At 74.0% G+C, this 57,527-nt stretch carries 54 protein-coding genes and 2 tRNA genes (2 of these 56 cut by a window edge); 21 read left to right on the plus strand and 35 right to left on the minus strand.

Annotated features, from left to right (window positions below; all coding sequences use genetic code 11):
* The 7 genes from BLP29_RS18585 to pknB form a co-directional block, all read left to right on the plus strand.
* A protein-coding gene (locus BLP29_RS18585; RefSeq protein WP_092807307.1) for an FhaA domain-containing protein crosses the window boundary here: on the plus strand, positions 1–236 show its final stretch. The gene continues 613 nt to the left of window position 1, outside the view; only the last 236 of its 849 coding nucleotides appear in the window; its start codon lies off the left edge, out of view; the stop codon is at positions 234–236.
* Positions 233–694 carry an FHA domain-containing protein FhaB/FipA gene (locus tag BLP29_RS18590; protein WP_092807309.1) on the plus strand — a complete coding sequence of 154 codons (462 nt, stop codon included), beginning with the start codon at positions 233–235 and terminating at the stop codon, positions 692–694. Before BLP29_RS18585 ends, BLP29_RS18590 begins: the two co-directional genes overlap by 4 nt.
* A complete protein-coding gene (locus BLP29_RS18595; RefSeq protein ID WP_092807311.1) occupies positions 691–2,067 on the plus strand; it encodes a PP2C family protein-serine/threonine phosphatase in 1,377 nt (458 codons plus the stop codon). Before BLP29_RS18590 ends, BLP29_RS18595 begins: the two co-directional genes overlap by 4 nt.
* Positions 2,067–3,515, plus strand: coding sequence for an FtsW/RodA/SpoVE family cell cycle protein (locus BLP29_RS18600; RefSeq protein WP_092807313.1), 1,449 nt, complete (start codon positions 2,067–2,069; stop codon positions 3,513–3,515). The genes BLP29_RS18595 and BLP29_RS18600 overlap by 1 nt, the downstream gene beginning before the upstream one ends.
* Positions 3,512–4,963 carry a peptidoglycan D,D-transpeptidase FtsI family protein gene (locus BLP29_RS18605; RefSeq protein WP_092807315.1) on the plus strand — a complete coding sequence of 484 codons (1,452 nt, stop codon included), beginning with the start codon at positions 3,512–3,514 and terminating at the stop codon, positions 4,961–4,963. The genes BLP29_RS18600 and BLP29_RS18605 overlap by 4 nt, the downstream gene beginning before the upstream one ends.
* Complete coding sequence (locus BLP29_RS21865; protein ID WP_092807317.1) at positions 4,964–6,421, plus strand: serine/threonine-protein kinase; 1,458 nt, start codon at positions 4,964–4,966, stop codon at positions 6,419–6,421.
* 106 nt (positions 6,422–6,527) lie between these two features.
* Positions 6,528–8,309, plus strand: a complete 1,782-nt coding sequence (pknB, locus tag BLP29_RS18615) for a Stk1 family PASTA domain-containing Ser/Thr kinase (protein ID WP_092807319.1) — start codon at positions 6,528–6,530, stop codon at positions 8,307–8,309.
* Between the two features lie 376 nt (positions 8,310–8,685).
* On the opposite strand, the gene BLP29_RS18620 is transcribed toward pknB, so the two are convergent.
* From BLP29_RS18620 to BLP29_RS18635, 4 genes are read right to left on the minus strand one after another with little or no spacing between them, the layout of a single operon-like run.
* On the minus strand, positions 8,686–9,327 hold the full coding sequence (locus BLP29_RS18620; RefSeq protein WP_092807321.1) for an aminodeoxychorismate/anthranilate synthase component II: 642 nt from the start codon (positions 9,325–9,327) through the stop codon (positions 8,686–8,688).
* On the minus strand, positions 9,324–9,482 hold the full coding sequence (locus BLP29_RS21130) for a hypothetical protein (RefSeq protein WP_092807323.1): 159 nt from the start codon (positions 9,480–9,482) through the stop codon (positions 9,324–9,326). The genes BLP29_RS18620 and BLP29_RS21130 overlap by 4 nt, the downstream gene beginning before the upstream one ends.
* Positions 9,482–10,516, minus strand: coding sequence for a class E sortase (locus BLP29_RS18630; protein WP_092807325.1), 1,035 nt, complete (start codon positions 10,514–10,516; stop codon positions 9,482–9,484). The genes BLP29_RS21130 and BLP29_RS18630 overlap by 1 nt, the downstream gene beginning before the upstream one ends.
* A 25-nt stretch (positions 10,517–10,541) precedes the next feature.
* Positions 10,542–11,279 (minus strand): DUF881 domain-containing protein, encoded by a 738-nt coding sequence (locus BLP29_RS18635; protein ID WP_092807327.1) that lies wholly within the window; start codon positions 11,277–11,279, stop codon positions 10,542–10,544.
* 165 nt (positions 11,280–11,444) lie between these two features.
* Between BLP29_RS18635 and crgA the strand changes: the two genes are divergently transcribed.
* Positions 11,445–11,717, plus strand: a complete 273-nt coding sequence (gene crgA / locus BLP29_RS18640; RefSeq protein WP_092807329.1) for a cell division protein CrgA — start codon at positions 11,445–11,447, stop codon at positions 11,715–11,717.
* A 4-nt stretch (positions 11,718–11,721) separates the two neighbouring features.
* Here the strand turns inward: crgA and BLP29_RS18645 are convergent, their stop codons facing one another.
* Both BLP29_RS18645 and BLP29_RS18650 read right to left on the minus strand, forming a co-directional pair.
* A complete protein-coding gene (locus BLP29_RS18645; protein WP_243470086.1) occupies positions 11,722–12,489 on the minus strand; it encodes a CPBP family intramembrane glutamic endopeptidase in 768 nt (255 codons plus the stop codon).
* Complete coding sequence (locus BLP29_RS18650) at positions 12,486–13,433, minus strand: NAD(P)H-binding protein (RefSeq protein ID WP_092807333.1); 948 nt, start codon at positions 13,431–13,433, stop codon at positions 12,486–12,488. The genes BLP29_RS18645 and BLP29_RS18650 overlap by 4 nt, the downstream gene beginning before the upstream one ends.
* A gap of 444 nt (positions 13,434–13,877) precedes the next feature.
* On the opposite strand from BLP29_RS18650, the gene BLP29_RS18655 reads away from it, so the two are divergent.
* Positions 13,878–14,276, plus strand: coding sequence for a PH domain-containing protein (locus BLP29_RS18655; RefSeq protein ID WP_092807532.1), 399 nt, complete (start codon positions 13,878–13,880; stop codon positions 14,274–14,276).
* Here BLP29_RS18655 and BLP29_RS18660 read toward each other — a convergent pair.
* The 10 genes from BLP29_RS18660 to BLP29_RS20790 form a co-directional block, all read right to left on the minus strand.
* A complete protein-coding gene (locus BLP29_RS18660; protein ID WP_243470087.1) occupies positions 14,273–15,097 on the minus strand; it encodes a rhomboid family intramembrane serine protease in 825 nt (274 codons plus the stop codon). The genes BLP29_RS18655 and BLP29_RS18660 overlap by 4 nt on opposite strands.
* A gap of 47 nt (positions 15,098–15,144) precedes the next feature.
* On the minus strand, positions 15,145–15,678 hold the full coding sequence (locus BLP29_RS18665) for a peptidylprolyl isomerase (protein ID WP_243470088.1): 534 nt from the start codon (positions 15,676–15,678) through the stop codon (positions 15,145–15,147).
* 34 nt (positions 15,679–15,712) lie between these two features.
* Positions 15,713–16,240 carry a DUF2020 domain-containing protein gene (locus BLP29_RS18670; protein ID WP_165839449.1) on the minus strand — a complete coding sequence of 176 codons (528 nt, stop codon included), beginning with the start codon at positions 16,238–16,240 and terminating at the stop codon, positions 15,713–15,715.
* Positions 16,241–16,257: 17 nt separating this feature from the next.
* Positions 16,258–16,330, minus strand: a tRNA-Ala gene (locus BLP29_RS18675).
* Positions 16,331–16,350: 20 nt separating this feature from the next.
* Positions 16,351–16,491: a DLW-39 family protein gene (locus BLP29_RS21135; RefSeq protein WP_165839450.1), complete on the minus strand. Its 141-nt coding sequence runs from the start codon at positions 16,489–16,491 to the stop codon at positions 16,351–16,353.
* Positions 16,492–16,539: 48 nt separating this feature from the next.
* Positions 16,540–16,613: transfer RNA gene (locus BLP29_RS18680), tRNA-Ile, on the minus strand.
* A 60-nt stretch (positions 16,614–16,673) separates the two neighbouring features.
* Positions 16,674–17,570, minus strand: coding sequence for a DUF3566 domain-containing protein (locus tag BLP29_RS18685; RefSeq protein ID WP_092807339.1), 897 nt, complete (start codon positions 17,568–17,570; stop codon positions 16,674–16,676).
* A gap of 226 nt (positions 17,571–17,796) precedes the next feature.
* Entirely contained in the window at positions 17,797–20,283 is a 2,487-nt protein-coding gene (gene gyrA, locus BLP29_RS18690; protein ID WP_092807341.1) for a DNA gyrase subunit A, read from the minus strand.
* A 144-nt stretch (positions 20,284–20,427) separates the two neighbouring features.
* Entirely contained in the window at positions 20,428–22,461 is a 2,034-nt protein-coding gene (gene gyrB / locus BLP29_RS18695; RefSeq protein WP_207798594.1) for a DNA topoisomerase (ATP-hydrolyzing) subunit B, read from the minus strand.
* 218 nt (positions 22,462–22,679) lie between these two features.
* A complete protein-coding gene (locus BLP29_RS20790) occupies positions 22,680–22,928 on the minus strand; it encodes a hypothetical protein (protein WP_133379287.1) in 249 nt (82 codons plus the stop codon).
* Positions 22,929–22,977: 49 nt separating this feature from the next.
* Here BLP29_RS20790 and BLP29_RS18700 point away from each other — a divergent pair, with 49 nt between their 5' ends.
* Positions 22,978–23,871: an NAD(P)H-binding protein gene (locus tag BLP29_RS18700; protein WP_165839451.1), complete on the plus strand. Its 894-nt coding sequence runs from the start codon at positions 22,978–22,980 to the stop codon at positions 23,869–23,871.
* 142 nt (positions 23,872–24,013) lie between these two features.
* Here BLP29_RS18700 and BLP29_RS18705 read toward each other — a convergent pair whose 3' ends face one another.
* From BLP29_RS18705 to dnaA, 7 genes are all read right to left on the minus strand, one after another.
* Positions 24,014–25,687, minus strand: a complete 1,674-nt coding sequence (locus BLP29_RS18705) for an ABC transporter ATP-binding protein (protein WP_279385468.1) — start codon at positions 25,685–25,687, stop codon at positions 24,014–24,016.
* Positions 25,688–25,782: 95 nt separating this feature from the next.
* Complete coding sequence (locus BLP29_RS18710; RefSeq protein WP_092807347.1) at positions 25,783–26,853, minus strand: hypothetical protein; 1,071 nt, start codon at positions 26,851–26,853, stop codon at positions 25,783–25,785.
* Between the two features lie 65 nt (positions 26,854–26,918).
* Positions 26,919–27,428, minus strand: a complete 510-nt coding sequence (locus tag BLP29_RS18715; protein ID WP_092807538.1) for a DciA family protein — start codon at positions 27,426–27,428, stop codon at positions 26,919–26,921.
* Positions 27,421–28,623: a DNA replication/repair protein RecF gene (gene recF, locus BLP29_RS18720; RefSeq protein WP_341537345.1), complete on the minus strand. Its 1,203-nt coding sequence runs from the start codon at positions 28,621–28,623 to the stop codon at positions 27,421–27,423. Before recF ends, BLP29_RS18715 begins: the two co-directional genes overlap by 8 nt.
* A gap of 56 nt (positions 28,624–28,679) precedes the next feature.
* Positions 28,680–29,612: a phosphogluconate dehydrogenase (NAD(+)-dependent, decarboxylating) gene (gene gnd / locus BLP29_RS18725; RefSeq protein ID WP_092807351.1), complete on the minus strand. Its 933-nt coding sequence runs from the start codon at positions 29,610–29,612 to the stop codon at positions 28,680–28,682.
* Between the two features lie 16 nt (positions 29,613–29,628).
* Positions 29,629–30,783, minus strand: a complete 1,155-nt coding sequence (gene dnaN / locus BLP29_RS18730; protein ID WP_243470091.1) for a DNA polymerase III subunit beta — start codon at positions 30,781–30,783, stop codon at positions 29,629–29,631.
* A gap of 605 nt (positions 30,784–31,388) precedes the next feature.
* Positions 31,389–33,107, minus strand: coding sequence for a chromosomal replication initiator protein DnaA (dnaA, locus tag BLP29_RS18735; RefSeq protein ID WP_133379291.1), 1,719 nt, complete (start codon positions 33,105–33,107; stop codon positions 31,389–31,391).
* Between the two features lie 674 nt (positions 33,108–33,781).
* On the opposite strand from dnaA, the gene rpmH reads away from it, so the two are divergent.
* The 8 genes from rpmH (at position 33,782) to BLP29_RS18775 (ending at position 39,265) form a co-directional block, all read left to right on the plus strand.
* Positions 33,782–33,919, plus strand: coding sequence for a 50S ribosomal protein L34 (rpmH, locus tag BLP29_RS18740; RefSeq protein WP_040338882.1), 138 nt, complete (start codon positions 33,782–33,784; stop codon positions 33,917–33,919).
* 1 nt (position 33,920) lies between these two features.
* Entirely contained in the window at positions 33,921–34,292 is a 372-nt protein-coding gene (rnpA, locus tag BLP29_RS18745; RefSeq protein WP_092807354.1) for a ribonuclease P protein component, read from the plus strand.
* Positions 34,289–34,600 carry a membrane protein insertion efficiency factor YidD gene (gene yidD / locus BLP29_RS18750; protein ID WP_092807356.1) on the plus strand — a complete coding sequence of 104 codons (312 nt, stop codon included), beginning with the start codon at positions 34,289–34,291 and terminating at the stop codon, positions 34,598–34,600. The genes rnpA and yidD overlap by 4 nt, the downstream gene beginning before the upstream one ends.
* Positions 34,593–35,708: a membrane protein insertase YidC gene (gene yidC / locus BLP29_RS18755; RefSeq protein ID WP_092807358.1), complete on the plus strand. Its 1,116-nt coding sequence runs from the start codon at positions 34,593–34,595 to the stop codon at positions 35,706–35,708. Before yidD ends, yidC begins: the two co-directional genes overlap by 8 nt.
* An 82-nt stretch (positions 35,709–35,790) precedes the next feature.
* Positions 35,791–36,408 (plus strand): Jag family protein, encoded by a 618-nt coding sequence (locus BLP29_RS18760; RefSeq protein WP_092807360.1) that lies wholly within the window; start codon positions 35,791–35,793, stop codon positions 36,406–36,408.
* Positions 36,405–37,052, plus strand: a complete 648-nt coding sequence (gene rsmG / locus BLP29_RS18765; RefSeq protein ID WP_092807362.1) for a 16S rRNA (guanine(527)-N(7))-methyltransferase RsmG — start codon at positions 36,405–36,407, stop codon at positions 37,050–37,052. Before BLP29_RS18760 ends, rsmG begins: the two co-directional genes overlap by 4 nt.
* A gap of 135 nt (positions 37,053–37,187) precedes the next feature.
* Positions 37,188–38,246: a ParA family protein gene (locus BLP29_RS18770; RefSeq protein ID WP_092807364.1), complete on the plus strand. Its 1,059-nt coding sequence runs from the start codon at positions 37,188–37,190 to the stop codon at positions 38,244–38,246.
* A complete protein-coding gene (locus BLP29_RS18775) occupies positions 38,243–39,265 on the plus strand; it encodes a ParB/RepB/Spo0J family partition protein (protein WP_092807366.1) in 1,023 nt (340 codons plus the stop codon). Before BLP29_RS18770 ends, BLP29_RS18775 begins: the two co-directional genes overlap by 4 nt.
* A gap of 66 nt (positions 39,266–39,331) precedes the next feature.
* Here BLP29_RS18775 and BLP29_RS18780 read toward each other — a convergent pair whose 3' ends face one another.
* From BLP29_RS18780 to BLP29_RS18820, 9 genes are all read right to left on the minus strand, one after another.
* Positions 39,332–40,306 (minus strand): D-alanine--D-alanine ligase family protein, encoded by a 975-nt coding sequence (locus tag BLP29_RS18780; protein ID WP_092807368.1) that lies wholly within the window; start codon positions 40,304–40,306, stop codon positions 39,332–39,334.
* Positions 40,303–41,700: an aminotransferase-like domain-containing protein gene (locus BLP29_RS18785; protein WP_092807370.1), complete on the minus strand. Its 1,398-nt coding sequence runs from the start codon at positions 41,698–41,700 to the stop codon at positions 40,303–40,305. Before BLP29_RS18785 ends, BLP29_RS18780 begins: the two co-directional genes overlap by 4 nt.
* A gap of 23 nt (positions 41,701–41,723) precedes the next feature.
* Positions 41,724–42,839, minus strand: coding sequence for an N-acetylmuramoyl-L-alanine amidase (locus BLP29_RS18790; RefSeq protein ID WP_092807372.1), 1,116 nt, complete (start codon positions 42,837–42,839; stop codon positions 41,724–41,726).
* 155 nt (positions 42,840–42,994) lie between these two features.
* A complete protein-coding gene (trxA, locus tag BLP29_RS18795; RefSeq protein ID WP_092807374.1) occupies positions 42,995–43,321 on the minus strand; it encodes a thioredoxin in 327 nt (108 codons plus the stop codon).
* Positions 43,322–43,406: 85 nt separating this feature from the next.
* Positions 43,407–44,438, minus strand: a complete 1,032-nt coding sequence (trxB, locus tag BLP29_RS18800) for a thioredoxin-disulfide reductase (RefSeq protein ID WP_243470092.1) — start codon at positions 44,436–44,438, stop codon at positions 43,407–43,409.
* A gap of 62 nt (positions 44,439–44,500) precedes the next feature.
* On the minus strand, positions 44,501–46,099 hold the full coding sequence (locus tag BLP29_RS18805) for a protein kinase family protein (RefSeq protein WP_092807376.1): 1,599 nt from the start codon (positions 46,097–46,099) through the stop codon (positions 44,501–44,503).
* 67 nt (positions 46,100–46,166) lie between these two features.
* On the minus strand, positions 46,167–48,434 hold the full coding sequence (gene murJ / locus BLP29_RS18810; RefSeq protein ID WP_243470093.1) for a murein biosynthesis integral membrane protein MurJ: 2,268 nt from the start codon (positions 48,432–48,434) through the stop codon (positions 46,167–46,169).
* Positions 48,431–50,671, minus strand: a complete 2,241-nt coding sequence (locus BLP29_RS18815) for a DUF6049 family protein (RefSeq protein WP_092807378.1) — start codon at positions 50,669–50,671, stop codon at positions 48,431–48,433. Before BLP29_RS18815 ends, murJ begins: the two co-directional genes overlap by 4 nt.
* Positions 50,671–51,147, minus strand: coding sequence for an NUDIX hydrolase (locus BLP29_RS18820; protein ID WP_092807380.1), 477 nt, complete (start codon positions 51,145–51,147; stop codon positions 50,671–50,673). The genes BLP29_RS18815 and BLP29_RS18820 overlap by 1 nt, the downstream gene beginning before the upstream one ends.
* Before the next feature lie 43 nt (positions 51,148–51,190).
* Between BLP29_RS18820 and BLP29_RS18825 the strand changes: the two genes are divergently transcribed.
* Positions 51,191–52,666 carry a CCA tRNA nucleotidyltransferase gene (locus BLP29_RS18825; RefSeq protein WP_243470094.1) on the plus strand — a complete coding sequence of 492 codons (1,476 nt, stop codon included), beginning with the start codon at positions 51,191–51,193 and terminating at the stop codon, positions 52,664–52,666.
* Here BLP29_RS18825 and BLP29_RS18830 read toward each other — a convergent pair.
* Positions 52,644–53,957 (minus strand): MFS transporter, encoded by a 1,314-nt coding sequence (locus tag BLP29_RS18830; protein ID WP_243470095.1) that lies wholly within the window; start codon positions 53,955–53,957, stop codon positions 52,644–52,646. The two genes, BLP29_RS18825 and BLP29_RS18830, sit on opposite strands and share 23 nt — an antisense overlap.
* Positions 53,958–54,021: 64 nt before the next feature.
* Here BLP29_RS18830 and BLP29_RS18835 point away from each other — a divergent pair, with 64 nt between their 5' ends.
* Positions 54,022–54,675, plus strand: a complete 654-nt coding sequence (locus BLP29_RS18835; protein WP_092807384.1) for a YqgE/AlgH family protein — start codon at positions 54,022–54,024, stop codon at positions 54,673–54,675.
* Between the two features lie 195 nt (positions 54,676–54,870).
* Here BLP29_RS18835 and BLP29_RS18840 read toward each other — a convergent pair whose 3' ends face one another.
* Both BLP29_RS18840 and BLP29_RS18845 read right to left on the minus strand, forming a co-directional pair.
* Positions 54,871–55,641: a hypothetical protein gene (locus tag BLP29_RS18840; RefSeq protein WP_092807386.1), complete on the minus strand. Its 771-nt coding sequence runs from the start codon at positions 55,639–55,641 to the stop codon at positions 54,871–54,873.
* A gap of 35 nt (positions 55,642–55,676) precedes the next feature.
* Entirely contained in the window at positions 55,677–56,756 is a 1,080-nt protein-coding gene (locus BLP29_RS18845; protein WP_092807388.1) for an inositol-3-phosphate synthase, read from the minus strand.
* 472 nt (positions 56,757–57,228) lie between these two features.
* Between BLP29_RS18845 and BLP29_RS18850 the strand changes: the two genes are divergently transcribed.
* On the plus strand, positions 57,229–57,527 hold the 5' end (the start) of the coding sequence (locus BLP29_RS18850) for a transglycosylase domain-containing protein (protein WP_243470096.1). Its footprint extends 2,089 nt past the window's final position; only the first 299 of its 2,388 coding nucleotides appear in the window; it begins with the start codon at positions 57,229–57,231; its stop codon lies off the right edge, out of view.

The following is a 57,527-nucleotide window of genomic DNA, read 5'->3' on the forward strand; positions in this document are numbered from 1 at the left end:
CGGGCAGCAACGTCATCGGCCGCGGCACCGAGGCCGACATCCGGCTGCCCGACACCGGCGTCAGCCGCAAGCACGTCGACGTCGTGCTCGAGGGCCCGGTCGCCGCGGTGCACGACCTCGGCTCGACCAACGGCACCCTGGTGAACGGTCGCCGGGTGGGTCGTCAGCCGCTGTCCGACGGCGACGTCATCCGCATCGGGCACTCGGTGCTGGTCTACCGGCAGGACGGCGCATGACCGCCGAGATCGTGCTGCAGGCGTTCCGGTTCGGGTTCCTGCTGCTGCTCTGGCTGTTCATCTTCGCCGCCTTCCGGGTGGTGCGCGCCGACCTGCTGGGCGGCCGCACCGGCCGCGTGTCCTCGGTGCCCCCGCGTGCCCAGGCCGGCAAGAAGAAGGGCAACCGCGGCCCGAAGAACCTCTTCGTCACCGCCGGCCCGCTGTCCGGCACCAAGATCACCCTCGGCGAGCAGGCCATCCTCATCGGCCGCGCCGACGACTCCACCCTCGTGCTGACCGACGACTTCGCCAGCTCCCGGCACGCCCGGCTCACCAACCGTGGCGGTGCCTGGTACGTCGAGGACCTCGGCTCGACCAACGGCACCTACCTCGACCAGCAGCGCGTGCAGGGTCCGCTGCTGGTCGCCCCCGGCCAACCGATCCGGATCGGACAGACCGTGCTGGAGCTCCGCTCATGACGTTGGTGCTGCGGTACGCCGCCCGCTCCGACCGCGGCCTCATCCGCGGCAGCAACCAGGACTCGGTCTACGCCGGTCCGCGCCTGCTGGCCGTCGCCGACGGCATGGGCGGCCACGCGGCCGGCGACGTCGCCAGCAAGGTGGTCATCGCCGCGCTGGAGCACCTCGACGACGACACCCCCTCCGGCGACATGCTCGCCGCACTGCGCAACGCGGTCTTCGACGGCAGCGAGCACCTGCGCGAGGTCATCCGCGAGAGCCCCGAGCTCGAGGGCATGGGCACCACCCTCACCGCCGTCCTCTTCGCCGGGGGCCGACTGGCGCTGTGCCACGTCGGCGACTCCCGCGCCTACCTCGTGCGCGGCGGCCAGCTCTCGCAGATCACCCACGACGACACGTTCGTGCAGACCCTCATCGACGACGGCCGCATCACCGAGGACGAGGCCAACAGCCACCCGCAGCGTTCGCTGCTGCTGCGCGCCCTCAACGGCCAGGACGTCGACCCCGACCTCTCCATGCGCGAGGCCCGCGCCGGCGACCGCTACCTGCTCTGCTCCGACGGCCTGTCCGGCGTCGTCAGCCACGAGACCATGGCCGAGGCGCTGCGCGACCCCGACCCCCAGGCCACGGCCGACCGGTTGATCGAGCTGGCCCTGCGCAGCGGTGGCCCGGACAACATCACCTGCATCGTGGCCGACGTCGTCGACGACGACGGCAGCTCCCGCATCGACCCGGTCGTCGACGGCGCCGCGGGCGACAACCGCGGGCAGCGGGAGGTCGACCCCCGGTCGGCCGCCGGCCGCGCCGCGCTCGCCGACCCGCGCCCCACCCCGCCGCCGGTCTCGGCCGCCACCGCGAGCCCCCCGGTGAAGCGCCGCCGTCCGCTGCGCACCGCGCTGCTGGCCCTGGCCGCGGTCGTCGTGCTGGCCGCCGCGGCCGTGGGCTTCTACGCCTTCGTGGGCAACCACTGGTTCGTGCGCTCGGTCGACGGCGGCGACGTCGCGGTCTACCGCGGCATCAACGCCTCCCTCGCCGGCGTCGACCTGTACCGGCTCGACACGGCCACCGAGCTCTCCCTCGACGACCTGACCCAGGCCGCGCGCAACCGGGTCGAGTCCGGCATCGAGGCCAGCGACCGGGCCGACGCCGACCGCATCCTGGACAATCTGCTCGAGCAGCGGCTGCCGCTGTGCCGCTCGGCCAGCACCCCGTCCACCTCGTCGGCCCCGACCACCTCGGCAGCCCCGACCACCGTCGACCCGGGCGCGACCGCCACCACGGCACCGCCCACCACGACGCCCCCCACCACCACGCAGCCGTCGACGTCCGCCCGGGCGCAGGAGCCGGGAGTGGACTGCCGGGAGGCGGACTGATGGCGGCCCCCGCCGCCGGTCCGGTCAAGGGCCCGGGCACCGACCCCAAGCAGGGCGCCCCCGGGGTCACCACCCCGCCCAAGCGTCGCGGCACCGAGCTGGTGATGCTGGCCTTCGCCGTCGTCATCACCCTCGCCGCGCAGACCATCGTCGACATCACCGTCACCGGGTCGCCCAGCCCCGAGATCGCCACGTTCGGCCTCTGGTTCACCGGCCTGTGGGTGGTGGCGCACCTCGTGGTGCGCCGGTTCGCGCCCTACGCCGACCCGCTGCTGCTGCCCTGCGTCGCCGTGCTCACCGGTCTGGGCCTGTCGATGATCCACCGCCTGGACATCGCCGCCAACGCCCTCGGCGAGTCGGTGTCGGCCCGCGAGGACGCCCCCACCCAGCTGCTGTGGGCCACCGTCGGCATGGTCCTGTTCGTCGCCGTCCTGACCGTGGTGCGCGACCACCGTGCGCTCTCCCGGCTGGCGTACACGATCGGCCTGGTCGGGCTGGTGCTGCTGGCCATCCCCGCGGTGCTGCCCTCGGCGCTGTCGGAGGTCAACGGCGCCAAGATCTGGATCCGGGTGGCCGGGTTCTCGATCCAGCCCGGCGAGTTCGCCAAGATCTGCCTGGTCATCTTCTTCGCCGCCTACCTGGTCGACAAGCGCGACGTCCTCGCCCTCGCCAGCCGCCGCGTGCTGGGCCTCGAGGTGCCGCGCGCCCGCGACCTCGGCCCGGTCCTGGTGGCCTGGGGCGTGTCGATCCTCGTGCTGGTCTTCGAGCGCGACCTGGGCAGCTCGCTGCTGCTGTTCGGGATCTTCGTGGTCATGCTCTACGTCGCCACCGAGCGGGCATCCTGGCTGGTCATCGGCGTGCTGCTGTTCGCCGTCGGCGGCACCGTGGCCTACCAGCTGTTCGGCCACGTGCGCGTGCGGGTGGACACCTGGTTGGACCCCTTCGCCTACTACCCCGACGGCGGCGGCTACCAGGTCGTGCAGTCGCTGTTCGGCCTGGGCACCGGTGGCCTGTTCGGCGCCGGCCTGGGCGGCGGGCGCCCGGACCAGGTGCCGGTGGCCAAGAGCGACTTCATCGCCGCCGCGATCGGTGAGGAGCTCGGCCTGTTCGGGCTGGTCGCCGTCGTCGTCCTGTACCTCGTGCTGGTCGAGCGCGGCCTGCGCACCTCGCTCGTCGTGCGCGACGGCTTCGGCAAGCTGCTGGCCGCGGGCCTGGCCTTCGGGGTCGCCTGGCAGGTGTTCGTCGTCCTCGGCGGCGTCACCGGGCTGCTGCCGCTGACCGGCCTCACGACCCCGTTCGTGGCCTACGGCGGTTCGTCGCTGGTGGCCAACTTCGGCCTGGTCGCGCTGCTGGTGCGGATCAGCGACGCCGCCCGCCGCCCGGCCGCCCCGCCGGCGCCGCCCGCCCCGAAGCTGGGCGAGGCGCTGACCGAGGTGGTCAAGCCGTGAACTCGCCGCTGCGCAAGGTGTCGATCAGCGTCCTGGTGCTGTTCACGCTGCTGATCCTCAACGCCAACTACATCCAGGTCGTGCGGTCGTCCGAGCTGCGCGCCAACCCCTCGAACACCCGCATCCTGGCCGAGGAGTACGACCGCGAGCGCGGCCAGATCGTCGTCGACGGCAACCCGGTGGCCACCTCCGTGCGCACCGACGACGCCCTCACCTACCTGCGGCAGTACCCGCAGGGCGAGCTGTACTCGTCGGTCACCGGCTACTACTCCCTGGTCTACGGCAACACCGGCATCGAGCGCGCCGAGAACGAGATCCTCTCCGGCTCCGACGACCGCCTGGCCTTCCGCCGCATCGCCGACCTGTTCACCGGTCGCGACCCCTCCGGCGGCAACGTCGAGCTCACCCTCGACCCCGCCGCCCAGCAGGCCGCCTTCGACGGGCTCGACGGCGTCCAGGGGTCCGTCGTGGCGCTGGACCCCAGCACCGGCGCGGTGCTGGCCATGGTCAGCAGCCCCGGGTACGACCCCAACCAGCTCTCCAGCCACGACCCCGCCGCCATCCGCGCCTACTCCGACACCCTCGGCGCGATGGACCCCGACCCCCGGGTCAACGGCACGGTCGACGAGCGGCACTCCCCCGGGTCGGTGTTCAAGCTGATCACCTCGGCCGCCGCCCTCGAGGACGGCTACAGCTCCGACTCGGTCGTCCCGGCGCCGCAGACCTACCGGCTGCCCGGCACCAGCCGGGACCTGTCCAACTTCGGCGGCGAGGTGTGCGACCCCAGCGGGCAGCAGACCCTCGCCGACGCCCTGCGGATCTCGTGCAACACCGCCTTCGCCCAGCTGGGCGTCGAGCTCGGCGAGGACCGCATCCGCGAGACCGCCCAGGCCTTCGGCATCGACGAGGAGCCCGAGCCGATGCCGCTGCCGGTCGTGCAGAGCACCGTGGGCGACATCGACGGCGACGCGCAGCTGGCGGTGGCCTCCATCGGTCAGCAGAACGTGCAGATCACGCCGCTGCAGGGGGCGATGATCGCCGCGGCCATCGCCAACGACGGCTCGCTCATGCAGCCCTACCTGGTCGACCAGCTGCAGGCGCCCGACCTCACGGTGATCGACCAGACCGAGCCCGAGGAGCAGAGCCGACCGGTCTCCGCCGACGTCGCCACCCAGCTCCAGCAGATGATGGTCGGCGTCGTCGAGGGCGGCTCCGGTCGCCGGGCGCAGATCGACGGCTACACCGTCGGCGGCAAGACCGGCACCGCGCAGACCACCGCCGACGGCGACGACAACCAGTGGTTCGTCGGCTTCGCCGGCCCCGAGGGCGAACCGCAGATCGCCGTCGCCGTCTTCATCCAGGGCGGGCAGGGCACCGGCGGCGACCTGTCCGCGCCCGTCGCCCAGCAGGTCATGGCGGCCTACCTGGCCGCCGACGGGGGCAACTAGATGGCACTGCACGTCGGCAGCGTCCTGGCCGGGCGCTACGAGATCACCGCCCCCATTGCGACCGGTGGCATGGGTGAGGTGTGGCGGGCCACCGACCGCACGCTGGGCCGCACGGTCGCGGCCAAGGTGCTCAAGAGCGAGTACACCGGCGACCGCAACTTCCTCGAGCGGTTCCGCAACGAGGCCCGGCACACCGCCGGCCTCACCCACCAGAACATCGCCTCGGTCTTCGACTACGGCGAGACCCGGGACGACGACGGCCGCGACCTGGCGTTCCTGGTGATGGAGTACGTCGAGGGCGAGCCGCTGGTCGCCATCCTCGACCGCGAGATCACCCTGTCGCCCGAGCGCACCCTCGACGTCCTCGCCCAGGCCGGCGAGGGCCTCTCCGCCGCGCACCGGGCCGGGGTCGTGCACCGCGACATCAAGCCCGGCAACCTCATGGTGCGCCCCGACGGCGTCGTGAAGCTCACCGACTTCGGCATCGCCTGGGCCCGCGACGCCGCCCCGCTCACCCGCACCGGCATGGTCGTGGGCACCGCCCAGTACCTCTCGCCCGAGCAGGCGCAGGGCTTCCAGGTCACCGCCGCCTCCGACGTCTACTCCCTGGGCATCCTGGGCTACGAGTGCCTGGCCGGGAACCGCCCCTTCGACGGCGAGTCCCAGGTCGCCATCGCACTGGCCCAGATCAACCGGCCGCCCCCGCCGCTGCCCCCCGAGGTGCCCGCGCCGGTCCGCGCCCTGGTCGAGAAGGCCCTGTCCAAGGACCCGGCCGCGCGCTTCCCCGACGGCGGTGCCTTCGCCGCCGCCGCCCGCCGGGTCGCCGCCGGGGGCCCCGGCCCCGAGACGTCGGCCGCCACGACCTACATCCCGGCCGTCGGTGGCGACGGCACGCAGATGATCGGCGCCGCCGGCGCCGCCGCGGGCCCGGCGACCGGCCCGTCCACCGCACCGCGCACCATGCCCCCGCTGCAGGCCTCCCCGGTCGACGAGGACGTCGACGACTGGGACGACGACACCCGCCGTCGCCGCTCGCCGTGGCCCTGGGTCGCGGCCGCCGCGGTGCTGCTGCTCGTGCTCGGCGCCGTCCTGGCCTTCACGCTCATGGACGGCGACGGCGACGCCGAACGCTCCCCCGGGACCACGACCACGCCCCCGGCCACCTCGACCTCGGCGCCGGCCACCTCCACCGCCCCCAGCACCTCGGCGGGCGAGAGCACGGCCGAGGAGACCACCGGCGGCGACGACGACGGCGAGGAACCGACGGAGGACCCGGGGCAGGACACCACCCAGGCGCCGGCCCCCGCCACGACGACCACGCCCCGCACCACGCCCCGCCCCACCACCCCGGCGCCCACCAGCACGACACCACCGGCGCCGACGACGACCCCCACCACGACCACCCCCGCGGAGACCACCGTGGCGCCCGGCCAGCCCGATGCGGGGGCCACGACGTGACCGTCTCCTCACCCGACGCGGCCGCGGACAGCCCGGTCGTGTCACCCGGATCGCCTACGCTGCCCGGTGGCCGACCGGCCCCGGCCGCACCTCGAGAGGACCCCCGATGACCACCCCGCAGGTGCTCGGCGAGCGCTACGAGATCGGTGGCGTCCTCGGCCGCGGCGGGATGGCCGAGGTGCACCGCGGCCGTGACCTCCGGCTGGGCCGCGAGGTGGCGGTCAAGGTGCTGCGCTCCGACCTGGCCCGCGACCCCTCGTTCCAGGTGCGGTTCCGCCGCGAGGCCCAGGCCTCGGCCTCGCTGAACCACCCGGCGATCGTGGCCGTCTACGACACCGGCGAGGACCGCACCACCACCGGCGCCACGCCCTACATCGTCATGGAGTACGTCGAGGGCGAGACCCTGCGCGACGTCCTGCGCCGCGAGAACCGCCTCGAGCCCGAGCGCGCGATGTCGCTCACCGCCGACATCTGCGCAGCGCTGGACTTCAGCCACCGCAACGGCATCGTCCACCGCGACGTGAAGCCCGGCAACGTCATGATCACCCCGCAGGGCACCGTCAAGGTGATGGACTTCGGCATCGCCCGGGCCGTCTCGGACTCCGCGGCCACCATGACCTCCACCGCGGCCGTGATCGGCACCGCGCAGTACCTGTCGCCCGAGCAGGCCCGCGGCGAGGGCGTCGACGCCCGGTCCGACGTGTACTCCGCCGGCTGCCTGCTCTACGAGCTCGTCACCGGTGCCCCGCCGTTCACCGGCGACTCCCCGGTGGCCGTCGCCTACCAGCACGTGCGCGAGGACCCCCGCACGCCGTCCTCGATCAACCCCGAGGTGCCGGCCGAGCTCGACGCCATCCTGCTCAAGGCGATGAGCAAGAACCCGGCCAACCGCTACCAGTCCGCCGCCGAGATGCGCAGCGACCTGCTGCGCGCCGTCGCCGGGCAGCGGGTCGAGGCCACCCCGGTCATGGGCGACGCCGAGCGCACCTCCTACATCGGTGCCGCCGGCGCCGGCTACCCCGGCCAGGACGACCACTGGGACGCCGACGACGAGGCCGCGGCCAAGCGGCGCAAGCGCGGCATCATCGCGCTCGTGGTCGCGGGCGTGCTCGTGCTCGCCGGGCTCGTCGTGCTGCTGATCGCGCTCAACAGCGGCGGCGACGACACCCCGACCGAGCCCACCGTGGCCAGCGTGCAGGTGCCGAACCTGGTCGACCAGACGCAGGCCGCCGCCGAGGCGGCGCTGGAGCAGCAGGGGCTGGCGGTCGGTGCGGTCACCTCCGCGGCCAGCGACACGGTCGCCGAGGGCTCGGTCATCAGCTCCGACCCCGCCGCCGGGCAGACCGTCGACGAGGGCACCGAGGTCGCCCTCGTGGTCAGCGCCGGACCCGACACCGTGGCCGTCCCCAACGTGGTCGGCCTGACCGAGGACGCGGCACGCTCCAACCTCACCAACGCCGGGTTCGACCGGGTCAACAGCCGTCAGGTGCCCTCCACGGCGCCGGCCGGCGAGGTCACCGCGGTCGACCCGGGCCAGGGCAGCCAGCAGAACCCCGAGACCACCACCATCACGCTCAGCGTCTCCACCGGCAGTGCGCCGGTGCCCGACGTGCGCGGGCAGACCTTCGAGCAGGCGCGGGCCACGCTGCAGGCCGCCGGGTTCACCAACATCACCCAGCAGAACGCCGAGAGCAACGAGGTCCCCCAGGGGCAGGCGATCGGCACCGAGCCCGAGGCGAACCAGCAGGCCACCGCCGGCGAGGAGATCCGGGTGCTCATCGCGGTGCCGGTGCCCACCACGGCACCGACCACCACCAGCGCCCCGCCGACCACGACCGCCCCGCCCACCGGCACGGGCATCCCGATCCCGACCGCCCCCAACAACTGAGGGGTGCACATCGCGATCCTCCGGATCGCACCCCGGCCAGGGGCCGTGCCCGACCTCCGCTGAGCCCGCACGTGCCCCGCCGACGGGTTGCGGGGTTCTCGTCCTCCGACCGGCCGCTGAGGGGGCGGGAACCCCGCACCCGGCGTGCACCCACACCCCGTCCCTGGCCCGCACCCCTCGGCGGCCGGCCAGGACGGGGTCTGGGGGGCCTCGGCGGCGACCACGAGCCCCCGAACCCCGTTCTCGCTGTGCACGCACGGTGCTGGCCCGACCCGGCCACCCACGGGAGGGCATGCGCCCAGCGCAGTGGGCTCAGCGCACGCCGGGGACGGCTGCTGGCCGAGGTGCGGTCCGCAGGACCGCGATCAGCCCGGCCTCAGACGAGCAGCTTGCGGGCCGCGGTGCTGGCGGTCTCGACGAGCTGGGGGTCGGGGGCCAAGCCGCACTGGTCCAGCCAGTTGGACAGCATCTGGTGGCCGCCCTCGGTGAGCACCGACTCGGGGTGGAACTGCACGCCCTCGATGGGCAGCTCGCGGTGGCGCAGCGCCATGACGATGCCCGACGGCGTGCGGCCGGTGACCTCGAGCTCGTCCGGGAACGTCTCGGACTCCACGGCCAGCGAGTGGTAGCGCGTGGCGGTGAAGGGCGAGGGCAGGCCGGCCAGCACCCCGGCGCCGTCGTGCACGACCTGGCTGGTCTTGCCGTGCAGCAGCTCGGGGGCGCGCACGACGTCGCCGCCGAAGGCCTCGGCGATGGCCTGGTGGCCCAGGCAGACGCCCAGCACGGGCAGGCCGGCCTCGGCGGCGGCCTGCACCATCGGCACGGTCACCCCGGCGTCGGCGGGTGTGCCGGGTCCCGGGGACAGCAGCACGCCGGCGACGTCCAGGTCGGCGAGCTCGTCGGTGGAGACGGCGTCGTTGCGGCGCACCACGCTGGCGACGCCGAGCTGGCCCAGGTACTGGACCAGGTTGTAGACGAAGCTGTCGAAGTTGTCGACCACGAGCACACGAGCTGTCACTGGTCCACCGTCACGTCGTTGAAGGGCAGCTTGGGTTCGACCCAGGGGAAGACCACGAACAGCAGCAGCGCGCACACCGCCAGCACGAGCACCAGCGCCTGCACGGTCTTCAGGGCGGTCCCGCCCGGCAGGTGCCGCCAGATCCAGGTGTACATCAGCCCTCGCTCAGAGCCGGCGGCCCGTCGGGGGCCTCGGCCTTCGGGATTGCCGCGCCGTCGAGCACCGCGTGCACGATGAGCCGTTCGCGGGCGGAGAACTTGGGGTGGCAGGTGGTCAGCGTCAGGTAGGCGCCGCTGGCCGGCCCGTCGAGCGGGCCGTTGGGGGTGGGCGCGATGACCGAGACGTCGGTGGGCAGCACGATCTGCTGACCGGGGACGCCGTTGGGGTCGTCGGCACCCAGCACCCGGTAGACGTACCAGTCGGTCTGGGTCTCGATGACGATCGGGTCGCCGGCCTGCAGCTGGTCGAGGTCCAGGAACGGCGAGCCCTTGCCCACCCGGTGGCCCGCGAGGGCGAAGTTGCCCTGCTCGCCGGGCATGGCGGAGTCGACGTAGTGGCCGGGGCCCTCGACCAGCTCGTCCTCGTCGGTGCCCTCGAGCACCACCTTGACGTAGTCGGCCCCGAAGCGCGGGATGCGGATGAAGGCGAAGCCCTCGCCCAGCGGCACCTCGGACAACCCGCCCGAGGGCAGGGTCGGCACGGTCGGGTCGTCGCCCTGCCAGTCCTCGCGGAGCTCGCTGGACAGCGCGTCCTGCTTGCGGTCGCTGGTGAGGTCGGTGACCCACACCTCGTAGACGACGAACAGCAGCACGACGAGCCCGGCGGTGACCAGCAGCTGGCCCACGCCGCGGATGCCGGTGCGCACCAGGTCGCCCGTGGTGCGCTCGGGCCGCCGCACCGCCCGGGGTTCGTCCTCCTGGACCGCGTGGTCCGCGGTGGCGCGGTCCGCGGCCACGTCGTCCTCGGTCACGCGGTCCTCGGTCACGCGGTCCGCGCTCGCGTCGTCCTCGGTGCCGTCGCCCTCGGCCGAGGACGCGGAGGCCGTAGGGGGCACGGGGGGCACGGACGGGACGGCGGGCACGCGGTCGGTCCAGACCGTGGCGTCGTCGGCGGGCGGCGGCGGGGGCGGTGCGGCGGGTTCCTCGGGAGCATGGCGGCCGCGGGGACCGCCGGTCTGCGCGTCGTCCATGCTTCCTCCCCGTGCCCGAGCAGCCTCAGCCGGCGGCCGTGGCGTACTGCAGGTCCAGCGCGCCATCGTAGGCGGGCAGGGTGACCTCCGAGCGGTCCTGCACCCGGTAGGTGAGCCCGAACCGGTCGACGGCCTGCTGGAGCAGGGAGACCTCGTAGGACTCGCCGAGCCGGTCGCGCATCGCGTCGGCGTCGCCGACCGCGGTGATCACGAAGGGCGGGGAGTAGGTGCGCCCCTGCAGCAGCAGCACGTTGCCGACGCAGCGCACGGCGCTGGTGGCTATCAGCCGCTGGCCCATGATCGTGACGCCGTCGGCACCCGCGGCCCACAGGGCGTTGACCACGCCCTGCACGTCGGACTGGTGGATGACCAGGTCGTCGGGCCCGGCTCCCCGCGGCAGGTCGCCGCTGGCGGTGTCCGGGGCGTCGTCCAGGGTGATCTCGACACCGGCGCCGCTGAGCGCGGTGAACCCGGCGGAGGCCTCCTCCGCCGCACCCGCGGCCGAGGCGGCGGCGACCGCCCCGTTGCGGCCGGCCTCGGCGTCGGTGAGCGCCTGCGCCCGCGCCGACAGGACGCTGAGCTGGGCCTCGGTGGCGTCGTTGGCCGTCTCGAGCTGGCGGATCAGCTCGGAGAGCTCGGTGACGTCACCGGCCCGCAGATCGGTGCCGCGGGCGGTCTGCCCCGACGTGGCGAACAGCAGGCCCGCGGCGAGGGCCACCACCGGCACCAGGGCGCCCCACACGGTGGGTCGACGTCGGCGCACGGACCACCTCCGGAGGGGGACGACGGCGCCCGGTGCGGGCCGTCTGCCCGCCGTCGCGCCACCTGCAGCTTAGGCTGGGGGCGGTCCGGACCGGCCACGACGGCCGGTCCTGCGCAGGTCCGCCCAGCTGGGCGGACCGTGAGGTCGGTTCGAGGAGTCGTCGCGGTGCCCAAGAGCAAGGTGCGCAAGAAGTCGGTGTACACCCCGCCGGAGGGCGTGCTCCCCTCCAGCGCCAGCCGAGCCCGCGCTGCTGCGCCCAGCCCCCGCTGGTACGCGCCGGTCATGATCGCCCTGATGCTGCTCGGGCTGGTCTGGATCGTCGTCTACTACGTGGCCGGCGACCAGATCCCGTTCATGGTGTCGCTGTCGGCCTGGAACTTCGCGATCGGCTTCGGCGCCATGGTGGCCGGGCTGGTCATGAGCATGCGCTGGCGCTGACCCCTCAGTTCTGAGGTACCTCGGCGTCGATCGAGGGCTGGTCGGCGAACAGCGGCGGCAGGTAGCGCAGCATCAGCGCCGACCACGTGAGGTGGGTGAGCACCGGGGCCTGGATGCCGCCGGTGATCTTGCGCTGCCAGCCGAACAACAGCCCCATGGCCACCGAGGCCAGCACCAGGGCCGGGTTGCGGGTCGAGGTCGTGGCCAGCCCGTAGACGGCGGTCGACTTCAGCACCGGGTTGCCGGTGCCCGCGGCGGCGTACAGCGCACCCCGGAAGAAGACCTCCTCGGCGACCCCGTTGGTGAGGGTGGTCATCGTGACCAGCGCCGGGTTGCCCTGGTGGGCGTACCGCAGGATGCGGGTCACCGCCGCGTTGAGCACCGGGATGCGCTTGGACACCAGGGCCGCCCCGTAGAACAGCCCGAAGACCCCCGCGCCGGTGACCACCGGCGTGATGACCGGACGGTGCAGCGTCTCGCGCGAGGAGCGCATCCACCCGCGGTGCAGCGGCCCCGAGGCCACCCCGCCGGCCACCCACGTGCCGGCGACGGCCATGGTCAGCGCGTAGAACTCCTTGGAGTCCGGTTTCTGGGAGAGCGAGACCCCCAGCAGCCCGGCGCCCGTGACCGCCACCGCGGCGGTGACCCGGCGGCGGCGCCGGAACGCCGCGTCGGTCTCCAGGTGGTCGCGCGGCACCGGGTCCACCAGCCAGGCCGGCGCGCTGGCGACCAGGCGGTCGACCAGCCGGCCCATCCGCCGTCCGGCAGTCACGACCGGGCCCCCCGGGCCAGCAGGCCGCCGTGCCGCTTGCGCTGCCCGGCCACCTCGCGACGCTCCCGGGCACGCTCGCCCAGCGCCTGCAGCACCGCACTGTCGTAGTCCATCGGCTCGAAGGGCACGACCTGCCGGATCGCGTCGTCGTGCACCACGACCTCGTTGCTCATCGAGTCGATGAGGTTGCGGCCGGTCTGCAGGTCGACGTCGGTGACCAGCGACAGCCAGCGCGAGGACAACCGCGGGCTCAGCAGCGGCACGGGGAGCACGAACAGGTGCCGGCCCTGGATCTCGGCGACCCGGGTGAGCATCTCGAGGTACTCCAGGACGTCGGGGCCACCCACCTCGAACACGCGACCCTCGGCCTCGGGGGCCTCGAGCACGCCCACCAGGTAGCGCACGACGTCGTCCACGGCGATGGGCTGGGTGCGGGTGTGCACCCACTGCGGGGTGACCATGGCGGGTAGGTGGGCGACCAGCTGGCGGGTCATCTCCCACGAGACGCCGCCGTGGCCCACGACGATGCCGGCGCGCAGGACGGTGACCGGCACCCCGCCCTCGCCGAGCAGGGTCTCGACCTCGCGCCGGCTGCGGAGGTGGTCGGACAGGTCGTCGGCGTCGTCCCCGAGCCCGCCCAGGTAGACGATGCGCCGCACGCCCTGGGCGGCGCAGGCCCGGCCGAACCGCCGGGCGGCTGCGGCGTCCTCCTCGACGAAGGAGGCGTCGCCGAGGGAGTGCACCAGGTAGTAGGCGGCCTCGCAGCCCTCGAGCGCAGCCCGCAGGGACGCCTCGTCGGACACGTCGCCGGCCACCGGTTCCCCGGCCCCGCCGTACGCCTCGGGACGGCGGGTCATCGCCCGCACGTCGTGGCCCTCCTCGACCAGGGCCGGCGCCAGCCGACCACCCACGAACCCGGACGCACCCGTCACCAGAACCTGCACCCGTCCACCCTCGCGGTTGCCACCGCCCCGCGCAGGACGAGTGCGACGAACCGGTCCGGTCGAGGTCGAGAAGTCGACCCCGGGACGGCGGGTCACGTGTGCACAGGCCGCTGACCTGATCCACAACGCCGCTGACCGACCGCCCCCAGGTTTGTCCACCGAGTGTGGAGAGCGCCGCGGCCACCGCAGGCCGCTGACCTGCGCGATCGCCCACCGTGTGACCAGTGGGACGACGGGACCACCCGCGTAGTTACATCCCTGTTCTTCTGTCCCCACCTGTGCACACAGGTGTGGACGAATCGACTCGTGGACCGTGACGACCCCGTCCGGGGGCCCCCTCACCGGGCGTGTCCGAACCGTCGCCCACAGCATGAAAGACGAGGTCGGACCGCGGGTCGCGGTGTCCGCGCACCGGCCTGTGGACAACCGGGGAGGATGGGGGCCGTGCACTGGTCCACACGTCCCGTCGAGACGGCCGTCGCGGCGGCCGCAGCCGTCGTCCTGGGCGGGGTGCTCCTGCTGCTCGACGTGCCGGGGCGGCTGCTCGTCGGTGCCGCGGTGCTGCTCCTGGTGGGCGTCGTCGTCCGGGACCTCCGGCTCCGGCCGCGGCTGCGGGCCGACGAGACCGCGGTCGCCGTCCGGGGCCTGGGCGGCACCACGACCATCCCGCGGGCACGGCTGCGCGCCCGGGTGCGCACCGGGCGACGGCTGGGGGTGCGCAGCACCTCGCTGGAGCTGGAGGACACCGCCGACGAGACCGTGCTGCTCGTGCTCGGCCGCCGCGACCTGGGCGCCGACCCCGAGCAGGTGGGCGCCCAGCTGCTCGGGCACCGACCGGTCTAGCGGATCCCGCCGAAGGTCAGCACGAGCAGGACGACGACCACGGCGGCGACCCCGGCCACGGCCAGCGCGGTGCGCCTGCGGGCCCACAGCAGCACGGCGGCGGTGGCCGCACCGGCGACCAGGCCGCCCAGGTGGCCCAGCAGCGAGACGCCGGGCAGGAAGCTGATGACCAGGTTGATGGCCAGCAGGGTGAGCAGGCCGCGGAGGTCCTGCTTCTGCTTGACCAGCACCACGCCGAAGGCGCCGAGCAGGCCGTAGATGGCGCCGGAGGCCCCGACGACCCCGCCGAGGTACTCGCCGAACAGCTGCAGCGCGGCCGCGCCGCCGAGGGCCGAGACCAGGTAGACGGTGAGGTAGCGGGCCTTGCCGATGGTGCGCTCGAGCTCGGAGCCGAACAGCAGCAGGGCCAGCATGTTGAGCGCCAGGTGCACCACGCCGGCGTGGGTGAAGGCGCTGGTGACCACCCGCCACCACTGACCCGCGTCGACGAGCACCGGGGCGGTGAGCAGCTCGGACTGCAGCGGGGACGAGAAGGAGCTGATCGGGTTGCCCCCGACCAGCAGCGCGGAGACGGCGGTGCCGACGGCGACCGCGAGGTTCAGGGCGACGAGGACGACGGTGACGACGCCCCAGCGGCGACCGGCCACCCGGACGCCGGTGGTGCGCTTGGGGGCCCGCACGGTGCGGCGGGCGTCGGCGATCTCCTCGGGGCACTGGAAGCCCACGGAGGCGGGGTGCATGCAGTCGGGGCAGATGGGCCGGCCGCAGCGCACGCAGGAGATGCGGGTGGGCCGGTCGGGGTGCCGGTAGCAGGTGGGCACCGGGGGCGCGGGCTGCTCGCCCGCACCCCCGGGTCCGGTGGGTGTGCTCAGCTGCGCTGCACCTCGACCGAGGTGATCACGACGTCCTCGAGGGGCTTGTCGCCGCGCGCGGTCGGGACCTTCGCGATGGCGTCGACGACCTGGCGGGAGGCGTCGTCGGCCACCTCGCCGAAGATCGTGTGCTTGTTGTTCAGGTGCGGGGTGTTGGTGACGGTGATGAAGAACTGCGAGCCGTTCGTGCCCGGGCCGGCGTTGGCCATGGCCAGCAGGTAGGGCTTGGAGAACTGCAGGTCGGGGTGGAACTCGTCGCCGAAGCGGTAGCCGGGGCCGCCGGTGCCCTGACCCAGCGGGTCACCGCCCTGGATCATGAAGCCGTCGATGACCCGGTGGAAGATCGTGCCGTCGTACAGCTTGTCGGTCGTCTTGGCCCGGGTGCGGGGGTCCACCCACTCGCGGCTGCCCTCGGCGAGCTCGGCGAAGTTGGCGACGGTCTTGGGGGCGTGGTCCGGGAACAGGTCCACGGTGATGTCGCCGTGGTTGGTGTGCAGGACTGCGCGCCGCGCAGGAGTCGATTCGGTCACGCGCTCCATCGTCCCACCTGCGGTGATGGCTCGCTCAGACCGCCCCGACGACGGCCTGCGCGATCTCCCGCGCCTGCAGGCTGGACTCCTGGTTGATGGTGACCACCACGACCAGGGTGCCGTCGGCGACGGCCAGCACGGTGGGCTGGCCGACGGCGATGCCGCCGCCGTCGGCGATGTCGGTGACCGCGGTGCCCCCGATGCCGGCCACCCGCTCGACGGCCGCGGTGCGCGCGGCCACGGAGTCGGCGGCCTGGCTGATCTCGACGGTGAGCGCGGCCTCCCCGTTCGGCTTGGCGAAGGTGCACGAGGGCGGGGGGCCACCGGGGACGCCGGTCGTGGTGACCGTGGGGGTCTTCTGCCCGACGACGTCCTCGACGGTGGTGGTGTCGAGGTAGGGGCAGTCCTGCTCGGTCGTGACCGGCTCGGCGGCGGTCGTCGGCGCCGGCGTCGCCGAGGTGGTGGCCGGGGCCGCACTGGTGGTGGCGGCGGGCGACCCGGGCGCGGGTTCGGCGGTGCCGCCGCACGCGGCCAGCAGCAGGGCCACGGCGGGCAGGAGCATCGTGCGGCGCGACATCGTGGAGACGAGGGGAATCGAACCCCTGACCCCCGCCTTGCAAAGGCGGTGCTCTACCAATTGAGCTACGTCCCCGAGGGGTGGTTCGTCGCGGTTCAGCGCTGGGTGGTGCGGACTGCGCCGGGGGCCCGGGTGGCCTCGGCCCAGAGGTCGTCGTCCCCCTTGGCCGCGGAGCGCTTGCGCAGCGCCAGGAGGGCTCCGGCGGCTAGTGCCGCAGCGGCGACCGACTTCAGCACGGGTGCCGACCTCCTCGCCGTGGGGTGCGTGGGTGGAGCAGTGCACGGTGGGCCTGGGAGGACTTGAACCTCCGGCCTCATCCTTATCAGGGATGCGCTCTAACCGTCTGAGCTACAGGCCCGTGAACCTCGGAAAGCATACGTGGCCCCCGGGCGACTGCGTCGCCCGGGGGTGCCGACCCCTAGTCCCGCTCGGAGAGGGTGACCTCGAGGCCGCCGACGAGGTCGGCGCAGAGGTTGTAGATGAAGGTGCCCACGGTGCACAGCGCGGTGAACAGGACGATGTTGACCGCACCGATGACCGCCGCGCCGCCGAACACGATGCCCGGGGTGATGACGTCGCTGCCACCGCTGTCGCCGGAGGAGCTGCCGAGCTGACCGATGAGGTCGTTCAGCGTGGTGAAGACACCGAGCCCGTTGAGCACGCCGTACAGCACGCCCACGGCGACCATCCACACGAAGAACAGCGCGATGGCCAGCACCAGCGAGATCTTCAGCGCCGACCAGGTGTCGATGTGCCGCAGCTGCAGGCGCGCCCGACGCGGACCCTTGCCCCCCGAGCCGCGGACGGCGCGCACTCCACCGGGGCGGTCACCCTCACCGGTCGGGCGTCCGGAGACCTCGGCCGGACGCACCGCGGCGCCGCCCTGACGGCCGGCGCCCTGGCGCGGGGCACCGGCGGCGTCCCGGTTGGCGGGGCGGGCGCCGGTCTGCGGGGCCGCGGCCCGTGCACCCACGGTGGCCTGCTGGCCCTGCGAGGCCGATGCCTGCTTCGGGGGAGCCTGCTTGGCCGGCGCCTGCTTCCCGCCGGCGGACTTGCCGGCCGCGGGCTTGGCCGCCGCCGGCTGGGTCGGGCCCGCCGGGGGCTGACCAGCAGGACGGGCGGCGGGGGCCTGGGAGGTGGCGGGCGCCTGGCGGCCCGACGGGGTGGCTCCGCCCCACCCGGGGGCGGCCCCCGCGGCGGGCTTGGCGGCGGACTTCCCGGCAGCGGGCTCCTCGGCCGGGATGGCCGCGGTCTGGGGGTCCTCGTCCGAGGCGTTGCCGTCGGTCCGCACCGAGCCCTGCGTCCGGTCGCTCATGCCGCTCTCCGTCCCAGGGGCGATCGTCTCGCCCCCGTCGCGCCCGGCGCCGCCCGGGAGGGCGACGTCCGCACATCGGTCGTCGATCCGCCGGCCGGTCGGCGCCTCGCGGCGCGTCCCGGGCACGGCATCCGCCCCAGCCTAGGCGCCAGCAGCCTCGCCGGGCGCCGGCTGCCGGACCGGCACGCCGCACACCTCGCCGTGGGCAAGGTGTGCGGCTTGCCGATCAGAGCAGGGGCTGGGCCGGATCGACCGGCTCGTCGTTGTCCGTCGTGCGCGCGATCGCCACGATCGAGACGTCCTCGGGCAGGTTCATGAGCTTGACGCCCATCGTGGCGCGGTCCTTGTTGTGCCGGACGCCGTTGACCGGGGTGCGGATGACCCCGCCGGTCGAGGTGATGGCGTACAGCTCGTCGCCGAGGACCACCGAGAGCGCCCCGACCAGCACGCCCTTGCGGGCCTTCGGGTCGGCGGTGAGCACGCCCTTGCCGCCGCGGTTCTGCTCGGGGTAGTTCTCGATGCCGGTGCGCTTGGCGTAGCCGCCCTCGGTGGCCACCAGCACGTCGACGCCCTCGGTCACCACGATCATCGACAGCAGCCGGTCGTCGTCGGCCAGCGAGATGCCGCGGACGCCCTCGGTCGCCCGGCCCATGGGGCGCAGCTGGGCGTCGTCGGCCTTGAAGCAGATGCTCATGGCCTTGCGGGTGACCAGCAGCAGGTTCTGCTCGGGGTCGATGAGGGCCGCGCCGACCAGCTCGTCGCCCTCGCGCAGGTTGATCGCGATGACGCCACCGCTGCGCGGGGAGTCGAAGTCGGCCAGCCGGGTCTTCTTGACCTGGCCGTTCGCGGTGGCCAGCACCAGGTACGGGGCGACCCCGTAGTCCTTGATCTGGATGACCTGGGCGATCTTCTCGTCGGGCTGGAAGGCCAGGATGTTGGCCACGTGCGCGCCGCGGGCGGTGCGGGCGGCCTCGGGCAGCTCGTAGGCCTTGGCCCGGTAGACCCGGCCCTTGTTCGTGAAGAACAGGATCCAGTCGTGGGTCGAGCCCACGAAGAACTGCTGGATGAGGTCGTCCTGCTTGAGGGTGGCCCCCATGACGCCCTTGCCGCCGCGGCGCTGCGAGCGGTAGAGGTCGGCCTTGGTGCGCTTGGCGTAGCCGGTGCGGGTGATCGTGACGACCACCTGCTCCTCGGCGATGAGGTCCTCCATCGACACGTCGCCGTCGTGGGCGACGAACTGGGTGCGCCGGTCGTCGCCGTACTTGTCGACGATCTCCTTGAGCTCGTCGTGGACGATCTGCCGCTGCCGCTCGGGGGACTCGAGGATGGCCTGCAGGTCGGCGATGGTGGCCTCGATCTCGGCCAGCTCGTCGAGGATGCGCTGGCGCTCGAGCGCGGCCAGGCGGCGCAGCTGCAGGTCGAGGATGGCCAGCGCCTGGACCTCGTCGACCTCCAGCAGCTCCATCAGCCCGGTGCGGGCGGCCTCGGCCGACGCGCTGGCCCGGATGAGGGCGATGACGGCGTCGAGCTGGTCGAGGGCCTTGGCGTAGCCGCGCAGGATGTGCGCTCGCTCCTCGGCCTTGCGCAGCCGGTACCGGGTGCGCCGCTGGATGACCTCGATCTGGTGGACGACCCAGTTGCGGACGAGCTCGTCCAGGCGCAGCGTGCGCGGCACGCCGTCGACGATCGAGAGCATGTTGCAGCCGAAGGAGGTCTGCAGCTGGGTGTGCTTGTAGAGGTTGTTCAGCACCACCTTGGCGACGGCGTCGCGGCGCAGGGTGATGACCAGCCGGCGGCCGACGCGGTCGGAGGACTCGTCGGCGATCTCGGAGATGCCCTGCAGCCGGCCATCCTTGACCTGCTCGGCGATGTTCTCGGCCAGGTTGTCCGGGTTGACCTGGTAGGGCAGCTCGGTGACGACCAGCTGCACGCGACCGCGGGAGTCCTCCTCGACGTTCACCACCGCGCGCATGCGCACCGAGCCACGGCCGGTGCGGTAGGCGTCCTCGATGCCGTCGCGGCCGACGATGAGGCCGTGGGTCGGGAAGTCGGGGCCCTTGACCCGCTCCATGCACGCGGCCAGCGCCTCCTCGGCGGCGGCCTCGGGGTGCTCGAGCATCCAGTAGACGGCCTCGGCCACCTCGCGCAGGTTGTGCGGGGGCATGTTGGTGGCCATGCCGACGGCGATGCCGGCCGAGCCGTTGATCAGCAGGTTGGGCACCCGCGCGGGCAGGACGACGGGCTCCTCGGTGCGGCCGTCGTAGTTGCCCTGGTAGTCGACGGTCTCCTCGTTGATGCCGGCCAGCATCTCCATGGCCAACGGGGTGAGGCGGCACTCGGTGTAGCGCATGGCGGCCGCGGGGTCGTTGCCCGGCGAGCCGAAGTTGCCCTGGCCGTCGATCAGCGGGTAGCGCATCGACCAGGGCTGGGCCAGGCGGACCAGGGCGTCGTAGATCGCCGTGTCGCCGTGGGGGTGGTAGTTGCCCATGACCTCCGCGACCGGGCGCGCGCACTTCACGTAGCCGCGGTCGGGGCGGAAGTTCTGGTCGTACATGGCGAACAGCACGCGGCGGTGCACGGGCTTGAGGCCGTCACGCACCTCGGGGAGCGCGCGGCCCACGATCACGCTCATCGCGTAGTCGATGTAGCTGCGCTGCATCTCCTGCTGGAGATCGACCTGTTCGATGCGGTCGGTGCTCACGGGCTCGGTCACGGTTCGGTTCTCCACAGGTGAGTGCACAGCGGTGGACAAAAGTCCAGGTCGACAAGGGGTTTGGACGACGTCCGGGTGGCTACCGGGTGGCGCCCCGGTGTCCGCACGCCGCTACCGGGCCCGAACGGGCCCGGTAGCGCCCGATCAGACGTCGAGGAAGCGGACGTCCTTGGCGTTGCGGGTGATGAACGAGCGGCGGGCCTCGACGTCCTCGCCCATCAGGACGCTGAAGATCTCGTCGGCGGCCGCGGCGTCCTCGAGGGTGACCTGGCGCAGGATGCGGGTGTCGGGGTTCATCGTGGTCTCCCACAGCTCGCCCGCGTTCATCTCGCCCAGACCCTTGTAGCGCTGGATCATCTCCTCCTTGACCTTGCGCCCGGCCGCCGCACCGGCCTTGACCAGCGCGTCGCGCTCGCGGTCGGAGTAGGCGTACTCGTCGTCGTGCTTGCCGCCCCACTTGATCTTGTACAGCGGGGGCTTGGCGAGGTAGACGTACTGGCCCTCGACCAGCGGACGCATGAAGCGGAACAGCAGCGTCAGCAGCAGGGTGCTGATGTGCTGGCCGTCGACGTCGGCGTCGGCCATCAGCACGATCTTGTGGTAGCGCAGCTTGGCGATGTCGAACTCGTCGTGGATGCCGGTGCCGAAGGCCGTGATCATCGACTGGACCTCGGTGTTCTTGAGCACCCGGTCGATGCGTGCCTTCTCGACGTTGATGATCTTGCCGCGGATGGGCAGGATCGCCTGGAACATCGAGTCGCGGCCGCTCTTGGCCGAACCGCCGGCCGAGTCGCCCTCGACGATGTAGACCTCGCTGCGGGCGGGGTCGGTGGAGCGGCAGTCGCTCAGCTTGCCCGGCAGGCCCGAGACGGTGAGCAGGCTCTTGCGGGCCAGCTTGCGGGCGTCCTGGGCGGCCCGGCGGGCGCGGGCGGCGGAGCTGGCCTTGGTGATGATGGTCTTGGCCTCGGCCGGGTTGGACTCGAACCAGTGCCCGATCTGCTCGTTGCAGACCCGCTGGACGAAGCCCTTGACCTCGGTGTTGCCCAGCTTGGTCTTGGTCTGGCCCTCGAACTGCGGGTCGCCGAGCTTGACCGAGACGATGGCGGCCAGGCCCTCGCGGATGTCCTCGCCGGAGAGCTTGTCCTCGGGCTTGTCCTTGAGGATCTTCTTCTCGACGGCGTACCGGTTGACGATCGAGGTGAGCGCCGCCCGGAAGCCCTCCTCGTGCGTGCCGCCCTCGTGGGTGTTGATGATGTTGGCGAAGGTGTGCACGGACTCCGAGTAGGACTCCGACCACTGCATCGCGACCTCGAGGCTCATCGCGGTGTCGTTCTTGCCGGTGCCGTCGGCGGCGAAGGCGATGACCGACTTGTGGATCGGGTTCTTCTTGCCGTTGACGTGCTTGACGTAGTCGGACAGGCCGCCGTCGTAGCGGTAGGTGACCTCGGTGGCCTCGAACGGCTTCTCGTCGGCCTCGACCGGCTCGGCCTCCAGCGTCAGCAGCTCCTCGGCGGCGGCCTCGGCCGCGGCGGTGCTGCGCCGCTCGTCGCGCAGGATGATCGTGAGGCCCTTGTTGAGGAAGGCCATCTCCTGCAGGCGGCGGCGGATGGTCTCGTAGTTGTAGACCGTGGTCTCGAAGATCGAGGGGTCGGCCCAGAACGTGATCGCGGTGCCGCGCTTGTCGGTCTTCCCGATCGTGCGCAGCTCACCGGGCACCGTCTCGGCGTAGTGCTGGGCGTACTCGACGCCGTCGCGCCAGATCTCGACGTCGAGGTGGGTGGACAGGGCGTTGACGACGGTGACGCCGACGCCGTGCAGACCACCGGAGACGCCGTAGCTCTTGCCGTCGAACTTGCCGCCGGCGTGCAGGATCGTGAGCACGACCTCGACGGTCGGGCGCTTCTGCACGGGGTGCTCGTCGACCGGGATGCCGCGGCCGTTGTCCTCGACCCGGACGCCGCCGTCGTCGAGCAGGGTGACCCGTACCGTGTCGCAGAACCCGGCCAGCGACTCGTCGACGGCGTTGTCCACGACCTCCCACACCATGTGGTGCAGGCCGCGCTCACCGGTGGAGCCGATGTACATGCCCGGGCGCTTGCGGACCGCCTCGAGGCCCTCCAGCACGGTGATGGAGCTGCCGGAGTAGGCGTTCTGGTCGGCGGGCTTGGATCCAGCCACGTGGGGCCCTTCTCTTCGCGAGGCCGCCGGCCGCCCGGAGGGGGCCGCCGGGATGGGCGGGACGCTCAGGACGACGCTCAGCGGGCTGCTGGCGGTACGACCCCTCGATCGTACCGGGTCCCCCCGACAGAACCGCGTCGCCGAGGCCCTGACGTCACCCCTGCCGCACCAGGAGGAGCTCGACCACCACCGGTGTTGCCCCGTCGTCCGTCACGGACTCACAACGCGAACGACAGGCGCCCCGGCACCCGGCCGCGGTCGGGACGCTCGGTGCGACGGTCCTGCAGCGACTCGGGGTCCGGCCGCTCCGTCGCCCCGGCGCAACTGTCCACCGGCACCGTCACGCCCGGCAGCACGACGCCGATCACGAGCAGCGCGCCGGCGGTCCGGTACTGCTCCACGGGCCGCCCGGCCCACGGCGTGGACAGGTACGCGCAGGCCAGCGCACCGTCGACCAGCGGGGTCACCGGCACCGCTCGGGGCGCGTTCCACGTGGAACGCGCCGACACTGGCCGCGTGCGGACCCTGGTCACCGGCGCGTCCGGCCACGTCGGAGGCGCCCTCGTGCCTGCGCTGCTGGACGCCGGTCACGCCGTCGTCGTCCTGACCCGGGACCCGGCCCGGCTGGCCGGGCGACCGTGGCTGCCCGACGTCGACGTGGTGGTCGGGGACGCCGCCGACGACGACGTCCTGGCCGTGGCCTGCACCGACGGCGACGCGGCCTACTGGCTGGTGCACGCCCTGGACGCCGGCCCCGCCTTCGCCGCCGCCGACCGGGCCACCGCACGGGCCTTCGCCCGGGCCGCCCGCCGGGCCGGGGTGGGCCGGCTGGTCTACCTGGGCGGTCCGCGGCCGGTCGACGAGCCGCTGTCGGCGCACCTGCGCTCGCGCGAGGAGGTCGGTGCACTGCTGCTGGCCTCGGGCGTGCCGACGGCGGTGCTGCGCGCGGCGATGGTGGTCGGCCCGGGGTCGGCCAGCTTCGAGCTGCTCCGGCACACCGCGCGGTTGCCGCTGCTGCCCGCCCCGGCCTGGGTGCGCACCCGCGTGCAGCCCGTGGCGCTGCGCGACGTGGTCACCGCACTGGTCGGCTGCGCCGGGCTGCCCGCCGGGGAGAACCGGGCCTTCGACGTCGCCGGGCCCGACGTCATGACCTACGCCGAGCTGGTGCAGCGCTACGCCGCGGTCGCCGGGCTGGGTCGGCGGTGGTTCGTGCCGGTCCCGGTGCACGTCCCGGCCCTGGCCGCCGCCGGCGCCTCGCTGGTCGCGCCGGTCTCCTACGACCTCGCCAGGGCACTGGTGGAGTCGCTGACCAACACGGTGGTGGCGGCCGAGGACGACCTGGCCGGACTGATCGGGTCACCACCCCGGCTGGGCTTCGAGGACGCGGTGCGAGCGGCCCTCGCCGGCTGAGCCTCCCGCGATCCGGTCAGCGACCCGGTCACCGCGGGTGCAGACGGTCACCGCCCAGCGATCCGGTCATCGTGCGCGGTGACCGGATCCCTGCCAGGTGACCGGCTGCGCATCAGGTGACCGGCTGCCGCGCGCGGGCCCCTCAGACCAGCAGCTGCGCGGTGGCCAGCTCGCGGTAGAGCGGGTCGGTCTCGACCAGCTCGTCGTGCGTGCCGGTGGCGACCACGCGCCCGCCGTCGAGGACGACGATCTGGTCGGAGTCGCGCACGGTCGACAGCCGGTGGGCGACCACCAGCAGCGCGCGGTCCTGCGCGGCGGTGTCCAAGGTCTGCCGCAGCAGGGTCTCGTTGCGGGCGTCGAGGCTGGCGGTGGGCTCGTCGAGCAGCAGCAGCGCGGGCCGGGCCAGCAGCGAGCGGGCGATGGCCAGCCGTTGCCGCTCGCCGCCGGACAGCAGCACGCCGTCGTCGCCGACCAGCACGTCGAGCCCGAGCTCCGAGCGCTCGACCACCGGGGTGAGGCCGACGTCGGCGAGCGCCCGCCAGAGCGCGGACTCCGGCGCGCCCGGCGCGGCCAGCAGCAGGTTCTCCCGCACCGTGCCGGCCAGCACCGGGGCCTCCTGCTCCACGTAGCCCATGCGGGCCCGCAGCACCGAGCGCGGCAGGTCCCGGACGTCGGTGCCGGCCCAGTGCACCGCGCCACCGCTCAGCGGGTAGAAGCCCTCGACCAGCGCGAGCAGCGTCGACTTGCCCGCGCCCGACGGGCCCACCAGCGCCGTGCGCGTGCCGGCCGCCACCGAGAACGAGACCCCGTGCAGCACCCGGGTGCCGTCGGGGTAGTCGAAGTCGACGTCGCGCAGCTCGAGCAACGGCGTGGCGTCGCCGGCCGGCGGCACGCGCGGGGTGGCCGTCGTCCCGGGGCGTTGCGGGTGGTCGTCGTCCTCGGGGTCCAGCGCCAGCACCTCCTGCACCCGGGCGAGCGCACCCAGCCCGGTCTGCAGCTCGGTGTAGGCGCGGATGACCTGACCCAGGGGCTGGATGAGCAGGAACAGGTAGAGGATGAACGCGATCAGGTCGGGGACGCCGATCGCGCCGCTGGCCACCCGGTAGCCCCCGACGCCCAGCACGGCCAGGAACGCACCCTGGATCGCGATCCCGGTGGCCGGCGCGACCAGCGCCTGCAGCCGCGCGACGGCGACCCCCGCGGTGAACGCCTTCTGCGCCGAGGAGCCGACGGTGTCCACCTCGCGGCCGGTGGCACCGCTGGCCCGGATGGTGCGGACCGCCGACAGCGCCCGCTCCACAGCGGCGCTCATCGCGCCGACCTGCTCCTGCGCCTGGCGGGACAGCACCCGCACCCGTCGGGCCGCCGCGATCGCCGTCCCGACGCCGATCGAGACCGAGGCGAGGGTGACCAGCAGCAGCCACACGTCGACCAGCGCCATCGCGACCAGCGCGCCGATGCCCAGCACCAGCGACCCGCCGACCTCGACGACGCCGCTGGTGACGGTGGCCCGCAGCAGCGTGGTGTCCGAGCCGACCCGGCTCATGAGGTCACCGGTGCGGCGCCGGTCGTACTCGGCGACCGGCAACCGCAGCAGCCGGTCGGCCAGCGTGCGGCGGGTGGTGAGCACGACGCCCTCGGCGGTGCGCTGCAGCAGGTACTGCTGGCCGGCGCTGAGCACCGCCGACGCCACCAGGACGACGACCAGCGTGCTGACCCCGGGCAGCAGGGCCGCACCGGACCCGACCGCGTCGACGACCCGCGAGACGAGCAGCGGTTGGGCCAGCGCCGCAGCGGCGGCCACCAACGACAGCACCGCAGCCGCGACCAGGGCCCGCCGGTGCGGGCGCAGCAGCGGCAGCAGCTCACGCAGCCCGGCGGTGGGGGCCGCGGCCCCCGTCGGGGTCTCGGTCAGTGCTGGGTCCCCATGGCCGCCACGACCGCGGCCAGGATGCGGGCGTGGTGCTCGATCAGCTGCGGGCGGTTGCCGTCGGGCCGGATCGCCGCGGCGAACCCGGCCGCCGTCCACAGCTCGTCGCCGTCGTCGGAACCGAGCAGCAGCTGGCGGACCAGCGGGCTCTCGACGACGCGGCGCACCTGCGGCCCGTCCTCGGCCGCCATGAGCGTCCACCGGGTGTCGAACTCCGGGTCGCCGCTGGGGATCTGCAGCAGACCACCGGTGCCGTGCCGCCACAGCCGCGCCGGGCTCAGCCGGAACGAGGGCACCGAGCCCAGCACCGGGGCGGCGGTCACCCCGTGGGTGGCCACCCAACCGCGGCCGTAGGGCGAGACGATGTCGAAGGCCACCAGGTCCAGGCCGTCGGCACGGCCGCGCAGCACGTTGCTGGGCACCTCGGACTTCGCCGGGCGCACCGGGGCCGACTGCGTCAGCTCGACCAGCGGGGCGTCCTGCGGGCCGGTGCCGTCGGACACCGACCAGCCGAACGCCTGGCCCCAGGCGGCGAGGTCACCGGGGCCGACCGGCCCGCCCTTGGGCGTGAACACCTGCTCGATGGCCCCCGGCTGACGGGGCGCCCGCGCCCGGCCGCCGCCGAAGAGGCCCCCGAACAGGCCGCCACGACGCTCCTGCTGCGGCGGGTCCTGCTCCGCCGGTGGGTCCCACGGCTGGCGCTGCTGCGGGGCCGGGGTGTCCCACGGCTGCTCCTGCGCCGGCGGGCCCCAGGGCTGCTGCTGGTGCGCAGGCGGCGGGGTGGCCTCCCACTCCGGCTCGGCCGGCGGCCGTTGCCGGGCCGGCGGCGGCTGCTGCGCGGGGCGGTCGGGTGCGGCGTCGGGCAGCGACCAGCCCGGCGGCTCCCACGCCCGGTCCGGCCCGGCGTCCGGGCCCTGTCGATCCTGCCCCTGGCCCTGGCCCTGGCCCTGGCCCTGGCCCTGGTCCGCGCCGCCGAGGTGGGTGGGCTCGGACCACCCGCGCTGGTCCTCGGGCCGGTCGTCGAAGCCGTCTCCGCTCCGGGGGGTGCTCATCGGTGCTCGCTCTCCTCGTCGTGGTCGGTGCGGCCGGTCGGTGGGGCCGGTCGGTGGGGCTCGGTCTACCCGTAGGTGTCCCGCGGCCCCCGTCCCCGAACGGTGCGGGGACCCTTCTTCCAGCTCGGTGCCGTCGGACCGACAACGCGCAACCGGGTCACGACGTCCCCGCCGACCTGGTTGTGCAGCTTGCCGAGGATGGTCGGGGCCATCATCCGCAGCTGGGTGGCCCAGGCCGTGGACTCCGCGACCACCGTCAGCTCGCCCTCGCTCAGCGACTGCGGGGCGCAGTGCGCGGCGATGTCGGCGCCGACCAGGGCGTCCCAGCGGCCGAACACCGAGCCGACCTTCGTGCGCTCGCTCCAGTCCTCGGCGCTGACCAGCGAGTCCACCAGCGACCCGAGGGTCTGCGGGTCGTCGGCGCCGGGGTGCGGCCCGCTCCACGACCGGCGCGGACCGGCCACCCGGCGGCGGGTCGGCCGGGGCCGAGCGGCCGACGCGGCCCGGGCCGCGTCGAGCGCGGCCCGGGCGATGTCGCTGGGCCGGGCCGGGCGCTCGGGGGTCTGCTCAGCCATGCCGGCCATCGTCCTCGTCGGGGAGCACCGTCGCCGTCCCGGCCGCGACCTGCACGCGTGTGCCGCGCAGCGCGACCGGCACGTCCTCGGCGACCGCAGCGGTGATCAGGCACTGCTCGGCGGTGCCGGCCACCTCGGCCAGGGCCGTGCGACGCCCGGCGTCGAGCTCGGCGAACACGTCGTCGAGCACCAGCACCGGCTCCTCGCCGTCGGCGCGCAGCAGCGCGAAGCAGGCCAGCTTGAGCGCGAGGGCGAACGACCAGGACTCGCCGTGGCTGGCGTACCCCTTGGCCGGGGCGGGGCCCAGGTGCAGCACGAGGTCGTCGCGGTGCGGGCCGACCAGCGTGACCCCGCGGTCGACCTCGTCCTTGCGGCGCTCCTCGACCCGGCGGGCCAGCGCCGCGGTCAGGTCGGCGGCGGTGGGTACGCCGATGCCGGGCAGGAACGCCGTCCCGTCCCCGGCCAGCGGCACCGTGCTCGTGTAGCCCAGCCGGGCCCGGTCCGCCCCCTCGCCGGCCACCCCCTCGTACGCGGCGGTGACGTGCGGGTCGAGGTCGGCGGCCAGCTGCAGTCGAGCGGCGAGCAGCTGCCCGCCGAGGTCGGCGAGGTGGCCGTCCCACACCTCCAGGGTGGCCAGCGCCCCGCCGCGCGCCATCTTCGCGGTCTTGAGCAGGGCGTTGCGCTGCTTGAGCACCCGCTCGTAGTCCGACCGCACGCCGGCCAGCCGCGGCGTGCGGCTGACCAGCAGGTCGTCGAGGAACCGGCGGCGCTCGGTCGGGTCGCCGCGCACCAGGGCGAGGTCCTCGGGGGCGAAGAGCACCGTCTTGACCAGGCCCAGCAGCTCGCGCGGGCGGGGCAACGGGGAGCGGTTGACCCGCACCCGGTTGGCCCGCCCGGGGTTGATCTCGACCTCGACCAGCAGCTCGCGGTCGTCCTTGCGCAGCGCCGCACGCACGACCGCCTGCTCGGCGCCGTGCCGCACCAACGGGGCGTCGGAGGACACCCGGTGGCTGCCCAGCGTGGCCAGGTAGCCGACCGCCTCGACCAGGTTCGTCTTGCCCTGGCCGTTGCGACCGACGAAGACCGTGGGCCCCGGCGTCATCGCCAGGTCCACGGCCTCCCAGCTCCGGAAGGACCCCAGCTGCAGATGCCTGACGTACAAGAGAAGGACCCCCTCGCCCCCCGAACCTCGCAAGCTCGGTCCGGGCCCCTACGAGGGGGCCGATCCGGTCGGTGTCGTCGACGCTGCCGTCAGGCGGGGTCCTCGACCTCGCGGGCCTTGGCGGCCTGGACGGCGTGGCCGCCGAACTGGTTGCGCAGGGCGGCGACGGCCTTCATGGTCGGGCTGTCGTCCTGCCGCGAGGAGAACCGGGCGAACAGCGACGCCGAGATCGCGGGCATCGGGACGGCGTGCTCGATGGCCTGCTCGACGGTCCACCGGCCCTCTCCGGAGTCGGCGGCCCAGCCGGTGATGTCGTCGAGGCCCGGGTCCTCCTGCAGCGCGCGGACCAGCAGGTCCAGCAGCCACGAGCGGATCACGGTGCCCTGGGTCCAGGAGGCGACGACCCCGGGGACGTCCTCGATGAGGTCGACGGCGGCCAGCAGCTCGTAGCCCTCGCCGTAGGCCTGCATCATCGCGTACTCGATGCCGTTGTGGACCATCTTGGCGAAGTGCCCGGCGCCCACGGGGCCGGCGTGCACGAAGCCGGCGCCCTCACCGGCCGGGGAGTCGCTCTCCTTGTCCACCGGCGGCTTCAGCGCGTCGAAGATCGGCTGGACCTTGGCCACGTCCTCCTTCGAGCCGCCGACCATCAGCGCGTAGCCGTTCTGCAGGCCCCAGACACCGCCGGAGACGCCGGCGTCGACGTAGCCGATGCCCTTGGTGGCCAAGAGGTCGGCGTGCACCTTGTCGTCGGTGAACTTCGAGTTGCCGCCGTCGACCACGACGTCGCCGGCCTCGAGCAGGTTGCCCAGCGCCTCGACGGTCTCGCGGGTGGGGTCACCGGCGGGGACCATCACCCACACCACGCGCGGGGCCTGCAGCGCGCCGACCAGCGCCTCGAGGCTGTCGACGTCCTGCAGCTCGGGCGAGCGGTCGTAGCCGACCACCTCGTGCCCGGCCCGGCGGACACGCTCGCGCATGTTGCCGCCCATCTTGCCCAGTCCGATCAGCCCCAGCTGCACAGCGGTTCTCCTCGTCTCAGCCCGGCAGGCGCACGGGCATGATCAGGTAGCGGTAGCTCCCCGGCCGGACCGCGCCGTCCTCGGTGGGCTCCTCGTAGCGCGACAGTACGGCGGGCTTCAGCGCGCTGGTGAAGTCCATCCGGGCGCGCTCGGTGTGCACGGCGGCCAGGCCGTCGAGCAGGAACGTCGGGTTGAAGCCGATGGTCAGCGGGTCGCCGTCGAACTCGACGTCGCAGCGCTCCTCGGCCTGGCCCTCGTCGTCGGTGCCGCCGGCGCGCAGGGTGACCTGGCCCGGGGTGAACTCGCAGCGCAGCGGGGTGCCGCGCTCGGCGACCAGCGCCACGCGCTTGGCGGCGTCGGTGAACAGCCCCACCGGCAGCAGCGCGTGCGCGGCCGACTCGGCCGGCATGATCGCGCGGTACTTGACGAACTCGGCGTCCAGCAGCCGGGTGGTGGTCTGCCGGTCCTTGCCCGACAGGCCCAGGATGCCCTCGCCGGAGCCGCCCGAGGACAGCGAGATGGTGACCTCCGGCCCGCTGGTCAGGGTCTTCGCGGCGTCGGCCAGCGTGCGCGCCGGCACCAGGACGGCGGCCGACAACCCCGGGGTCTCCGGGCGCCAGGCGAACTCGCGGACGGCGAGGCGGTAGCGGTCGGTGGCGGCCAGGGTCACCCGGTCGTCCTCGATCTCCAGCCGGACACCGGTGAGCATGGGGAGGGTGTCGTCGCGGCCGGCCGCCACGGCGACCTGGCCGACGGCCTCGGCGAAGGCGTCGCTGTCGACGGTGCCCGCCGTGGAGGGCAGCGACGGCAGGGAGGGGTAGTCCTCGACCGGCAGCGTCGGCAGGGAGAACTTCGCGTTGCCGCACGAGATGGCCAACCGGGCACCCTCCGCGGTCACCTCGACCGGGTGCGGGGGCAGCGCACGGGTGATCTCGGCCAGCAGCCGGCCCGGCACCAGGGCGCGGCCGTCCTCGGTGGAGCTGACGTCGACCTCGGCGCGGGCGGACACCTCGTAGTCGAAGCCGGAGACCGACAGGGCGCTGCCCTGCACCTCCAGCAGGATCCCGGCCAGGACGGGGACCGACGGCCGCGGCGGCAGGCTGCGCGCCGTCCACGCCACCGCGTCGGCGAGCACCTCGCGTGCCACCCGGAACTTCATCTCGTCGTCCACCCCTGCTCGTCGTCCGGCGTCCCTGCTGCGTCCTTGCTGCGTCTCTGCTGCGTCTCCGCTGCGGGCGACAGTCTCCCCTGTGGCCACCGTCCGCGTCGAACGGCCCCGTGACCGCTCCTGTTGCTGATCCAGGTCGACTCGTCGACCGCACGTGCACACCCAGTGTGTGGTTCAAGGACTCCTCGAGGGAAATCCCTCATCACCGTCATCACAGGTGTGGGTACTGGGGACCGAGCCCGTCCGTGCAGGTCAGGGCGCGAGTGCCCCTGTTCGTGCGGTGTGGGCCGGTGACCGTGCGCCTGGGGTCGACATGGGGATTCGTCGTCCCGGATCCACCGGTGACCCCCGGCGTCCACCCCTGGTCCACGTCCTGTCCCGCCTCCACCCCCGGTGGATCCCCAACGCACCCGTCCGGGGGATGCACCGGGGAGAACCCGTGCACGACCTGGGCACGCACGGGGTCGACATGGGGATGCGCAGTCCCCAACCTGTGCACAGATCTGGGGACAAGTCGACGGAGTCGACGACCGCAGCCCGATGGAACGGCCTGCTCGCAGGGGCCCGGCGCGAGCTTGCGAGTGCTGGGGGGCGAGGAGGTCCTTCTCCTACTGGCGGGCGCGGGACTTGATGCGGGCGGTGAGCTCGGTGACCTGGGTGTAGGTCGCGCGACGCTCGCCCATCAGGCCGGTGATCTTCTTGACCGCGTGCATGACCGTGGTGTGGTCCTTGCCGCCGAACGAGGCACCGATGCGGGGCAGCGACAGCTCGGTCAGCTCGCGGCACAGGTACATCGCGATCTGCCGGGCGTTGACCAGGGTGCGGGAGCGGTTGGCGCCCTGCAGCTCCTCCATCGTCACGGAGAAGTACTCGGCGGTGGCGGCCATGATGATCGCCGCGGTGATCTGCGGGCCCTGCTCGTCGCTGATGAGGTCCTTGAGCACCAGCTCGGCCAGCGCGAGGTCGACCGGCTGCTTGTTCAGGCTGGCGAAGGCGGTGACCCGGATCAGCGCGCCCTCGAGCTCGCGGATGTTGGTCTGCACCTTGCTGGCGATGAACTCCAGCACCGGGTCCGGCGCCTGCAGCCGCTCGCCGTAGGCCTTCTTGCGCAGGATGGCGATGCGGGTCTCGAGGTCGGGCGCCTGGACGTCGGTGATCAGGCCCCACTCGAAGCGGGTGCGCAGCCGGTCCTCCAGCGTCGTCAGCTTCTTCGGCGGCCGGTCGCTGGTGATCACGATCTGCTTGCTGGCGTTGTGCAGCGTGTTGAAGGTGTGGAAGAACTCCTCCTGGGTGCGCTCGGCGCGCTCCAGGAACTGGATGTCGTCGATGAGCAGGAAGTCGATGTCCCGGTAGCGACGGCGGAAGTCCTCGGCCCGGCCGGAGTGCACCAGGTTGATGAACTCGTTGGTGAACTCCTCGGTGGACACGTAGCGCACCCGCACGTCGGGGAACATCCGCGCCGCGTAGTGCCCGATCGCGTGCAGCAGGTGGGTCTTGCCCAGCCCCGAGTCGCCGTAGACGAAGAGCGGGTTGTAGGCCCGGGCCGGCGCCTCGGCGACCGCGACCGCGGCGGCGTGGGCGAACCGGTTGCTGTTGCCGATGACGAAGCTGTCGAAGACGTACTTGGGGTTCAGGCCCAGGTCGCTGCCGCCGGAGCGGCGGTCGCCGAACGACGAGCCGCCGGCTGCCGCAGGTCGCCGTCCGCCGTCGTCGGTAGCGGGGCCGTCGGTGTCCCAGGGCGCGGGGCGGCGCGGGTCCGAGCGGGGCTGGTCCCAGGCGGGGGCCCCGGGGGCGCCGTTGCCGCGCGACCAGTCGCGGCCGTCGCCGGACTCGGGCAGCCAGACGTCGCTGCGCGGAGCATCGGTGCGGACGCCGAACGCGCTGCGGCCGTCGTCGATCTGGGCCCGGGCGGCGCGGTCCTCGGCGTCGCGGTCGCGCTCGGCGCGCTCGCGGGCGTCGGAGTCACGGGTGTCGCGGACGGCCAGCTCGTCGCGGTCCTCGCGCTCCCACTCCGGACGGCGGGGCTCCTCGACCCGAGCGGGCGCCGCCGGCGCGGGGGGTGCGGCGGGGGCGTCCTCGAGCTGGACGGCGACCTTGGTCTCCCGGCCGAACTCGGCCGACAGGGCGTCGTTCAGCGCCGTGCGGATGCGCGACTCGAGCACCGTCTGGGTGAACTCGTTGGGGGCGGCGAGCACGAACACGCCCTCGACCAGGCCCAGCGGGCGGGTGAGGTTGAGCATCGCGTTCTGCTGCCGGGTGAGGTCGCCGGCCATCCGCTCCCGGATCCGGTCCCAGACCGGTCCCAGGTCTCCGGTGGTGTCGGCCATCGACGTGTCGTCCCTTCGTCCCCGTGGTCTCGCTGCGCCTGTCGTGGCGGCTGCCGTCGTGCCCGTCGTCCCCCGGTCCGTCCACCGTTGTGGACCGGTGCGGACCACCGGTCCACACGACTGTCCACAGACTGTGCACGAGAGGTGGGGACGGGGTGTGGTCGAGGCCGGTCCGGACGGCGGTGTCAGAACGGTCTGCCCAGGTCAGCGCGATGCCGGTGGGTGTGGACCGAGCCCGGTGCCGGGGGCGGGCCGAGGGTCTCCGGTCCGCGTCCCGAGACCGTGTCGACCGGTGGCGAGCGAGGCGACGCTAACAGCACAATCCACAGGCGGGCAACGACACCGGTGTGCTTCGGCGAGCCCGTGGAGGGCCCGTGCGCGGGCCCGCTCCCGGCGGGTCGACGGCCGCTGCCGGGACGCACCGGTGCAGCATGGCGGGTCCGCCACCGGCCCGTCCGCCGGCGCGGTCCGTTCCTCGGCTATGCTCGACCGGTCTGTGGACAGCGGACGGTTGGCGCGTGCCCGGCACGAGGTCGACCGCGGCTGCCCGCAGCGCCACCAGCCTCGGTGCTGGCAGGGGTCCGGCACACCGTCCGGGCAGCCCCGTGCCGGTGCCGCCGCGTGTCCGGCCCGACCGCCGGGCACCGCATCGTCGTCGTCAGTGGGAGTACCTCGTGAGCAAGCGCACGTTCCAGCCGAACAACCGTCGCCGGTCCAAGACCCACGGCTTCCGGCTCCGCATGCGTACCCGTGCCGGCCGCGCCATCCTTGCCGGCCGTCGCCGCAAGGGCCGCGAGAAGCTCTCCGCCTGACGTGCTGCCTGCGCAGGCCCGCCTGCGCCGGCGTCCGGAGTTCACCGTGGTCGTCCGCTCCGGCCGGCGTGCCGGGCGTCCCACCATGGTGGTGCACTACCTCCCCGAACGGCCCGTCGTCCGTGGCGGGGGTCCTGGTGACCCCCCGACCGGACCACGGGCCGGTTTCGTGGTGGGCAAGACCGTGGGCAACTCGGTCTGCCGGCACCGCGTGACCCGCCAGCTGCGGCACCTGGTGCGCGACGAGCTGCACCGGTTGCCCACGACGGCCGACCTGGTCGTCCGGGCCCGCCCCGACGCGGCCGGCGCCGACGTCGCCGTCCTGCGGCGTGACCTCGCCCGCGGGCTCGACCGCGTGCTGGACCGCTCGTGAGCACCGGCGCCCGGGCCCTGCTGGGCCTCATCGGCTTCTACCGCCGCGGCATCAGCCCGCTGCTGGGCCCCCGGTGCCGCTTCACGCCGACCTGCAGCGAGTACGCGCAGGAGGCCGTGCAGGTGCACGGTGCGGCCCGCGGCGGGTGGCTGGCCGCCGTCCGCATCGCCAAGTGCGCGCCGTGGCACCGCGGCGGCGTCGACCTGGTCCCCGCCGCCCGCGGAACCGCCCAGCTGATCCACTCGTCGGACACAGGGGTCCGTCCTGCGACCCCGTCCGCCCGCTCCTCGGAGGCACGCGTTGCTTGACTGGCTGTACACCGCGATCGCGTGGGTGATGAAGCAGTGGCACGCACTGTTCTCCACCTTCCTCGACCCGGCCGGCGGCATCGCCTGGGCGCTGTCGGTGGTCATGCTCGTGGTGACCATCCGCATCCTGCTCTTCCGGCTGTTCGTCAAGCAGGTCAAGAGCCAGCGGGCGATGCAGGAGATCCAGCCCGAGATCCAGAAGCTGCGCAAGCAGTACGGCTCGGACAAGCAGGGCTTCAGCCAGGCCATGATGGCGCTGCAGAAGGAGCGCGGGGTCAACCCGCTGGCCGGCTGCCTGCCCATCCTGCCGCAGATCCCTATCTTCATCGGCCTGTTCCACGTCCTGCGGCGCATCGCCCCGGGCAAGGAAGGCCTCTACAGCTGGGACTTCGCCCTCACGCAGCAGGCCGCCGAGGCCAAGCTCTTCGGCGCCCCGATCGCCGCCTCGTTCAACATGGTGGGCGAGAAGGAGCAGGCCATCCTCGGCCTGACCGGCGGCAGCTACACGAACATCCGCGTCGTGGCGATGATCTTGATCATCATCATGTGCTTCACGACGTTCTACACGCAGAAGCAGATCCAGCGGCGTTCCGGCCCGGTCGAGGGCCAGGCCGCCACCGTGCAGAAGCTGCTGCTCTACGGCATGCCGATCAGCCTCTTCGTCTCGGGCTTCTTCTTCCCGATCCTGGTGCTGCTGTACTGGTTCACCAACAACCTGTGGACCCTGGGCCAGCAGTTCTACATCCTCAAGAAGCTGCCCCCGCCCGGGTCGCCGGCCGCGCTGGCCAAGGCCGAGGCCGACAAGCCGAGGATCGACCCCAAGCTGCTCGCGCCCAAGCCCGGTGCCAAGCCGGTGCGGCCGAAGAAGGGCCCCGCGACCTCCGCGCCCAGCTCCGCCGTCGACGCCGAGGACATCGCGGACGCGGGCACCGGCACGACCAGCACCGGCTCGACCGGCACGGCGCCCATCGCCCCGGACGCCGGCAGCGCGGACGCCGGCACCGGTGACGCCGGGTCGAGCGGACGGCGCACCGGCAGCGGCACCCGACCCGGTGGCCCCGACCGGTCCGCAGGCCCCGCCAACCGGGGCAAGCGCAAGCGCCGCTGACCCCACCGCGGCGCGCTGGCCGCGCCGCCACCCACCTCCGGGCCCGCCCCGGCCGCCGGCACTCCTTCAGGAGGAGACCCCCATGAGCACGCCGCAGAGCAGCACCGACAGCAGGGCCGAGGACGCCACCGACCTGCCCGACGCCGACCCGGTCGACGCCGACGCCGTGGTCGAGCCGGTCGAGGTCGTCGACGAGACCGACGACGCCGCCGACGAGGAGACCGAGGACGAGGAGGTCGACGACCTGCTCGTGCAGGAGGGCGACGTCGCCGGCGACTACCTCGAGAAGCTGCTGGACATCCTCGACGTGGACGGCGACATCGACCTCGACGTCGAGGGCGACCGGGCCTCGGTCGCGGTCGTCGGCGGTGGCCTGAAGACCCTGGTCGGGCCGGACGGCGCGACGCTGGAGGCGCTGCAGGAGCTCACCCGGCTCGCCGTGGCGCAGTCCACCGGCACCCGCAGCCGGCTCATGCTGGACATCGGCGGCTTCCGGGCGCAGCGGCGTGCCGACCTGACCACGCTGGCCGGCGAGGCCGCGTCGCGGGTCGCGGCCAGCGGGACGGCCGAGCGGCTGGCCCCGATGAACCCGTTCGAGCGCAAGGTGGTGCACGACGTGGTCGCGGCGGCGCCCGGGGTGCACAGCGAGTCCGAGGGCGAGGAGCCGAACCGCCGCGTCGTGGTCCTGCCGGGCTCGTGACGGCACCCGAGCTGCCGGAGGAGCCCGCGCTCGCCGCGGGCGCCTTCGGCGACCGGTTGCCCGCTGCCCGCCGGTTCGTCGAGCTCCTGGCCGGCGAGGGCGTGGTGCGTGGCCTGATCGGGCCGCGCGAGGTGCCCAGGCTGTGGGAACGGCACGTCCTGAACTCCGTGGCCGTGGCCGAGGCCGTGCCGCACGGGGCCCGTGTGGTCGATGTGGGCAGTGGGGCCGGTCTGCCGGGCATCCCGTTGGCCCTGGCCCGCCCCGACCTGTCCCTGACCCTGGTCGAGCCGATGGCCCGCCGGGTCGAGTTCCTGGCGCTGGTCGCCGAGGACCTCGGCGAGCACTGGCACGTGGTCCGCGGCCGGGCCGAGGAGAAGAAGGTCGTCCGCACCGTCGGGGAGGTCGACGTCGTCACCGCCCGCGCGGTGGCCCCGCTCCCCCGGCTGGTCGGCTGGGTGCGCGGTCTGCTCCGCCCCGGCGCGCAGCTGGTCGCCCTGATCGGCAGCTCGGCGGCCGCCGAGGTCCCCGGTCTGGTGCCCGAGCTGACCGCGGCCGGGATGCGCGACATCGAGGTCCGCGCGGTCGGTGCGTCGCTCGGCGAGGCCGCCACGCAGGTGGTCGTCATGACGCGCAGCGGCCGCTGATCGGCGGGTTCGGCGTCGACTCGTCGACCCGTAGGCTGGTGACGAACACGTCCACGGCGCTCGTTTCACGTGGAACTGGCTACAGCGACCCGATCTGTTCCACGTGGAACACGACCGGGTGAGGAGGACTTCGGCATGACGGACCCGGGCGAACGGCTGCGCAGCAGCCTGGCTGCCGACCTCCCGCCGTCCGCCTCCGTCGAGTTCGACAGCCCCATCGCGATGGAGGCCATGCGGGCCACCCGCGTGCTGCACGCCGACGACCAGGACCCCTTCCCGGCCCCCGGTCGGATCCGGGTGCTCACGATCGCGAACCAGAAGGGCGGCGTAGGCAAGACCACGTCGACGGTGAACCTCGGGGTCGCGCTGTCGCTGTTCGGGTTGCGGGTGCTGGTCATCGACCTCGACCCGCAGGGCAACGCCAGCACCGCCCTGGGGGTCGAGCACACGGTGGGCACCCCGTCGGTCTACGACGCCCTCGTCGGCGAGGCGACGCTCGCCGAGGTCACGCACCCGACGACGGCCTCCCCCAACCTGCGCTGCGTGCCGGCGACCATCGACCTGGCGGGCGCCGAGATCGAGCTGGTCAGCGTGGTCGCCCGCGAGCACCGGCTGCGGCGGGCGATCGAAGCCCACCTGCACGCGCTGCCCGCCGACGAGCGCCCGCACTACGTGCTGATCGACTGCCCGCCGTCGTTGGGGCTGCTCACCCTGAACGCGCTCGTCGCCGGCGACGAGGTGCTCATCCCGATCCAGTGCGAGTACTACGCGCTCGAGGGCCTGGGCCAGCTGCTCAGCAACATCGAGCTGGTGCGCGCCCACCTCAACCCCGGCATCGCGGTGAGCACCATCCTGCTCACCATGTACGACGGGCGCACCAAGCTCGCCGACCAGGTCGCCGACGAGGTGCGCAACCACTTCGGCGAGCTCGTGCTCACCTCGGTCATCCCGCGCAACGTCCGGGTCAGCGAGGCGCCGGGCTACGGCCAGTCGGTGCTCACCTACGACCCGGGTTCACGTGGATCCACCAGCTACGTGGAGGCAGCGCGCGAGCTCGCCGTCCGGGGTGCCGCCCTCCCGCCCTTCGTCCCGGTCCAGCCCACCCCGGCGGCTGCGCCGCCCCCCGCGGCCCCGCCGCTGAACGCGCTCGTCCTCGGTCAGTCCGTGGCGACCACAACCCAGGAGGACTCATGAGCAAGCGTGGTGGCCTCGGCCGCGGCCTGGCGGCCCTCATCCCGACCAGCGCCCCGGCGCCGACCGCGACCCCCGCCGCCAAGGCCGCCGAGGCGGTGGAGGCCGCCGCCGAGCGGGCCGCCGCGGGCCTGGAGACCGGGTCGACACCGGCTGCGCTGGCGCCGGTCGCCGACCTCCCGGTCGAGGTGGCCGGCATCCCCGGCGCGACCCTGCGCGAGGTGGCCGTCACCGACGTCGTCCCCAACCCGAAGCAGCCGCGGCACGTCTTCGACGACGAGGCGCTCGAGGAGCTCACCCACTCCGTGAAGGAGTTCGGGCTCCTCCAGCCGATCGTCGTCCGCGAGCGGTCCGAGGGCGGGTACGAGCTCATCATGGGCGAGCGCCGGCTGCGGGCCTCGCGCGCCGCCGGGCTGGAGACCGTGCCGGCCATCGTCCGGGACACCTCCGACGACGCGATGCTGCGCGACGCCCTGCTGGAGAACATCCACCGGGTGCAGCTGAACCCGCTCGAGGAGGCCGCGGCCTACCAGCAGCTGCTGGAGGAGTTCGGCGCCACCCACGAGGAGCTGGCCAGCAAGATCGGTCGCAGCCGCTCCCAGGTCACCAACACCATCCGGCTGATGAAGCTGCCGGTGAAGGTGCAGACCCGGGTGGCGGCCGGTGTGCTCTCGGCCGGGCACGCCCGCGCCCTGCTCGGCCTGCCGACCAACGAGGCCATGGACGCCCTGGCCACCCGCATCGTCGCCGAGGGCATGAGCGTGCGGGCCACCGAGGAGGCCGTCGCGCTGGCTGTCGCCCACGAGCCCGAGGCCAAGCGCAAGAGCGGTCGCACCATCACCGCCCCCGGCGTCGAGGACCTCGCCCACCGGCTGTCCGACGCGTTCGAGACCAAGGTCAAGGTGCAGATCGGCCGGGCCAAGGGCCGCATCGTGGTCGAGTTCGGCTCGGTCGACGACCTGCAGCGCATCGTGGGCATGATGGCGCCCGACATCACCGGCCGGAGCAAGCCCCAGGGGTGAGGAGGACGGTTGCGTCACTGACGCAACCGTCCTGGTGGTGGTGCCCCTCCCCGGAGGGGCCCAGCCTCAGCGGCGGGCCGCGGCCTGGCGCAGCAGGGTCGTGAGGACGTCGCCTAGCCGGTGCCCCGCTGCCTCCACGGCCATCGGGAACATCGAGGTCTCGGTCAGCCCGGGCGACACGTTCACCTCGAGGAAGTGCACCGTGCCCGCGGCGTCGACGATGAGGTCGGTGCGCGAGAGGTCGGCCAGCCCGAGCACCTCGTGGACGGTCACCGCCACCTCGGCCACCCGGCGGGCGAGCTCGTCGGACAGGCGGGCCGGCGTGTGGTACTCGGTGAGGCCCGGGGTGTAGCGCGACGTGTAGTCGAAGACGCCGGACTCGGGGGCGATCTCGACCGCGGGCAGGGCGTGCGGGCCCTCCCCCAGGTCGACCACCGACACGGCGACCTCGATGCCCTCGACGAACCGCTCGACCAGCACGGTGTCGCCGTAGGCGAAGCAGCTGACCATCGCGGCGGGCAGGTCCTCGACCCGGGTCACCTTCTGCGCGCCGAGCGCGGAGCCGCCCGAGGCGGGCTTCACCATCAGCGGCAGCCCGTGGCGCGCGACGATCAGGTCGAGCACCGCGCCGGCGCCCAGCTCGCGGAACGTGGAGTGCGGCAGGGCGACCCAGTCCGGGGTGGTCACGCCGGCGGTGCGGACGACGGACTTGGCAGCGGGCTTGTCCCACGCCAGCCGGCAGGCCGCGGCCGGGGACCCCACGTACGGGATGCCGGCCAGGTCGAGGACCGCCCGGACGGCGCCGTCCTCACCCGTGGAGCCGTGCAGCGCGATGAACACCGCGTCGGCGGGGCTCGCCGCGAGGCCGGGCAGCAGGTCGCCGTCGGCGTCGCGCAGCTCGGCGTCGAGCCCGGCACGCAGCAGGGCCTCGACCACCTGGGTGCCCGAGGACAGGCTGACCTCGCGCTCGAACGTCAGGCCACCGGCAAGCACGACGGCCTGCAGCAGGTCGGTGCCGGTGTCGGCCGGGTGCGCGGTCACGGCTGGTCCCCCACGGTGTCGGACGACGCCGGGCCGGTGATCGGCTCGACCACGGGCACCTGCGGGGTCGCCGGCCGGACGGCGCGGAAGCGGCCGGTGTCGACGGTGTCGAAGGTGGAGTGCAGGTCGAGCTCGGCCTCGACGACGCGGGCCAGCCGGCGCACGCCCTCGCGGATCTGGTCGGGCTCGGGGTAGCAGTAGGACAGCCGCATGTACTCGGTGCCCTGCCCGTCGGCGTAGAAGCCGATGCCCGGCACGTAGGCCACGTGCGCGCTGACCGCGCGGGGCTGCATGCGCTTGGCGTCGAGACCGGCGGGGAGCTTGAGCCACACGTAGAAGCCGCCGTCGGGCCTGGTCCAGCTGGTGCCCGGGGGCATCAGGGCGGTCAGCGAGTCGAGGGTGGCGTCGCGGCGCTCGCGGTAGAGCTCGATGAAGGTCTTGATCTGCTGCTGCCAGGGCTGGGTGTCCAGGTACCGGGCGACGGCGTACTGGGTGAGCGAGGGCGGGCAGAGCACCTGGGCCTCGGTGGCCAGCACCAGCTTCTCGCGGACGGCGAGGGGTGCGAGCACCCAGCCCACGCGCAGGCCCGGGGAGAAGGTCTTGGAGAACGAGCCCAGGTAGATGACGCGCTCGGCGTCGCGGGCCCGCAACGCCTTCATGGGCTCGCGGTCGAAGCCCAGCAGGCCGTAGGGGTTGTCCTCGACGACGAGCAGGTCGTACCGGTCGGCGATCTCCATGACCTTCGCACGGCGCTCCTCGGTGAGCGTGATGCCGGCGGGGTTGTGGAAGTTCGGGATCGTGTAGAGGAACTTGACCTTGTCGCCGCGGGCGCGGCACTCGATGAGGGCGTCCTCGAGCGCCTCGGGCACCAGGCCGTCGTCGTCCATGAGCACGTGCTGCACTCGGGCCTGCGCGGCCTGGAAGACACCCAGCGCGCCGACGTAGGACGGCGCCTCGGCCAGGATGACGTCGCCCGGGTCGACGAAGACGCGGGTGACCAGGTCGAGCCCCTGCTGGGAGCCGACGGTGACCACCACCTCGGACGGCGAGGCGTCGGTGATGCCCTCCAGGGCCATGACGTCGCAGATCCGCTCGCGCAGCCGCGGGTCGCCCTGGCCGGAGCCGTACTGCAGCGTCTGGGCGCCCATGCCCGACACCAGCTCGCCGATCATCGAGCCGACGGCGTCCAGCGGCAGGGCGGTGACCGCGGGCATGCCCCCGGCCAGCGAGACCACCTCGGGGCGGCTGACCACGGAGAACAGGGCCCGGATCTCCGAGCTCTTCATGCCGTGGGTGCGGGCGGCGTAGCGGTCGGCCAGCGGGTCCAGCCGCGGGTGACGCGCCGGGACCGGTGCCGACGCGCTGACCGAGGGGTCAGGCGTCAGGGAGGACATCGTCCGAGTGTAGAAGCCGACCGTCAGGCAGGTGTGGACAGTTGGTAGGTGCCGGTCGGCGGGTCGGCCTCGGCGGGCAGGAACAGCCGCTGGACGGCGGCCAGCACGCTGGAGGCGACGGTGCTGCGCAGCCGTGCGTCGAGCAGCAGCTGGCGGTCGACCGGGTGGGAGAGGTACCCGCAGTCGAGCCGGATGGCCGGCATGCGGGTGAGCCGCAGCAGGTCCCAGGTCTTGGCGTGCGAGCCGCAGTCGAGCATGCCGGTGCGGGCGATGACCTCGCGGCGCAGGAGGTTCGCGAACTCCTCGCCCACGGTCGACGACGCGCCCGAACCGGTGCCGTAGTAGTAGCTGGCCACGCCGCGGGCGTGCCGGGAGCCGTGCGCCTCCATGTGCAGCGAGACGAACAGGTCGGCGCGGGCGGAGTTGGCGAAGGCGGTGCGCTCGGCCAGCGACGGGCCACCCCGTCGTCCGCGGGTCAGGTAGACGGTCGCCCCGGCGGCGGCGAGGCGGCCCTCGATGCGGGAGGCGAGGTCGAACACGAGGTCGGCCTCGGTGGTCTCGCCGGCGGTGAAGCCGGTGTCCTCGCCGCCGTGGCCGGGGTCGATCACGATGACCCGGCCGATGAGGTGCGGACCGGACTCGACCATGCCGGCGCTCTGCCGCAGCAGCTGGGGACGACCCCCGGTGACCCGCCGGCCGAGCTGCCGCAGGGCACGCAGCGTGCCCGGGCCGCAGGTGCCGTCGACGGTGAGGCCGTAGTCGCGCTGGAAGCTGCGCAGGCCCACCTCGGTCTCGGCGCCGAGGATGCCGTCGGCCCGCCCGGCGTCGTAGCCCAGCTCGAGCAGGCGCTCCTGCAGGCCGTGCACGTCGTCGCCACGCATGGGCCGCTCGGGGTCGTAGCGCAGCACCCGGTCGCCGAGGGACCAGCGGGCCTCGGTGAGCGCCCGGTAGGTCTCCTCACCGACCCGGCCGTCGACGGACAACCCGCGGACCTGCTGGAAGTGCCGGACGGCGAGCGCGGTGGCCTCGTCGTAGACGTCGGCGCCGGTGGGCTCGGTCGTCAGCAGGCCCAGGGCGCGGAGCGCGGCCTGGACCTCGGTGACGGCGGGACCGGCACTACCGGCTTGCAGGGGCTGCACGCGGGGGTCGCTCCCAGGCTGTCGATCGGTACGGGTTCGTCTGATTGTCGTCCCTGCCGGGCGGTACGGCGACACCCGGGGGCCCGGACGTGCGACGGGGGGCACGGACGAGTGGTCGTCCGTGCCCCCCGTGACGCGCTGGGGCTACCCGAGGTTCAGAGGTAGTCGGCCAGGTCGGAGAGGATCGCGCCCTTGGGCTTGGCGCCGATGATGCTCTTGACCGGCTTGCCGCCCTGGAAGACGGTCATGGTCGGGATCGACATGACCTGGTAGTCGCGGGCGATCTGCGGGTTCTCGTCGATGTTGAGCTTCGCGATGGTGATCTTGTCGGCGTGCTCGCCGGCGATCTCCTCGAGCACGGGGGCGACCATCTTGCACGGGCCGCACCACTCGGCCCAGAAGTCGACCAGCACGGGCTTGTCGCTGCCCAGCACGTCGGTGGCGAAGCTGTCGTCGGTCACGGTCACGGTGTTGCCGGCCATTGCGGACTCCTTGGTGGGGGATGGAACGGCGCGGCCTCAGGGGCCCGCCGCGAGCTTGCGAGTGGTGGGGGGAGGTCGGGTCCTTCTAGCGCTCGTCGAAGGTGTCGGCGAGCCAGCGCTCGGCGTCGATCGCCGCGGCGGCTCCGGTGCCCGCCGAGGTGATCGCCTGCCGGTAGATGTGGTCCACGACGTCACCGCAGGCGAAGACGCCGTCGATGTTCGTGCGGGTCGTCGGGTGCTCGACCTGGATGTAGCCCTCGTCGTCGAGCTTGAGCTGCCCGGCGAAGATCTCGCTGCGCGGGTCGTGGCCGATGGCGACGAACAGGCCGCTGACGTCCATGGTCTCGGTGGCGCCGGTCTCGGTGTCGGTCAGCTCGACCGACTGCACCTGGTTCTCGCCGTGCACGTCGGTGACCTGCTTGCCCAGCGCCCAGCGGATCTTCTCGTTGTCCTGGGCGCGCTTCTGCATGATCTTCGACGCCCGCAGCTCGGCACGACGGTGCACGACGGTGACCGACTTGGCGAAGCGGGTGAGGAAGGTGGCCTCCTCCATCGCCGAGTCCCCGCCGCCGACGACGACGATGTCCTGGTCGCGGAAGAAGAAGCCGTCGCAGGTGGCACAGGCCGAGACGCCGTGGCCGAGCAGCCGGGCCTCGTTCTCCAGGCCGAGGTAGCGGTACTTGGACCCGGTGGCCACGATGACCGCGTGCGCCAGGTGCACCTCGTCGCCCACCTTGACCACCTTGGGGGTGGCGGTGAGGTCGACCTCGGTGACGTCGCTGGGGACCAGCTCGGCACCGAAGCGCTCAGCCTGGGTGCGCATGTCGTCCATGAGCTGCGGGCCCTGGATGCCCTCGGGGAACCCGGGGAAGTTCTCGACCTCGGTGGTGGTCATCAGCGCACCGCCGAACTGGGACCCCTCGAACACCAGGGGGTGCAGGTTCGCGCGCGCGGCGTAGGTGGCGGCGGTGTACCCGGCCGGACCGGACCCGATGATGATCAGGTCGCGGACGCCACCGCCCTCCGCGGGCGGGATCGTGGCCGGGGCCTGGCCGGGGTCGCCGGGGGCGGACACCGCGGGGCCGGGGGTGGGCTGGTCGTTCGTCACGGGCGGCACAACGGCCAGCCTAGGGCCGGCATTCCCGGGCGGTGGACCATTGCCTGCGGTGGGGCCGGCGGTCAGCCGGCCGACAGCGGGGCGACCTCGGCGAGGTCGGCGGAGAAGCCGTCGTCGGCGGGGACGAGGCCGGTGACCCACACCAGCACGTACCGGGTGGTCACCGGGCTCTCGAAGGAGAGGACGTCGGCACCGCCGGTGAGCTCGCCCTGGGCGCCGACGGCGTAGGAGTCGAGGTCGTCGCCGCCGTCGCCGGTCCGCACCTCGACGGTGGCGCCCTCCGAGCCGGTCACGGAGATCGCCGAGAGCGGCTGCTCGGACCCGAGGTCGTAGAGGACGCCGACGCCGGGCTTGAGGTTGCCGAAGTCGGCCGACCCGCGGTAGTTCAGCGTCGGCCAGGCGGTGGCCGGGTCGCCGTCGAAGGACTGCGGGACGTCGTCGTCGTTCTCGGGCTCGCCGTCGCCGAAGGGGTCGAAGACGGTGGCCGTGGAGATCTGCAGGGGCGTGCCGGCGGGGGTGCCGGTGTCGCCGCCGGAGCCGTCGTCGCTGGGGGCCGCCGTGCTGGGCCGGGAGCCCTGCGTGTCGTCGACGCTGCTGGCCGCGGAGATCACGTTGTTGCCCAGCCACCATCCGGCGGCGATGACCATGGCGAGGGCGAGCAGCGGGAGGCCGACCACGAGCAGCCGGCGCCGCCACCCGGCGACCTCGGGCTCGTCGTCGACGACGTCGTCCTCGTCGTAGGTCGACGCCCAGTCCAGCTCGTCGTCCTCGGCGGTGTCCTCGGCGACGACGGCGGGCACGGGCGGGTAGCTGTCCCGGGTCAGCGGGACGGCGTCGTCGACCCGCGGCAGGGGGCGTCCGGCGGCCAGGGCGGCGTCCTCGGCGTCGCGGCGGTCGCGCAGCTTGCGCAGCCAGCCGCTCTCGGACTCCTCGCCGCGGATCGACAGGTGCGGGTCGGTGTTCCCGGTGCGGGGGCGCTCGCCGAGCAGGGCGGCCATGGCCGCGACCGAGGACAGCGCGGTGCCGGGCTCGGTGGAGCGGGCCCGGCGGACCAGGGCGGCGAGGTCGGGCTGCACGATGACCGGCGGGGTCACCCCGGGCTCGTCGCCGCGACGCCCGGTGAGGCACAGCTCGAGGAGGGCACCCAGGGCGGCGATGTCGCCGGGCACCGTGCCCTCGGCGGCGGGCACGGCCAGCAGGCCCACCAGGCCACCGGGCCGCAGGACGACGTGGTCGGGGGTCAGGCCGCCGACGGCGAGGCCGACCCGGTGCGCCTCGGCGACGCCCTCGGCCAATCGGCGGACGACGGCCCGGGCCTCGCGCTCGGGCAGGGGCCCTGCGGCGAGCCGGTCGGTGAGGGTCTGGCCGTCGATCCACTCGTTGACGACGTAGGCGGCGGGGCTGTCGTCGGGCGTGCCCTCGGCGGCGTCGTAGACCATCGACAGGGCGGGGGTGGCCAGCCCGCCGGCGGTCAGCGCCCGGGCGATCCAGCCGCGGGCGGCCGGGCCGCCGGGGGTGTGCACGCGCAGCGCGACGTCGCGGTTCAGCACGCGGTCGCGGGCCCGCCAGGACCGGATGACCCCGGTGGCCGTCGGCTCGTCGGGGGCGAGCTGGTCGATGGGCCGGTAGCGGTCGGGGAGGCCGGTGGTCGTCGACGTCACGGACGCTGCCGACCTCCCGGTTGTCTGCCAGCCGCCTCTCGGGCCGGTCGCGACGCCGACCCGGGGTTCACCGTCGTGCTCCGCCCAGGCGAGCCCGGACGGCGGCGACCGGCCCCGAGACCTCCGGGACCTTCACCAGCACGACGCCGACCACGACCACGACGCCGATGACCAGGCTACCGACCAGCAGGGTGACGAGCGACCCGGCGACCGAGGTCCCGGCCACACCCTGGACGAGGTGCACCGCACCCCACCCGATGCCCCCGGCGACGGCGGAGACGACGGCCAGCTTGACCACCGGACCGGCGGTGTCCCCCGTGCGCACGGCGCCGAGCTTGCGGCGCAGCGCGAGGTCCCCGGCGACCCAGCCGGCGACGTAGGTCAGGGAGGTGGCGACCACCAGGCCGGCGACCACGTGCTCCGGCTCGACCACGGCGGGCACGAGCAGCAGCAGGGGCACCCGGACGGCGACCATCACCACCTGGATGAGGGTGGGCGTGCGGGCGTCCTTCATCGCGTAGAAGACACGGAGCTGCAGCAGCGTGACGGCCATCGGCAGCAGGCCGAACGCACCCAGGGCCAGGGCCGTGCCCATCGCCCGTGCCTGCTCCAGCGAGGTCTCGCCGTGCCCGAACGCGACGGTGGTGAGCGCCGGCCCCAGGACGACGAGCAGGGCGGTGACCGGCAGCAGACCGACCGCGGACAGGCGCATGCCCAACCCGAGGTCGGCGGCGACCCCGGGGACGTCGTGCCGGCTCGCCGCGCGGCTCATCCGCGGCACGAGGGCGGTGAGGAGCGCGACGCCGATGATCCCGTAGGGCATCTGGAACAGCAGGCTCACGTTCGCGAAGCCGGCCGACCCGAGCCCGGCGGTCTGACCGGCCTCCTGGGAGACGCGCCCGGCGGCGTTGGCCACGCGGGTGGCGACGAGCACCCCGACCTGGCTGATCGCGACGTACCCGATGACCCAGAGGCCCAGCGTGCCGGCCTCGCCGAGGCCCGAGCCGCGCAGACCCCAGCGGGGGCGCAGCGGCACCCCGACCTTGCGCAGTTGCGGCACCAGCACGAGGGCCTGGACCGCGATGCCCAGGGTGGTGCCGACGCCGAGGAGCCAGACCTGCACCGGCGTGATCGAGACGGGGGTGAGCGGACCGGGCCCGCTGGCCGCGACGAACAGCCCGGCGGTGGCGATCACGACGACGTTGTTGAGCACCGGCGCCCAGGCCGGCCAGCCGAACACCCCGCGGGCGTTGAGGATCGCGGTGACCAGGGCACCGAGCCCGTAGAAGACGATCTCGACGAGCAGCAGCCGGGCCAGCCAGTTGGCCAGCGCGACCTGGTCGGGGTCGCCGGTGATGCCGTAGGCCCTGGTGAGCAGCGGTGCGGCCAGCACCGCGACACCGGTCATCACGACGAGCCCGGCCATGGCCAGGGTGGTCAGCCGCTGGGCGTAGCCGACCCCACCGTCACGGTCCCGCTCCTGGGCGTGCACGAGCAGGGGGACGACGACCGAGGTGAGCACCCCGCCCAGGAGCAGTTCGTAGACGATGTTGGGCAGCGTGTTGGCCGTGTTGTAGGCGTCGTTCACCGCGGCCACCCCGAGCGCAGCCGTGATCACGACCGTGCGGAGCAGCCCGGTGATCCGGGAGACCAGGCTGGCGACGGCCATCGTGCCGGCGGCGCGCAGGATCCCCCGGCTGCCCCCGGGCCGGCCCTCGCGGGCCTCGTGGACGCCGGTGTCCTTGTCGTCCGCGGTCGCCGGCACGGGCGGGAGCACCGGGATGATCTGGGTGTCGTCGGGGCCGGGGACGAAGCGGCTGCGGAACGACTCCTGCTCCCCCGACCGCGGCCGGGGCGGCGGCGGGAGGGCCGGGGCATGCGGTGCGGCCTGCGGCGCCGGTGGTGGCGGCACGGCGGGGGTCGGGCGCGAGGGCGGGGCCAGGGCCGAGCCGAGCGGGCTGACCCGGGTGGCCGGTGCCGACCCGTCGGTCTGCGGGCGCCGCGGTGACCGGACCGGACGCTGCTGCGGCACGACGGGGTCGTCGGTGGTCGGGTGGCCCGCCAGGGCGCTCGCCGAGGGGGCGGCCAGCGGCGGCGGGACCGCCCCGTAGGGCGCGGGGGGCAGGGGCGAGGACGACGGGCGGGCGGGCCGGGCGGCCGGTTGCTCACGGCTGTGCCGGCTGGTCCCGGTCTGCTCGGTCCCGCCCCGCCCGGTGCCGGTCCGCTCGGTGCCGGTCCGCTCGGTGCCGGTCCGCTCGACCAGCTCGGCGACGGTGGGCGCCTCCTCGGACGCCGGCCCGCCGGGGGGCGGGGGCCGGTGGTTGCCGCCGGTCACACCGGGCTCCGGGTGGTGGGTGCGGGGTGGTCGGCGTCAGGGCCGCCGTCGGCCGGCACGAGGACGTCGTCGTCGACCGGTCGGGCCTCGCCGCGCCGGCGGCGGAGCACGAAGAGCACGAGCCGGCGGAGGAAGAGCAGCCCGAGCAGGGCCGCCGCGCCGATGGTGATCGCCAGCGTGATGGGCCCGTAGGCGGTGCTGGTGACCCGCAGCTCGACCTCCGAACCGAGCACGCCACCGGCGGGGGTGGTGAGCCGTGCGACGACGGTGAACCCGCCGGACTGCCGGACGGTGGTGGGCACCGTGACGACGGTGCGGGAGTTGGCCTCCAACCGCTGCGGGGGCACGTCCCCCGCGGTGAACCCGACCCCGCTGCGGGCCCGCAGGTCGAGCACCACGGTCACGGCGAAGGGCAGGTCGTTGCGCACGGTGAGCACGAGGGGGGCATCGCTGGAGGCCAGGCTGTAGGTGCCGTCGGCGGGGACGACGAGGCCCACCTGCCCGCGCAGGCCGTCGATGGTCTGCTCCACGTCGGCCGCCGCCGCGGCGAAGCCGGCCGGGTCGCCCCGCCAGGCGGTGGACGAGGCGCGGGCGATCGCGTCGTCCTGCTCGGCGAGCACGTCCCCGGCCTCGTCCCCGACGGCCGCGGCGAGGTCGGCGCGCACGGCGTCCGCGCGGGCGAGGGCGACCAGGCCCTCCCCGGCCAGCACCGTGGTGTCGGTGGGGGCGACGAGGGTGCCGGCCTCGGCGGAGGGCCCGGCGGCCAGGTCGGTCAGCGAGGCGCCGGCCAGCCAGGTCTGGGTGACGGTGTCGGCGAGCATGGGCGTGGCCCAGCTCGGGTCGGCCTCGACCTCGCGGGGGGGCACCACCAGCACGGTCTGCGCGACCGCCGGGTCGACGGCGGCGAGCTGGTCGGTCAGCACCCCGAGCTCGGCCAGGTAGCGCTGCTCGGCGGCCCGGGCGCCGCCCGGCGCGGTGTCCGCGCCGGCCACGACGTCGCCCAGGGCGGTGTCGGCCACCAGCGTGGTGAGCTGCCCGGCGGCGGTGTCGACCGGCACCCGGGCCGCCGCCGCTCGGCCGGTGCGGCCCACGGCGGCGTCGGAGTCGGTGTAGGCGCCCTGGGCCAGCACGAGCTGGTCGACCCCGGCGGCCTGGAGGGTGGCGAGGGTGTCGGCCCGCAGCACCCCGCCTGCGGGCCACACGAGGTCGGTGCGGGGCTGGGTGTCCAGGGCGTCGGCCAGGATCCGCGCCCCCTCGCCGTCGGCACCCTCCTCACCGGCACCCCCGCCGGCCGGGGTGCCGGGCAGGGCCCGCAGGACGACGTCGGACAGGCCGGCCGACTGCAGGGCGTCGGCGTCCACGTCGGCGTAGGGCAGGGCGAGGACCGGGTGGACGGCGGCCAGCGCACGCAGCCGGTCCAGCCACGTCGCCGCGGCCGCCACGCCGGCACCGGCCACGCCGTCGACGGTGTAGCCGCCGGCCATCGCGGTCAGCTCCTGCACCAGGGCGGGGTCGACGGCGAGCGTGACCGGCACCCCGCGGCCGCCGTCGGGCAGGTCCTCGAGCACCTGCAGGGCGCGGTCGAGCCGGCCGTCGGCGGACAGCTCCGCGGCGAGGTCGTCGTCGGTGAAGCGGCCCGCCGCGTCGCGGTGGGGCCGGTCGGTGAGCGGCCAGAGCCACGCGACCGAGGTGGGGGTGGTGGGCGCACCGGGCGCGACCAGGTAGGTGGGCAGCTCGCCGACCCGCTCGACGAGCCCGCCGCGGGTGCCGTTCACGTTGACCAGCACCGGGTAGACGCCGGCGGCGGTGATGCCGAGCTCGGCGGCGGTGGTGCTGTAGGCGAAGGGGATGTCGTCGCCGGGGTCCAGGACCCCGCTCTGCGGCAGGAACGGCGCCTGGGCGGTGGTGCCGGCCGAGGGGCGGGCGGCGTCCTCGGCCAGGGCCTGCCGCGAGGTCAGCCGGTCACCGCGCTGCAGCCGGACCGAGACGTCGGTGATCGTGTCGTCGCCGGCGTTGGTGAGCGTGCCGCTGACCTGGATGACGCTGTCGGCGGTCACCGTGCGGGGTTCCAGCACCGACAGCGTGACCTGGACCGGGCCGGCGGTGCTGGTGGTCTGGTCACCGGGCGCGGCGGCCGCGGGGGCGACCGGGCCCGCGAGGACGGTGCCCAGCGCGGCCAGGCACGTCAGCAGGCAGACCAGCAGGGAGGTGGGGAGGCGGCCGGGGGTCCGCCGCATCACGCGCTGTCGGCCAGCAGGCCCGGGGCGCGCTCCACCAGGGCCCGCTCGTCGGCGTAGGCCAGCCGCTCGGACAGCTCCGAGAGCGGCACCCAGGCCACCTCGGTGACCTCGACGTCCTCGTCGGAGAGCTCGCCGCCGGTGGCCCGCAGCAGGAAGTGGTGCACGGTCTTGTGCACGCGCCGGCCGTCGGCGACGAACCAGAAATCGATGATGCCCAGCGGTGCGACGATCTCGCCCTGGATGCCGGTCTCCTCGGCCACCTCGCGCACGGCGGTGTCCTCGGGGGTCTCCCCGGCCTCGATGTGGCCCTTGGGCAGCGACCAGAGCAGCCGGCCCCGCCGATCGGTGCGGCCGATCAGGGCTGCGCGCGGGCCGGTGCCGTCGTCGTCGGCCACGACCAGCCCGCCGGCCGAGGTCTCGTCGACCCGGCGCAGACGTCGGCCCGGGCGTCGTCGTCCGCCCGTCGGAGCCATGCTGTGCAGGGTAGCGCGACCGACCTCAGTAGCCTGGGCGGTCGTGTCCGACGAGCGCCCGCGTCCCGAACCCGCGCCGGTCCCCGAGGCCGTGCAGCAGACCGTCCGCGACCTGGTCGACCTCACGCCCGTCCTCGGCCTGGTCGGCGAGCGGTTCACCGCGGCCGGCCACGAGGTGCACCTGGTCGGCGGATCGGTCCGCGACGCCCTGCTCGCGGCGGGGTCGGGCGCGGCCCGACCCGGGGACCTGGACCTGACGACGTCGGCCACGCCGGAGCAGACCCTCGCCGTCCTCGACGGCCTGGCCGGTTCCACGTGGAACACCGGCATCGCCTTCGGCACGGTGGGTGCCGAGGTGCGCGGCGAGCGGCTGGAGATCACCACCTTCCGCGCCGACCGGTACGACCGCGAGTCCCGCAACCCCGAGGTCGCCTGGGGCGCCTCGCTGGTGGACGACCTGGCCCGCCGCGACTTCACGGTCAACGCGATGGCGGTGTCGTTGGGCCCCGACCGCACGGTCACCGACCCCTTCGGCGGGCTGGGCGACCTGCTGGCCGGCCGGCTGCGCACGCCCGGACGCCCCGAGGACTCGTTCGCCGACGACCCGCTGCGCATGCTGCGGGCGGTCCGCTTCGTCGCCCAGCTCGGGCTGACCCCCGCGCCCGAGGTGGTGGCGGCGATGACCGCGCAGGCTCCCGAGCTCGGCCGGATCACCGCCGAGCGGGTGCAGCACGAGTTCTCCCGCACGCTGCTGAACGACTCCCCGCGTGCGGCGCTGGACTTCCTGGTCTCCACCGGGCTGGCCGACGTCGTGCTCCCCGAGCTGTCGGCCCTGCGCATGGAGATCGACGAGCACCACCAGCACAAGGACGTCTACACCCACTCCCTCACGGTGCTCGACCAGGCGATCGCCCTCGACCTGGCCGACCCGGAGTCGCCCTCGCCGGACCTCGTGCTCCGGCTGGCCGCGCTGCTGCACGACATCGGCAAGCCGGCCACCCGCCGGCACGAACCGCGGGGCCGGGTGTCCTTCCACCACCACGAGGTGGTCGGCGCCAAGCTGGTGCGCAAGCGGCTGACCGCGCTGAAGTACCCCAAGGAGGTCGTCGAGCAGGTCTCGCGGCTGACCTTCCTGCACCTGCGCTTCCACGGCTACGGCTCGGGCGAGTGGACCGACTCCGCCGTCCGCCGCTACGTGACCGACGCCGGCGACCTGCTCCCCCGGCTGCACAAGCTCGTGCGGTCGGACTCCACCACCCGCAACAAGCGGCGGGCCGCGGCGCTGTCGGCGACGTACGACTCGCTGGAGCAGCGCATCGCCGAGCTGTCGGCGGCCGAGGACCTGGCGCGCGTGCGGCCCGACCTCGACGGCAACCGGATCATGGAGCTGCTGGGCATCGAGCCCGGCCGCGAGGTCGGGGAGGCCTGGCGGTTCCTCAAGGAGCTGCGGCTCGAGCGCGGGCCGCTGGCCCCCGAGGACGCCGAGGCCGAGCTGCTCAGCTGGTGGCGCTCGCGCTGACCGCGACGGGTTGGTCGGTCCACACCCGGCGCCGCACGGTGTTGGCCACGGCCGCGGCGAGGTAGAGGACGGCGACCAGCACCAGCGCCGGGACGCTGGCCCCCGACCCCGGCAGGGCGAGCGCCCCGACCACCAGCGCTGCGACGAAGGTGACGTTGAAGACGGCGTCGTAGACCGAGAACACCCGCCCGCGGAAGTCGTCGTGCGCGACCTCCTGGAGGGTGCTGTCCACGCAGATCTTCACCGCCTGCGCGACGAAGCCGAGCAGGAAGCCGGCGGCCACGATGGTGGGGGCCAGGAAGGGCAGGCCCAGGCCGAGCTGGCCGGCCGCCCCGAGCAGCAGCACCGCCGTCGTCCAGCGCGCCTTGCCCCAGCGGCGCACCGCCGGCGGGGTGAGCGCGGCGGCCAGCAGGGTGCCCACCGCGCCCGCCGCGAGCACCTGGGCGAGACCGGGCAGACCGGTCGGGAACAGCGACCCGACCGGTTCCAGGGTGTTGCGGTAGAGCAGCAGCGTGAGCAGGGTCAGCAGCCCGAAGCAGACCCGGTGCACGGCCATCAGGGTCAGCACCCAGGTGGCCGGACGGGAACCGAGCACGTGCCGGGCGCCGGCCTGCAGCCCGTGCAGCACGTCGCGGGCCGAGACGGTCGCCGCCCGGGAGGTGTGGTCCGGGCCCAGGTAGGGGCGGGCGAAGCCGGCCACGATGGCCGAGCCGAGCAGGTACGGGCCGGCGGCGCAGAGGGCCAGCAGCGCGTAGCCGGTGTCGCCGTCGGCGAGCAACGACTGCACCCCGATGGCCACCCCGCCGCCGACCACCGTGGACACCGCACCCGCGGTGGTGCTGAGGGCGTTCGCCGAGACCAGCGAGGGTCGGTCGCAGGTGTGCGGCAGCCCGGCGGACAGGGCCGACAGCACGAACCGGTTGACCGAGAACACCGCCAGCCCGGCGAGGTAGAAGGCCGGCCCGCCGATGCCGGCCCAGGTGAGCGCCGCGACCCCGACCACGAGCAGCGCCCGGACGACGTTGGCCACGACCAGCACCTGCCGGCGGCTCCACCGGTCCAGCCACACGCCGGCGAAGGGACCGAGCACCGAGTAGGGCACCAGCAGGACGGCGAACCCCGCGGCGACGTCGACCGGGTCGGCGGCGCGCTGCGGGTTGAACAGCACGGTCCCGGCGAGCGCCGCCTGGAACATGCCGTCGCCGAACTGCGAGGCCAGCCGGGTGAGCAGCAGTCGCCGGAAGTCGGCGCGCCCGAGCAACCGGCGCGCCACCGCCCCCCGTCCCGCCACACCCGCACCCTACGGCGGCGACGGGCCACCCCACCGGGGCCGGTCCTGGGGCACACTGGGCCCGATGAACGCGGTGCCCCCGTCGCCCGACCCGGACCGCCGACCCGCCGGCTCGGCCGCGGGCCGGGAACCCGGCGCGGCCGTCCCGCCGCTGACGATCGGTCGGCTCGGCGACGTGCGGCCCGGCTGCCTGCTGGTCGCGATGCCGCTGCTCACCGACCCGAACTTCGCCGGCACGGTCGTCTACGTGGTCGACCACTCGAGCACCGGCACGGTCGGGGTGGTGCTCAACCGCCCGAGCGAGGTGCGCATCGCCGACGTCCTCCCGGGCTGGGCGGACCTGGCGGTGCCGCCCGGGATGTTCCACGTCGGCGGGCCGTGCGAGAGCGAGACGGCGCTGTGCCTGGCCGCCGGCCCCGGTGGTGGGCCGGGTCTCCAGCCGGTCGGGGACGGCGTCCACCTGGTCGACCTCGACGTCGACCCCGGTGAGGTGTCCGGCGCCGTCGACGGCCTGCGGGTGTTCGCCGGCTACGCGGGGTGGTCGCCCGGTCAGCTGGGCGGCGAGCTCGCCGAGGGGGCCTGGGCCTGCGTGCCGGGGCTCCCGGCCGACGTGCTGGCCGGCGACGAGGGGATGCGTGCCTGGCACCGGGTGCTGGCCCGGCAGAGCGGCCCGCGGGCCGTCCTCACCACCGCCACCCCGGACCCCACCCAGAACTGAGGAAGGACCCCGTCGCCCCCCAGCACGGCTCCGACGCGCCGGGACCCGGCGAGGGGGCCGACCCGTGGTCTCACCCGTCCCACGGGTCTCGCACGGCGGCGCGGGTTCTGGCAGACTGAGGGCTGCGGGAGGGACGGTCTGGGGAAGAGACCGTCCCTCCCGTTTCCATGCCGCCCGACGGGACGACGCCCTCCGTCAGAAGCCGAGCTCGGCGGTCACCTGCGGGTAGTCGGCGGCGTTCGCGGTCTCGGCGTCGCCGGGCAGCGTGATGGTGCGCGGGCCGGGGTCGCCCAGCGTGATGGTCACGTCGAAGGTCTGGTCGGGCAGCCGGGTCTGGTACTGCACGAGCATCTGGTCCGACGCCGACACGACCACGGTGGCGCCGGACCCCGTGCGGTACACCGCGCACAGCTGGCCGTCCACGGTCTGCTGGCCCTGCCAGGTGTAGCCCCGCTCGAGGATGGCGCGGGGGTCGTCGTCGGCCCGCTGGGAGAGCCGGGGCAGCAACTGCACCAGGACGTCGACCAGGGACGACGTCCCGTCCGCGCGCGTGGTGGTCAGCGGCCGGCGCAGGTAGGTGGTGTCGGGTCGGCCGGCGGCCGCGAGCGCCTCGGTGAGCCCGGGCACGTCGCCGTACCAGAGGTCGGTGCCGCTGAAGAACAACGTGCGGGAGTCGTCGGGCCGGTCGCGGAACGTGGTGACGGCCTGGGCCCGGCCGTTGCCCTGCCGGAAGTCGATCTCGCCGGTGAGCGTGAGCACGGTGCCCTCGGCGTAGGGCGCGGTGACGGTGACGTCGGCACCGCCGGCCTCGAAGTTGCGGTGCAGCAGCCCGGCGAGGGTGGCGGCCTCCTCCTCGGTGACCGGGTCGCCGGGCGTGCGGGTGGCCGAGGACCCGTCGCTGCAGCCGGTCAGCACCGCGACGGCGAGGACGAGCAGCAGGGCGAGCAGACGTGGTCGGGCCGGCATGACCCCAGCGTACGAAGCCATGCCGGCCCGGTGGATCAGCGCTCGACGGTGCCGGCGATGAAGGCCTCGACGGCGTCGCGGGCCTCGGAGTCGCTGTACTGCACGGGCGGGCTCTTCATGAAGTACGAGGACGCCGACAGGATCGGGCCCCCGATGCCGCGGTCGAGGGCGATCTTGGCAGCGCGGACGGCGTCGATGATGATGCCGGCGGAGTTCGGGGAGTCCCAGACCTCGAGCTTGTACTCCAGGTTCAGCGGGACGTCGCCGAACGCGCGGCCCTCGAGCCGCACGTAGGCCCACTTGCGGTCCGACAGCCACGGCACGTGGTCCGAGGGACCGATGTGCACGTTGTCCTTGCCCATGTCCCGGTCGACCTGGCTGGTGACGGCCTGGGTCTTGGAGATCTTCTTGGACTCCAGGCGCTCGCGCTCGAGCATGTTCTTGAAGTCCATGTTGCCGCCGACGTTGAGCTGCATCGTCCGGTCGAGCTGCACGCCGCGGTCCTCGAACAGCTTGGCCAGCACGCGGTGGGTGATGGTGGCGCCGACCTGGCTCTTGATGTCGTCGCCGACGATCGGCACACCGGCGGCGGTGAACTTGTCGGCCCACTCCTTCGTGCCGGCGATGAACACCGGGAGCGCGTTGACGAAGGCCACACCGGCGTCGAGGGCGGCCTGGGCGTAGAACTCGGCCGCCTGCTGCGAGCCCACGGGCAGGTAGCAGACCAGGACGTCGGCACCGGACTCGCGCAGCGCTGCGACGACGTCGACCGGCTGCTCGTCGGACTCCTCGATGGTCTCGCGGTAGTACTTGCCCAGACCGTCGAGGGTGGTGCCGCGCTGCACCGTGACGCCCAGCGGCGGGACGTCGCAGATCGTGATCGTGTTGTTCTCGCTGGCGCCGATGGCCGCGGACAGGTCCTGGCCGACCTTCTTGGCGTCGACGTCGAACGCGGCGACGAACTGCACGTCGGAGACGTGGTAGTCGCCGAAGCGGACGTGCATCAGGCCGGGGACGCTCTGCGTCTCGTCGGCGTCCTTGTAGTACTCGACGCCCTGCACGAGCGATGCGGCGCAGTTCCCGACGCCGACGACGGCGACCTTGACCGATCCCATGGGTCCTCCTCGATGCCGGCGACGGTGCGCGGCTGGTTGTGGTGTGGGGCAGCCGTGCCGTCGCGGACCCGGCCGCGCTGCCGGGACCGCGGTCGACCTGCCCCGCGTCGAGGTGAACATACGGGGTCGTTTGTCACGTTGCATGTCGACCCCTTTGTCCGGTCCGCAGCGGGTACCCGGCCGCGGAGGTGCGCGGCGGACTCCCCGGAGGCCGGCGCCGGGCGGTTACCGTGGTGGTCCGCGCGCGGTCGACGTCCAGGTCGGGCCCGGGGACCGGGCCCGTGACCAGGCGCGTCAGCGGGCCGGGGCGCCGCCCACCGCGTCCGGTCGGGCACCGGGTCGCCCCGACCGGCACCGCGCCCGGACGGAACGGTCCGGGTCGTCCACAGCATCACCCGTCATCCTGGTGGCGTCCCCCGGTCGGTGACCAGGGGCGATGTCGCACCACCGAACCGAGAGAGGGGCCACCGCCGTGCCTCCCCACGACGAGACCTCACCCGTCGGCCTGCCCGCCGGCTCGGTGCGCCGTCCCCCGCCCGCCCGCGCCGGTCGCGAGGGCGGTGGCGGCCGCCCCGACCCGCGTCGTCCCGACCCGCGCACCGCGCGCCGCGGCGACCGCGGCCGCACCACCGCGGCGCGCACCGACGGCGGGGCGAAGGTCTCGGCCCGACCCGCGCCCGGGAAGAAGCGCGCGAAGGGCAAGCGCACGGCGAAGCAGAAGCGGCGGCGGGTCTACAAGGTCCTCGCCTCGCTGGTGCTCGGTGGCCTGCT

This window comes from Klenkia marina (assembly GCF_900101025.1).
In the GTDB taxonomy this organism is placed as follows: Bacteria; Actinomycetota; Actinomycetes; order Mycobacteriales; family Geodermatophilaceae; genus Klenkia; species Klenkia marina.

Coding starts and splice junctions, on each gene's coding strand:
- BLP29_RS18835 (WP_092807384.1), top strand. CDS start 54,022: ATGAACGCGGTGCCCCCGTCGCCCGACCCGGACCGCCGACCCGCCGGC.
- BLP29_RS18630 (WP_092807325.1), bottom strand. CDS start 10,516: ATGGACGACGCGCAGACCGGCGGTCCCCGCGGCCGCCATGCTCCCGAG.
- pknB (WP_092807319.1), top strand. CDS start 6,528: ATGACCACCCCGCAGGTGCTCGGCGAGCGCTACGAGATCGGTGGCGTC.
- BLP29_RS18845 (WP_092807388.1), bottom strand. CDS start 56,756: ATGGGATCGGTCAAGGTCGCCGTCGTCGGCGTCGGGAACTGCGCCGCA.
- BLP29_RS18595 (WP_092807311.1), top strand. CDS start 691: ATGACGTTGGTGCTGCGGTACGCCGCCCGCTCCGACCGCGGCCTCATC.
- BLP29_RS21130 (WP_092807323.1), bottom strand. CDS start 9,482: ATGTACACCTGGATCTGGCGGCACCTGCCGGGCGGGACCGCCCTGAAG.
- BLP29_RS18590 (WP_092807309.1), top strand. CDS start 233: ATGACCGCCGAGATCGTGCTGCAGGCGTTCCGGTTCGGGTTCCTGCTG.
- BLP29_RS18685 (WP_092807339.1), bottom strand. CDS start 17,570: ATGAGCGACCGGACGCAGGGCTCGGTGCGGACCGACGGCAACGCCTCG.
- BLP29_RS18815 (WP_092807378.1), bottom strand. CDS start 50,671: ATGCGGCGGACCCCCGGCCGCCTCCCCACCTCCCTGCTGGTCTGCCTG.
- BLP29_RS18715 (WP_092807538.1), bottom strand. CDS start 27,428: ATGGCTGAGCAGACCCCCGAGCGCCCGGCCCGGCCCAGCGACATCGCC.
- BLP29_RS18770 (WP_092807364.1), top strand. CDS start 37,188: ATGACGGACCCGGGCGAACGGCTGCGCAGCAGCCTGGCTGCCGACCTC.
- BLP29_RS21865 (WP_092807317.1), top strand. CDS start 4,964: ATGGCACTGCACGTCGGCAGCGTCCTGGCCGGGCGCTACGAGATCACC.
- BLP29_RS18840 (WP_092807386.1), bottom strand. CDS start 55,641: ATGCCGGCCCGACCACGTCTGCTCGCCCTGCTGCTCGTCCTCGCCGTC.
- BLP29_RS18600 (WP_092807313.1), top strand. CDS start 2,067: ATGGCGGCCCCCGCCGCCGGTCCGGTCAAGGGCCCGGGCACCGACCCC.
- BLP29_RS18710 (WP_092807347.1), bottom strand. CDS start 26,853: ATGAGCACCCCCCGGAGCGGAGACGGCTTCGACGACCGGCCCGAGGAC.
- trxA (WP_092807374.1), bottom strand. CDS start 43,321: ATGGCCGGCAACACCGTGACCGTGACCGACGACAGCTTCGCCACCGAC.
- BLP29_RS18785 (WP_092807370.1), bottom strand. CDS start 41,700: ATGTCCTCCCTGACGCCTGACCCCTCGGTCAGCGCGTCGGCACCGGTC.
- BLP29_RS18820 (WP_092807380.1), bottom strand. CDS start 51,147: ATGGCTCCGACGGGCGGACGACGACGCCCGGGCCGACGTCTGCGCCGG.
- BLP29_RS18670 (WP_165839449.1), bottom strand. CDS start 16,240: ATGCTCCTGCCCGCCGTGGCCCTGCTGCTGGCCGCGTGCGGCGGCACC.
- dnaA (WP_133379291.1), bottom strand. CDS start 33,107: ATGGCCGACACCACCGGAGACCTGGGACCGGTCTGGGACCGGATCCGG.
- BLP29_RS18775 (WP_092807366.1), top strand. CDS start 38,243: ATGAGCAAGCGTGGTGGCCTCGGCCGCGGCCTGGCGGCCCTCATCCCG.
- BLP29_RS18760 (WP_092807360.1), top strand. CDS start 35,791: ATGAGCACGCCGCAGAGCAGCACCGACAGCAGGGCCGAGGACGCCACC.